The 57,671-nt window shown below is 63.4% G+C and carries 46 protein-coding genes (2 of these 46 running past the window's edge); 25 read left to right on the forward strand and 21 right to left on the reverse strand.

Annotated elements, in window-relative coordinates; genetic code table 11:
- A protein-coding gene (locus Pla111_RS12490; protein ID WP_146574784.1) for a type II secretion system F family protein crosses the window boundary here: on the reverse strand, positions 1-588 show its 5' portion. 444 nt of this gene lie to the left of the window's left edge; the window shows 588 of its 1,032 coding nt (coding positions 1-588); its start codon is at positions 586-588; its stop codon lies beyond the left edge, outside the window.
- Positions 588-887 carry a hypothetical protein gene (locus Pla111_RS12495; RefSeq protein ID WP_146574785.1) on the reverse strand — a complete coding sequence of 100 codons (300 nt, stop codon included), beginning with the start codon at positions 885-887 and terminating at the stop codon, positions 588-590. Before Pla111_RS12495 ends, Pla111_RS12490 begins: the two co-directional genes overlap by 1 nt.
- Positions 888-1,311: 424 nt before the next feature.
- Between Pla111_RS12495 and Pla111_RS12500 the strand changes: the two genes are divergently transcribed.
- Positions 1,312-1,983, forward strand: coding sequence for an HNH endonuclease (locus tag Pla111_RS12500; protein ID WP_231931002.1), 672 nt, complete (start codon positions 1,312-1,314; stop codon positions 1,981-1,983).
- Between the two features lie 165 nt (positions 1,984-2,148).
- Here Pla111_RS12500 and Pla111_RS12505 read toward each other — a convergent pair whose 3' ends face one another.
- Complete coding sequence (locus Pla111_RS12505; RefSeq protein WP_146574787.1) at positions 2,149-2,433, reverse strand: ferredoxin family protein; 285 nt, start codon at positions 2,431-2,433, stop codon at positions 2,149-2,151.
- Between the two features lie 598 nt (positions 2,434-3,031).
- Here Pla111_RS12505 and Pla111_RS12510 point away from each other — a divergent pair.
- Complete coding sequence (locus Pla111_RS12510) at positions 3,032-3,589, forward strand: RNA polymerase sigma factor (protein ID WP_146574788.1); 558 nt, start codon at positions 3,032-3,034, stop codon at positions 3,587-3,589.
- A gap of 45 nt (positions 3,590-3,634) precedes the next feature.
- On the opposite strand, the gene Pla111_RS12515 is transcribed toward Pla111_RS12510, so the two are convergent.
- From Pla111_RS12515 to Pla111_RS12525, 3 genes are all read right to left on the reverse strand, one after another.
- Positions 3,635-4,717 carry a hypothetical protein gene (locus Pla111_RS12515; protein WP_146574789.1) on the reverse strand — a complete coding sequence of 361 codons (1,083 nt, stop codon included), beginning with the start codon at positions 4,715-4,717 and terminating at the stop codon, positions 3,635-3,637.
- Positions 4,718-4,749: 32 nt separating this feature from the next.
- A complete protein-coding gene (locus Pla111_RS12520; protein ID WP_146574790.1) occupies positions 4,750-5,271 on the reverse strand; it encodes a hypothetical protein in 522 nt (173 codons plus the stop codon).
- A gap of 133 nt (positions 5,272-5,404) precedes the next feature.
- Positions 5,405-5,641, reverse strand: a complete 237-nt coding sequence (locus tag Pla111_RS12525; RefSeq protein ID WP_197525003.1) for a hypothetical protein — start codon at positions 5,639-5,641, stop codon at positions 5,405-5,407.
- A 428-nt stretch (positions 5,642-6,069) separates the two neighbouring features.
- Between Pla111_RS12525 and Pla111_RS12530 the strand changes: the two genes are divergently transcribed.
- A complete protein-coding gene (locus Pla111_RS12530) occupies positions 6,070-7,620 on the forward strand; it encodes a 2-isopropylmalate synthase (RefSeq protein ID WP_146574791.1) in 1,551 nt (516 codons plus the stop codon).
- A gap of 81 nt (positions 7,621-7,701) precedes the next feature.
- On the opposite strand, the gene Pla111_RS12535 is transcribed toward Pla111_RS12530, so the two are convergent.
- Positions 7,702-8,547, reverse strand: a complete 846-nt coding sequence (locus Pla111_RS12535) for an enoyl-ACP reductase FabI (protein ID WP_146574792.1) — start codon at positions 8,545-8,547, stop codon at positions 7,702-7,704.
- Between the two features lie 186 nt (positions 8,548-8,733).
- Here Pla111_RS12535 and Pla111_RS12540 point away from each other — a divergent pair, with 186 nt between their 5' ends.
- On the forward strand, positions 8,734-10,638 hold the full coding sequence (locus Pla111_RS12540; RefSeq protein ID WP_146574793.1) for a sigma-54-dependent Fis family transcriptional regulator: 1,905 nt from the start codon (positions 8,734-8,736) through the stop codon (positions 10,636-10,638).
- Between the two features lie 55 nt (positions 10,639-10,693).
- Here Pla111_RS12540 and bioA read toward each other — a convergent pair whose 3' ends face one another.
- From bioA to Pla111_RS12575, 7 genes are all read right to left on the reverse strand, one after another.
- Positions 10,694-12,070, reverse strand: a complete 1,377-nt coding sequence (gene bioA / locus Pla111_RS12545) for an adenosylmethionine--8-amino-7-oxononanoate transaminase (protein WP_146574794.1) — start codon at positions 12,068-12,070, stop codon at positions 10,694-10,696.
- A gap of 71 nt (positions 12,071-12,141) precedes the next feature.
- A complete protein-coding gene (locus Pla111_RS12550; protein ID WP_197525004.1) occupies positions 12,142-12,930 on the reverse strand; it encodes an SAM hydrolase/SAM-dependent halogenase family protein in 789 nt (262 codons plus the stop codon).
- A 187-nt stretch (positions 12,931-13,117) separates the two neighbouring features.
- The gene (gatB, locus tag Pla111_RS12555; RefSeq protein ID WP_146574796.1) at positions 13,118-14,593 is read right to left on the reverse strand and encodes an Asp-tRNA(Asn)/Glu-tRNA(Gln) amidotransferase subunit GatB; all 1,476 of its coding nucleotides are present in this window, start codon (positions 14,591-14,593) and stop codon (positions 13,118-13,120) included.
- 134 nt (positions 14,594-14,727) lie between these two features.
- Positions 14,728-16,272, reverse strand: coding sequence for an Asp-tRNA(Asn)/Glu-tRNA(Gln) amidotransferase subunit GatA (gene gatA / locus Pla111_RS12560; RefSeq protein WP_146574797.1), 1,545 nt, complete (start codon positions 16,270-16,272; stop codon positions 14,728-14,730).
- 129 nt (positions 16,273-16,401) lie between these two features.
- Positions 16,402-16,692 (reverse strand): Asp-tRNA(Asn)/Glu-tRNA(Gln) amidotransferase subunit GatC, encoded by a 291-nt coding sequence (gene gatC, locus Pla111_RS12565; RefSeq protein ID WP_146574798.1) that lies wholly within the window; start codon positions 16,690-16,692, stop codon positions 16,402-16,404.
- Between the two features lie 98 nt (positions 16,693-16,790).
- Positions 16,791-17,084 carry a 50S ribosomal protein L28 gene (rpmB, locus tag Pla111_RS12570; RefSeq protein ID WP_146574799.1) on the reverse strand — a complete coding sequence of 98 codons (294 nt, stop codon included), beginning with the start codon at positions 17,082-17,084 and terminating at the stop codon, positions 16,791-16,793.
- Between the two features lie 185 nt (positions 17,085-17,269).
- Entirely contained in the window at positions 17,270-18,100 is an 831-nt protein-coding gene (locus tag Pla111_RS12575; RefSeq protein WP_146574800.1) for an inositol monophosphatase family protein, read from the reverse strand.
- 353 nt (positions 18,101-18,453) lie between these two features.
- Here Pla111_RS12575 and Pla111_RS12580 point away from each other — a divergent pair, with 353 nt between their 5' ends.
- The 4 genes from Pla111_RS12580 (at position 18,454) to ccsA (ending at position 25,274) form a co-directional block, all read left to right on the forward strand.
- On the forward strand, positions 18,454-18,828 hold the full coding sequence (locus tag Pla111_RS12580) for a hypothetical protein (protein ID WP_146574801.1): 375 nt from the start codon (positions 18,454-18,456) through the stop codon (positions 18,826-18,828).
- 53 nt (positions 18,829-18,881) lie between these two features.
- The gene (locus Pla111_RS12585; RefSeq protein WP_146574802.1) at positions 18,882-20,213 is read left to right on the forward strand and encodes a helix-turn-helix domain-containing protein; all 1,332 of its coding nucleotides are present in this window, start codon (positions 18,882-18,884) and stop codon (positions 20,211-20,213) included.
- A 281-nt stretch (positions 20,214-20,494) separates the two neighbouring features.
- Positions 20,495-21,619, forward strand: coding sequence for a hypothetical protein (locus Pla111_RS12590; RefSeq protein ID WP_146574803.1), 1,125 nt, complete (start codon positions 20,495-20,497; stop codon positions 21,617-21,619).
- 43 nt (positions 21,620-21,662) lie between these two features.
- Complete coding sequence (ccsA, locus tag Pla111_RS12595; RefSeq protein ID WP_146574804.1) at positions 21,663-25,274, forward strand: cytochrome c biogenesis protein; 3,612 nt, start codon at positions 21,663-21,665, stop codon at positions 25,272-25,274.
- Here ccsA and Pla111_RS12600 read toward each other — a convergent pair.
- On the reverse strand, positions 25,271-26,185 hold the full coding sequence (locus Pla111_RS12600) for an Fpg/Nei family DNA glycosylase (RefSeq protein ID WP_146574805.1): 915 nt from the start codon (positions 26,183-26,185) through the stop codon (positions 25,271-25,273). The two genes, ccsA and Pla111_RS12600, sit on opposite strands and share 4 nt — an antisense overlap.
- A gap of 363 nt (positions 26,186-26,548) precedes the next feature.
- Here Pla111_RS12600 and Pla111_RS12605 point away from each other — a divergent pair, with 363 nt between their 5' ends.
- The 7 genes from Pla111_RS12605 (at position 26,549) to Pla111_RS12635 (ending at position 39,366) form a co-directional block, all read left to right on the forward strand.
- The gene (locus Pla111_RS12605; RefSeq protein WP_146574806.1) at positions 26,549-27,004 is read left to right on the forward strand and encodes a BlaI/MecI/CopY family transcriptional regulator; all 456 of its coding nucleotides are present in this window, start codon (positions 26,549-26,551) and stop codon (positions 27,002-27,004) included.
- On the forward strand, positions 27,004-31,656 hold the full coding sequence (locus Pla111_RS12610) for a M56 family metallopeptidase (protein WP_197525005.1): 4,653 nt from the start codon (positions 27,004-27,006) through the stop codon (positions 31,654-31,656). Before Pla111_RS12605 ends, Pla111_RS12610 begins: the two co-directional genes overlap by 1 nt.
- Positions 31,657-31,859: 203 nt before the next feature.
- Positions 31,860-32,549, forward strand: coding sequence for a PEP-CTERM sorting domain-containing protein (locus Pla111_RS12615; protein ID WP_146574808.1), 690 nt, complete (start codon positions 31,860-31,862; stop codon positions 32,547-32,549).
- Positions 32,550-32,953: 404 nt separating this feature from the next.
- Entirely contained in the window at positions 32,954-33,469 is a 516-nt protein-coding gene (locus Pla111_RS12620; RefSeq protein WP_146574809.1) for a helix-turn-helix domain-containing protein, read from the forward strand.
- A 157-nt stretch (positions 33,470-33,626) separates the two neighbouring features.
- Positions 33,627-35,354: a glutamine--tRNA ligase/YqeY domain fusion protein gene (locus Pla111_RS12625; protein ID WP_146574810.1), complete on the forward strand. Its 1,728-nt coding sequence runs from the start codon at positions 33,627-33,629 to the stop codon at positions 35,352-35,354.
- Between the two features lie 224 nt (positions 35,355-35,578).
- Entirely contained in the window at positions 35,579-37,897 is a 2,319-nt protein-coding gene (locus Pla111_RS12630; RefSeq protein ID WP_231931003.1) for a DUF1592 domain-containing protein, read from the forward strand.
- Positions 37,898-38,019: 122 nt separating this feature from the next.
- On the forward strand, positions 38,020-39,366 hold the full coding sequence (locus tag Pla111_RS12635) for a DUF1552 domain-containing protein (RefSeq protein ID WP_197525007.1): 1,347 nt from the start codon (positions 38,020-38,022) through the stop codon (positions 39,364-39,366).
- Positions 39,367-39,393: 27 nt separating this feature from the next.
- On the opposite strand, the gene Pla111_RS12640 is transcribed toward Pla111_RS12635, so the two are convergent.
- Complete coding sequence (locus tag Pla111_RS12640; protein WP_146574812.1) at positions 39,394-39,609, reverse strand: hypothetical protein; 216 nt, start codon at positions 39,607-39,609, stop codon at positions 39,394-39,396.
- Between the two features lie 162 nt (positions 39,610-39,771).
- Positions 39,772-40,806 (reverse strand): anthranilate phosphoribosyltransferase, encoded by a 1,035-nt coding sequence (gene trpD / locus Pla111_RS12645; RefSeq protein WP_146574813.1) that lies wholly within the window; start codon positions 40,804-40,806, stop codon positions 39,772-39,774.
- 158 nt (positions 40,807-40,964) lie between these two features.
- Between trpD and Pla111_RS12650 the strand changes: the two genes are divergently transcribed.
- Together Pla111_RS12650 and Pla111_RS12655 are read left to right on the forward strand one after the other, a co-directional pair.
- On the forward strand, positions 40,965-41,894 hold the full coding sequence (locus Pla111_RS12650) for a nucleoside hydrolase (protein WP_146574814.1): 930 nt from the start codon (positions 40,965-40,967) through the stop codon (positions 41,892-41,894).
- A 149-nt stretch (positions 41,895-42,043) separates the two neighbouring features.
- Entirely contained in the window at positions 42,044-44,233 is a 2,190-nt protein-coding gene (locus tag Pla111_RS12655; RefSeq protein WP_231931005.1) for an aspartyl protease family protein, read from the forward strand.
- 25 nt (positions 44,234-44,258) lie between these two features.
- On the opposite strand, the gene Pla111_RS12660 is transcribed toward Pla111_RS12655, so the two are convergent.
- Both Pla111_RS12660 and accD read right to left on the reverse strand, forming a co-directional pair.
- Complete coding sequence (locus Pla111_RS12660) at positions 44,259-45,188, reverse strand: ion transporter (RefSeq protein ID WP_146574816.1); 930 nt, start codon at positions 45,186-45,188, stop codon at positions 44,259-44,261.
- 147 nt (positions 45,189-45,335) lie between these two features.
- Positions 45,336-46,310, reverse strand: coding sequence for an acetyl-CoA carboxylase, carboxyltransferase subunit beta (accD, locus tag Pla111_RS12665; protein ID WP_315851489.1), 975 nt, complete (start codon positions 46,308-46,310; stop codon positions 45,336-45,338).
- 194 nt (positions 46,311-46,504) lie between these two features.
- On the opposite strand from accD, the gene Pla111_RS12670 reads away from it, so the two are divergent.
- From Pla111_RS12670 to Pla111_RS12685, 4 genes are all read left to right on the forward strand, one after another.
- Positions 46,505-47,494, forward strand: coding sequence for a hypothetical protein (locus Pla111_RS12670; protein ID WP_146574817.1), 990 nt, complete (start codon positions 46,505-46,507; stop codon positions 47,492-47,494).
- 261 nt (positions 47,495-47,755) lie between these two features.
- Entirely contained in the window at positions 47,756-48,328 is a 573-nt protein-coding gene (locus Pla111_RS12675) for a GNAT family N-acetyltransferase (RefSeq protein ID WP_146574818.1), read from the forward strand.
- 81 nt (positions 48,329-48,409) lie between these two features.
- Positions 48,410-49,399, forward strand: a complete 990-nt coding sequence (locus tag Pla111_RS12680; RefSeq protein ID WP_197525008.1) for a polysaccharide deacetylase family protein — start codon at positions 48,410-48,412, stop codon at positions 49,397-49,399.
- A gap of 44 nt (positions 49,400-49,443) precedes the next feature.
- Positions 49,444-50,073 carry a DinB family protein gene (locus Pla111_RS12685; RefSeq protein WP_231931008.1) on the forward strand — a complete coding sequence of 210 codons (630 nt, stop codon included), beginning with the start codon at positions 49,444-49,446 and terminating at the stop codon, positions 50,071-50,073.
- 192 nt (positions 50,074-50,265) lie between these two features.
- Here Pla111_RS12685 and Pla111_RS12690 read toward each other — a convergent pair whose 3' ends face one another.
- Positions 50,266-52,056 carry a Gfo/Idh/MocA family protein gene (locus Pla111_RS12690; protein WP_146574821.1) on the reverse strand — a complete coding sequence of 597 codons (1,791 nt, stop codon included), beginning with the start codon at positions 52,054-52,056 and terminating at the stop codon, positions 50,266-50,268.
- A 143-nt stretch (positions 52,057-52,199) separates the two neighbouring features.
- A complete protein-coding gene (locus Pla111_RS12695; RefSeq protein ID WP_146574822.1) occupies positions 52,200-53,240 on the reverse strand; it encodes a DoxX family protein in 1,041 nt (346 codons plus the stop codon).
- A 194-nt stretch (positions 53,241-53,434) separates the two neighbouring features.
- Between Pla111_RS12695 and Pla111_RS12700 the strand changes: the two genes are divergently transcribed.
- The 4 genes from Pla111_RS12700 to dusB all read left to right on the forward strand — a co-directional run.
- Complete coding sequence (locus tag Pla111_RS12700; RefSeq protein ID WP_146574823.1) at positions 53,435-54,460, forward strand: D-2-hydroxyacid dehydrogenase; 1,026 nt, start codon at positions 53,435-53,437, stop codon at positions 54,458-54,460.
- 193 nt (positions 54,461-54,653) lie between these two features.
- Positions 54,654-55,757 (forward strand): serine/threonine-protein kinase, encoded by a 1,104-nt coding sequence (locus tag Pla111_RS12705; protein ID WP_146574824.1) that lies wholly within the window; start codon positions 54,654-54,656, stop codon positions 55,755-55,757.
- A 166-nt stretch (positions 55,758-55,923) separates the two neighbouring features.
- On the forward strand, positions 55,924-57,240 hold the full coding sequence (locus tag Pla111_RS12710; protein ID WP_146574825.1) for a hypothetical protein: 1,317 nt from the start codon (positions 55,924-55,926) through the stop codon (positions 57,238-57,240).
- A 121-nt stretch (positions 57,241-57,361) separates the two neighbouring features.
- On the forward strand, positions 57,362-57,671 hold the beginning of the coding sequence (dusB, locus tag Pla111_RS12715) for a tRNA dihydrouridine synthase DusB (RefSeq protein WP_146574826.1). It continues 776 nt past the right edge of the window; the window shows 310 of its 1,086 coding nt (coding positions 1-310); it begins with the start codon at positions 57,362-57,364; the stop codon falls past the right edge of the window.

Consider the following 57,671-nt stretch of genomic DNA (forward strand, 5'->3'; position numbering starts at 1 on the left):
AACCGGCAGCCGACTAGCACGGGCCAGGAGTGCCTCGATGGATCCCGGCTGCGAGCGCAGCCACCGCCACCCCAATCCGGCCATGGTAGTGAGCACGGCGATAGCGCCCAAAAAGATAAAGACGCCGCTCGTGCCGCTCAGGCCCAGGCCGAGCAGATCGATCCCGCGTCCGGTGCGGGGATCGCTGATCATGCCGCCGATGGCGATCAGCAACGCACACACACCGATCGCCGCAACGAGTTGCAGGAGGGGCCACGCGATCTTGCCACGAAACGTGCGCGCGGCACTGAGCTGGTGCTCGTAATGCCGTGCTAACCGCTTGAGCACGGCGGGCTGCCTGCCGGTCCGCTCGCCGACGCGCACAAGTTCGACCAGCATGCGCGGGAAGTAAGCCCCCTCGGCGGCCACCGCTTCTTCGAGCGGTTCCCCCGCGGCGACTGCCTTGGCGAGTCGCTCGCAAACGTCGCGGCGGCGTCCCGTAGCACGGTCCGCTTCGGAACGCAGCAACCGCCGGATATCGATCCCCGCGTCGAGACCTGTCGCCAACCGATCGCACAACGGCGCGAGTTCTGCTGGCGAGGCGTGCATCAGTTGTTGCTGAACCCTAGCTTCGCGCCCTTGAGCCGTGCGAGGGGATCGGCAAGCAGCCGTTCGCGGCAGGTCGGGCAGAGATCGTAGCGGAGCTGCTGGTAAAGCTCGTCGTCGAGCGAGACCGAGTCTTCCATTCGTTCGAGCATGTCTTCGATCGCTTCGAGGTGATCGACCTCAGGGTCGGTCGGCTCGGTGTCTTCATCGACTGCCGCGTAGACCTCGAGCCGCACGACGTAACGCGTCTCGTGCTCACGGTCGATCGGCTGGCCGCAAGCGTCGCACGAGAAATGAATCATGTTGAGAGCCCTGAAGAATCGTTCGCGTGGGGCGCCTCGCTCCCTTCGTTCCCATTGCATCGTAAAGAGAACGCTCCCCCGATCGCAAGTCGAGAGTGCCCGTGTTTCTGGACACGGCAGACTCCCCCCTGCCGGTTATTGCACGCTTGTTGCAAGGGAGCCCCCACTTCTCGAGGCCCGCTGGCCTTCCACAATCAAAAAATCGTGCCAGATGAAGACTTCGTCAAGACGGGCGTTTCAGCCCCGCCCGCGGGTGGCTCGGCCGAGCGGGCGAGGGTAAAGTGAAGCTATCGGGATCACGCCGTACCGCCAGCTATCGTTTCTCAGATGGCGTGCGGACTGAACCCGTTCCCTGCGCGGCCTGTCGGGTAAACGCCCGGCCAGACGTGCAGCGCTAAAAAGTGTGCGACGTGCGGCGGAGGAGTTGACTTCACCCCGAGACGACAGCATGACCATGAGCAGCGGCCCGGCGACGCTCAACGCGAGCGTTTTGATTCTGAATCGGCAGTACATGGCGATCCACGTGGTCGACGTGAAGCGCGCCTTTTGCCTGTTGCTGCGCGAGCTAGCCGAGGTCATCCACATCGAGGATGGCCAGTACGGCAACTATGACTTTCACTCGTGGCGTGAAGTCAGCGCGATCCAGAACGAGCTGGGCATCGACACCGACGACCCGCATGCCGAGTGGATCAACAGCGTCAATTTCCGGATTCGCGCTCCGCGGATTCTGCGGCTGCTGAATTTCGACCGCTTACCACGCCAGCGCGTGCGGCTGAACCGGCGCAACCTGTTCGCCCGCGACGGCAGCCGATGCCAGTACTGCGGAGAAAGCTTTCCAACCAGCGAGCTGAGCATCGACCATGTCACGCCGGTCTGCCACGGCGGGCAAACCACGTGGGAAAATGTGGTGTGCGCGTGCGTGCGGTGCAATGTCCGCAAAGGGGGAAGAACCCCCGATCAAGCCGGCATGAAGCTATTCAAAAAGCCGGTTCGCCCTAAGCGCAGCCCGATGCTGGCGATCAAGCTCGGCCAACCGAAGTACGCCAGCTGGAAAACCTTTATTGACGAAGCCTACTGGTCAATCGACCTGAAGTGAGCTGCGGTCGGGGCACCGGACGGCAAAAACAATAAAGGGCCGGGGTTAGCTAACGCTGACCCCGGCCCTTTATTTGATGCGCAGGCGACTTCGACACCGCTCGGCGACTGCCCCGGGTCTCTCAGCGGTCTGAAGAGAACCGTCGGGACGCTCGAAGCCGGGGGGTCAGTTATCGCTGTCGGCAAGCGGCTCTTTCTTCTCAGTGATGACCTCGCTTTGCGGTGCCATCTCGGCGTTGAGGGCAATAAAGTCCTTCCACTCCTCAGGAACGTTGTCCTCGTGGTAGATCGCCTCAACGGGACACTCGGGCACACAAGCCTCACAATCGATGCACTCATCCGGATGGATGTAGAGCATCTTTTCCCCCTCGTAGAAGCATTCTACGGGGCAAACGACCACACAATCGGTGTACTTGCAGTCAAAGCAAGGCTGGGTAACCACGTGAGGCATTGGGGCCTATCTCCTGGCAGGGGGTCGAGGCGTCCGGGGTCGGTCCCCCCTGCAACGCCGATGATTGATACCATTGTTTGATACGCAGACCGTCGTCGGGGTCAATCCGGGGCCATTTCGATTCCCAGCGGGGCCTTGCGGCTTATTGCGACTGGGTTTCGATTAGGGGCAGACAAACCGTTTCATGACAACTACTTACGCACCATATCGACTCTTCAGGCAATGGCAAGCCAGGGGACTTGAGGACGGCGAGCAAAAGTGTGTCCCCCGCGCGGGCAGATGTCCGATGAGTTTTGTTGCTACGCTAGCGAACCCTGCTTACGATTGAGGTAGAGAAACCGGGGCGGCGGAGCCGCGGGGACTCGTGCCGGCTGCCAGCCCCACGCCAATTCTGACAAATTGGTGGGGGGCAAACTCTGCTTAGCTGATTCGGGGCTTAGCAGAGTCGGGCCGGTTGCGATGGACCGCCGGAGGAACACGGCGGCCCAGCTTAAGAAGGGGCGCTCAGAACCGCAGGAATCAGCACGATCGGCCACCTCAGCACTTTGCGTTGGGCGAGGCCCGAGCCGGTCGTACGACCTACTACTAGGCGCTCTCGGTGGTGTTGATCCCGATCGATCGCGAATTGCTCAACAAGTGCCTTGCGCATGATGAAGACGCATGGAGTGCCTTCATCGACCGTTTTGCCGGTTTGGTTACCCGAGTGGTCAGCAGCACCGCCGACCGTCGCTCGATCAGCCTGAGCGCAACCGACCGCGAGGATCTCGTTTCGGAGGTCTTTGTTGAGTTGCTCACCGGAGAAATGGCTCCGCTGCGCAAATTCCAGGGCAAGAGCTCGCTGGCCACTTATCTGGCGGTTATCGCACGCCGTGTGGTCGTGCGTCGCCTGCTGGTACGTGCGGGGATCACTCCGATTGCGCCGATGACCCACGATCTGCCCAGCAACACCCCGACCGTCGAAGATCGGATCGCCAATCAGCAACAAGTGGAGCACATGCTCCAGGGGCTGGTCCCTGCTGAGGCCCAAGTGGTACGGCTCTATCACCTGGAAGGGAAGAGTTACCGCGAGATAAGTCGGGTCGTCGGTATGCCTGAGAACACGATCGGCCCCCTCTTGAGCCGGGCTCGCACACGGCTACGGGCACAGCCGCACTGATCACGAGCAACTTTTCAGCGCCAACGTTCGCCTGTTTGTAACCGTTCAACGCACTGACGGTAGAGCAATGCCGCCCGCCGGAAGACCGGCCCGAGTCGGCTGCTGGGCAATCGCTGCAGCAGCAGCCCTACTGTCGTTCGCGGCGGGGCTCCACGCGGCAGCCGAGGTCACCTCGCGGCGCATCTCGTCGGCGAAGGGGGTCGCAACCCCGGCAGCGGCGCGAACGGGCTGCGTTGCAGGATCGACAGCGCTCACCTGAAAGGCTCCCCGCGTCAGGTCAACGATTGGTGCCCCCGCGATGGTCGGCATGCTCCACAGCTGATCCCCGCCCGCGATCGGGGCGTTCAGAACGAGCCGTCCCGTCTCAATCTGGAGCGACATCTGGGTCCGGGGCATTCTCAGCGTCACACGCCGCGGTAGCGATGCCCCCGTGGCCGGGTCGTACTCGAATCGTTCACAACTGACGCTCGCAATGAGCGTCTCACGGCTGTCGTAAATCTGCTGTTCGATCGGCCAGGCAGTGGTCCGTTCGACGACCAGCACACGCCGGCGCGGACCGCTCAGCGTGTTTTCGGCAATCTGTACCTCGACCTGATCAGCACCGCGTTGGAAGGGGCCCTGAACCACGGCATTCGCATCGATCGTGATCAGGCCCAGCGCATCAATCAACAGCGTCGGATCGAGACTGGCCGAGTTACCGGTCGCGGCAAGATCGGAATAAGAGGCCGTGTAGAGCCCCGGCGGATCGTTCCTGCGGGCCCAAAACCAGAAGCGCTGTTCGTTGCCACCCGCATCGACCTCAGGCCCCGTCAAACGGGTCGTTGCGCGCAGGCGGAAGCGCTTCGGCCGTTCGACCGCGATCTTGCCGCTCAAGAGGGGCAGTCCCGGCAAACCGGGGGAGGAGAACGAAGCCTGATCCGCCTGATAGGTGCTGATCCGCGCCGTATTAGCGTTAACCGCCGCGACAATCTGCGCGGCCGTGGAGGTGGGGGTCAGCACGGCCGGTGCCGGCGGCCCGCCCAGCGACAACGGCGATCGCATCCGCGGCGCGCAACTGGCCCCCATGGTCGCTACGCACAACGCCGCCAGGACGATCGCGCGACACACCGAGCCAGACCAGACAAGCATCGGTTGGCCACGGGTTGGACGGGGCACGGCAGTCATGCGGGCTTGGCTCCGGTGCCGTAGACGATCGCCATCAGTTGTTCCTTGACATCATCCCGACGCTCGGCTGAGGGGGCACGCGCATCAATTCGATAGCGCACTCCGCCCGGCCCGGTGAGGCTCAGCGCTGCGGTCGGTTCCGCGGTGTCCTCGTCGTCTGGCTGAAAGAGTTGCAGGCCATCGCCCATGCGCAACACGCGACGGCGCAGCAGCAGCAACGCGAGCAGGTAGCGCAGCTCGTGACGGTGCGGTTCGTTCTCCCACTGATGAAGGAGCCGCAGCAAGACCTCGTTCGGGGCGGGCTGTCCCGTGCCGGCCGTTAGCGGAACGGTCGCACGCCACCAGCCCAGCGCGTTCGCGGGCGGGCTACTCCACGAATCGCTCGCCACGTCGCGACGCACGACGTCGCCAGCTTCTTCGACAATTACCGAATAGTAAGCTTCCCCCGGAGCCAGGGCCCGGTCAGAGACCGCACACCGGCGGGTGAAGCGACGAATCGGAAAGTCAATCGCGGGCATGGGCTCGCGCGGTCGGGGCGCAGGGGGACCAACAGAACAAAGCCCCGCGGCGTCAGCACGAGCCGAGTGGGCGCGCGAAGACTAGAGTAGGCCGCCGCCAGCGGCAAGACACATCGCCACTCGGCCAGCCCGCTTAGCTAGCAGTGTAAAACCGGCCGCTCTGGCCCCCCGGACCGATCCCCACGGTGAGCGAAGCTAAGCAGCGGGGGCAGCGGCCAACGTAAGCGTCTCCGTTCTTGTTGCGATAGATCCGCGTATAGACCCCGCAGCACTCAAACGTGACCCCCAGAAAGTTGGCGGGGGAGGCCGTCGACCTCGGCGCACGCGGGGGCTCGCTGGTCAGATCCAGGCTCGCGGGCGGCTGGTCCATGACAAGAGATCAGAACGAGAGGGCAAGGAGGGGGACGCTAATCATCAGCCCCGGTAGCGACCGGTGCGTCTGAAGCATCGACGGCAACAGGGGTAAAACTTCTTGCTCCGGCAGGCAAGCCGGACGATCCGCAGGGGGCGAGCCGTAAGATTCTTCCTGATCGCTGCGTTCCTCACGAGGCCAATCTTGGGGCCCCCCGGCTCGCGAACCTTGACGGGACCGGCCCGGTCCGATCATCATCATGACTGTGACGAAGAACCTGCTCCTGCTGCCGCTCCTACTACTAGGCCCCCCGGGGTTCTAGGGACGGCTCTTCGCGCATTAGCAGTGCCAGCCAAACCCTGGGGCCCCGCGGGCTCCAGGGTTTTTTCGTATCCTGGTCTCTGCTGCGGCTCTTCTCCTCAGCCTTTTTCCTCACGCCACGACCAATGTCTCAACCGCGCCCGATCACGATCTTTGACACCACGCTCCGCGACGGCGAGCAATCCCCCGGTGCCAGCATGAACCTGGCCGAGAAGCTCGAAATGGCCGCGGCGCTGGCCGACCTGCGCGTCGATGTGATCGAGGCGGGCTTCCCGATCGCCTCGCCGGGAGACTTTGAGTCCGTCCGGGCGATCGCGGACGCGGTGCGGGGTGTTCAGGTATGCGGCTTGGCCCGCTGCAACGACGCGGACATCGATCGGGCCGCCGACGCCCTCACCGAGGCCGAGGCCCCCCGCATCCACGTCTTTTTGGCCACAAGCGCAATCCACCGCGAGTTCAAACTCAAGATGGACAAAGAGGAGATCATCCAACGGGCCATCGCGGGGGTCCAGCGCGCGCGCAACCGGTGCGACAACATCGAGTTTTCGCCCGAAGACGCCGCCCGCACCGAGCCCGACTTCCTGTGCCAAGTTGTCGAGGCCGCCATCGCCGCGGGGGCCACCACGGTCAACATCCCCGATACGGTTGGCTACGCCACGCCCACGCACATGGGCCGCGTCATCAAGACCCTCGTGGATCGCGTCCCGAACATCGATAGGGCCGTCATCAGCGTCCACTGTCACGACGATCTGGGAATGGCGGTCGCCAACTCGCTTGCCGGCGTCGAGAACGGGGCCGGACAGATCGAGTGCACCATCAACGGCATCGGCGAGCGCGCCGGCAACTGCTCGCTGGAGGAGGTCGTCATGGCCCTCCGCACGCGCAACGATTACTACCAGGCCACCACCCGCATCGACGCCACCCGGCTGGTACCCACGAGTCGCTTGCTGTCGAGCATCACGGGCATGGAGGTGCAGCGCAACAAGGCGATCGTCGGTCGCAACGCGTTCGCCCACGAGTCGGGCATCCACCAGGACGGCATGCTCAAGGAGCCCACGACTTATGAGATCATGCGTCCCGAAGACGTTGGCTTCACCAAGACCGACCTGGTGCTCGGCAAGCACAGCGGGCGGGCCGCCCTGGCCGATCGCCTCAAAGCTTTGGGCCATCCGGTTGAGGGAGAAACCCTGAATGTCGTCTTTGCGGCCTTCAAGAAACTGGCCGACAAGAAAAAAGAGATCTACGACGCCGATCTCGTCGCGTTGGTCGAAAAGCGGGCGGGCGTGGCGGCGGGCGTCTGGTCGCTCGTGTCCTACGAGGTGAAGACCCACACGAACGATGTCCCCTCAGCGACCGTTACCCTGGCGCAGGGAGACCGGCAGGTCACGGAGACGTTCTTCGGCGGCGACGGCCCGCTGGACGCCCTCTTCAATGCCGTGCAAAAGATCACCGGTGCCGAAGTCGCGGTGCGTGACTACCGCGTCCACAGCGTCACCCGCGGAGCCGATGCCCAGGGCGAGGCAACGATCGAGGGGGTCGCCGAGGGCCGCCTGTATCGCGGCCACGGGGTCTCTACCGATACGGTGGAAGCCAGCACCCTGGCGTTTCTCGACGCGATGAATCGGGCACTGGCCGGCGGCGGCCCCCCCGCCGACCTCCGCCGCAACGCGGTGTGAAGCAGAGTTAGGCACCGAATTCAGGCGCCCAATTCAGGCACCGCAGCAGGCACAAAACCACGGCAAGCCGCTTCAGGGCCCCTACGCTCCCGCCTGGATCCCCTGCAGGAGCCGACCGGGCGAACCCATCGCGTTGTAGCCGCCGTCCAAGTGGAGGATCTCGCCTGACACGCCGCTCGACATGTCGCTGAGCAAATAAGCGCCGCTCTTGCCAACCTCGTCGTGCGTGATGTTGCGGCCCAGGGGGGCCATCGCCTCGTAGAGGCCGAGCATGGCATCGACGCCGGCACCACGACCGGAGATCGTCTGCAACGGCCCTGCCGAGAGCGCGTTGACCCGCACGCCCTGGGGCCCCAGTTCGTAGGCCAGATACTTCACCGTGGCGTCCAGCGCTGCTTTGCACACGCCCATGACGTTGTAGCCCGGTACGGCCTTCTCGCCGCCGTAGTACGTGAGCGTCAAGATGCTGGCGTCGGGCTTCAGCAGCGGCTTGGCAGCGCTGGAGAGCGCCATCAGGCTGTGAACGCTGATCGCCATGGCGTGCTTGAAGCCTTCGCGGCTGCAATCGACCGTGTCTTTCTTGAGATCCTCGGGCGGAGCGAAGGCGATCGAGTGCAGCAGGAAGTCGATTCCGCCGGCGCTGGCGGGGCTGCCGAACTCGGCCTCGCAGCGGGCCATCACCGCCGCGACATGGTCGTCGTTGGTGACGTCCATCGGCTCAAGAAACTTGCAGCGGGGATTGTCCTCCACTAGCTTCACGACCCGGCCGCGGTTTTTCTTCCGCTCGTCGTCAGGCTTGTCGGGCATGTGGGTGAAGCCACACTCGCCCCCCTCCTGCATAACACGTTCGGCGATCGCCCAGGCGATCGATTGCTTGTTGAAGACGCCGGTGATAAGGCCGCGTTTGCCTTCGAACAGGCCAGCCATAGCGAGATCTCTTGCTAGGGGAGCAGGGGGGAAGCCGGAGCACAATCTCGCGATCCTAGCAGTCAGCCCGTGCCTCCGGAACGGGGCGACAGCCCTCCTTGCCGGCGGTGACGAAGGGGGGCCTTATCGGTGGCCCCCGCCTTACGCCGGTTGCATTGGTGATCTCAGCGGCTAGGATCGGCGGTCATGATGACCGCCGATACCGCCATCAATTTGTCTCATCAGCTGTTCCGGTCTCTGGCAGACGCTGGCTCACCTGTCGAAGCCGATCGCCGGCTGCTGGGCGTTCTGGCCGAGTGCGTCGGAGCACGACAAGCGGCGTTGTGGCGTCCGACACTGCCCGATTGGTCGCTGATTGCGGCACATCCACGACCGACTCCCGCGGTGCCCGAGGCCGTCGCCGAAGCGCTCGACTTGGGCGGGTCGGCCCACCTGGCCGGCTGGTCGGCGACCCCCCTCAGCGTCACCACCGGAGCGATGCAGCCCGACGTGCTCGCGATCGAGGCCAAGCTCGACGCGGCAACCCTGACCGAGATGGCATCGCTCTTCGAGGCGGCACGCTCCGCTGCCCGGCAGCTCCAGCGCGGCGAACGCCTTGATGAGCTGCTGGGGATGTCTATCGCCTGGAGCGCTTCGAGCGATACGGTCGCGTTGCTCGAAGCGATGGCTGAATCCGCGACGCGGCTGTTCGCCGCCGATCGGGCGACGATCTTCTTATGGGACAAACGAGCCGCAAAGCTTGTCGGTCGGCCCGCGCTGGGGCTCCCCGGCAATCAGCTCGTGATCCCCGAGGACGCGGGCGTTGTCGGCAAGGTCGTGCAGACGGGCACGCCACGCCGAGTCGGGCCGCGGGACGGGGGCGCGCAGGTTGATCGTTCTACCGACACGCAAACCGGTTATCGCACGAAGTCGCTGCTGTGCGTTCCGCTCGACGCCCCGTCGGGTGAACGGCTAGGAGCCTTCGAGCTGATCAACAAGAAGGGCCCCACCGGTGAGTTTAACGACGACGACGAGGCGGGGCTGGCCGAGTTCGCCTATCTCGCGGCAGCAGCCGTCGCGAGCGCTCAACAGCTAGAGGATCTGCTCGACCAGCGCGATACGCTTATCGATCAGGCCGCGAGTGGCGCGCGGATGCTGGGCGAATCGCCCGCCATCGCCGCCCTTCGTAAGACGATTGATCGGGTAGCTGAATCCGACCTGTCGGTGCTCGTGCTCGGTGAAAACGGCACCGGGAAAGAGGTGGTCGCCCAATCGCTGCACTTCCGCAGCCCCCGTCGTGCCGCGCCGCTGCTGGCCGTCAACTGTGCGGCGATCGCCGAGTCGCTGCTGGAAAGCGAGCTGTTCGGCCACGAGGCCGGCGCGTTTACCGATGCCCGCGAGTCACGCGCTGGCAAGTTCGAGCTGGCCGATGGCGGAACGCTGCTGCTCGACGAGATCGGGGACATGAGCCTTGCCGGGCAGGCCAAGCTGCTGCGTGTGCTGGAGGACAAGACCGTGGTCCGGGTCGGCGGTGCCGAGGAGCGGCGCGTTGATGTCCGGGTCGTGGCCGCCACCAATCGCGACCTGTCGCAGCGGGTGCGTGAGAAGTCTTTTCGCGAGGACCTGTTTTATCGACTCTGCGTCGTAACGCTCGAACTGCCTCCGCTGCGCGATCGCGGCGAAGACGTGCTGCTGCTGGCGGAGCACTTTCTCCGCTCGTTCGGACAGTCACGGGGCCGCAAGCCGCCCAAGCTTTCGGCGGGGGCCAAGAAGCGGCTGCTGACCCACAACTGGCCCGGCAACGTGCGCGAGCTGCGGAACCTAATGGAACGCGTCGCGTACTTGACCGACGGTCCAACGATCGGACCGGAAGACTTGTCGATTATCTCACGATCGGCGGGGACCGGAGAGAACGGTGCCACAGAGCTGTTTGAGGGCACACTAACCGACGCTACCAATGCGTTTCAGCGGGCTTACATCGACCACTGCGTTGATCGCTCACGGGGCAACGTCGCCTCCGCCGCTCGGCAGTTGGGGCTTCACCGCTCGAACTTGTATCGCAAGATGAGGCATCTCGGGCTGGAGGAGGGTAGCTCCGGCACCGAGGACTAACGCGGCCATCGCTCGTTTGTCATTGATTGCTAGCGATGCGTTGCGCAAACGGTTCTCAGCCGGCGGACGCGAACTCAAGACCAGCCGCGATCACGTCAAAGAGCCGGTCGATCTGGTCGGCTGAGATGGTCAGTGGCGGTGTGACATAAATTAGGTCGGGCTTCGCACGCAGCCATACGCCTTGCTCCAGCGCGTAACGGGCCAGCCGCCGCCCCGGAGCTTGGTCGGCGTTCTCCGTCTTTCCTGTGGAGCCATCGGTGCCCACAGAAGCGCTAGCGCCCAAAGAAAAAGCGCCGATCATTCCGCGCTGGCGAATGTGGGTGACCAGCGGATGGTCAGCCAGAGCGCTGAGCCGCTGAGCGATCTGCTCGATCTTTGCCGGCAAAGCGGCCAGGACATGGGCTTCGAACTCTTCGAGAGTCGCTAGGGCGGCGGCAGACGCCAGCGCGTTGCCGCTGTAAGTGTGACCGTGCCAGAAGGTGCGGTCCTCAGCGGGCGTGCGATTAAGAAACGCCTGGAAGATACGCGGCGTGGTGATGGTCGCGGCCAGGGGCAAGTAGCCTGCGGTGAGGTGCTTTCCCAGGCACAAGAAGTCGGGCGTTACGCCTTCGTGATCACAAGCAAAAAGGCGACCCGTGCGGCCCAGGCCAACCGCAATCTCATCGGCAATGAGCAGCACGTTGTACTTGTCGCACAGCCGGCGCACGCCACGCAGGAATCCCGGCGGGTGCATCAGCATGCCGGCGGCCATTTGCACGAGCGGCTCGATAATGACCGCAACGATCTGGGAAGCTTGCTCCTCTAGAACCCTTTCCACACGCTGGAGCGCCGCATCGACACAGCGCTGGGCGTCACTCGGCTCGGAACCAACCTGCCGGCTATCCGGCGGCTCGACGCGGACGACTTCGCACAGCAGGGGAGCATACAGGTCGTTGAAGCGACCGATCCCACCCACGGCCGTCGCGCCGATCGTGTCTCCGTGGTAGGCTTGGCCGAACGAGAGGTATTTGACTCGCTCAGGCTGGGGCGTGTCAGACTGGCACCAGTACTGCAAGGCCTGCTTCATCGCGACCTCGACGGCCGAGGAACCATCGCTCGAAAAGAAGACGTGGCTCAGTTCGCCGGGTGCCAAGTCGGCGAGCCGTTTAGCGAGCCGCACCGTCACTTCCGCCCCCATCCCTAAGCTGGTGCAGTGCGCCAGACGACCGAGCTGAGCCGAGATCGCGGCGTTCAGACGGGGATGGTTGTGGCCCAGCGCAGCGCACCACATGCTGCTAGCCGCATCGAGGTAGGCGTTGCCCCGGATATCGTACAGGGTGCACCCCTCGCCACGCTCGATGATGAGCGGCTCGTAATCGGCCATCGGGGTGAACGAATGCCAGTAATGGCTTCGATCCCACTCACGGAGCGTAGCGATTGAGGGACGCGTCATCGGTCGGCAGCTTGCGGGCAATAACGGGGGACCTTGCTGCCACCAACCTGTGCCGGCCTCAGCCGCTCCGTTTAGGTCGGACACCAAGAAACCACGAGCATATCACCCTCTCCGGCGGCGATCATCTGGGCGGCGTTGCCGTTGACGATCGCCAGCTCAAGCATTCCGCCCGATCCCACTAGCGCAACCAGCGTTTGTGGGTCTTGGTCAGCGTAGGTTGTCTGCAGCCCGTAAGTTTCATGCTCGCCCAGCGAAACGCACAGGCGGTTGTTGCGGGGCGCTCTAGAAAGCATGCCCAAAGGGATGTTCGAGATCAGGTTACCGAAGGTGTCCACTTCAACGATCTGGCCCTCGATCCGTCCCGGACGGGCTAGCGGAGTCGGTACCGCTGGCAGGCACACGAGCTCTTCGACCGCATCTCCGAGCGCCGCCAGCCTTTCGCCCCGTGCCAGCCGGGCCGCGACAGGAGCCATGATGTCACGACCATGAAACGTCGCGGAGGCAGCCTCGACCGACAGCCGCTCAAGGTCCAGTGCCACCGCCCCATCGATCCACCCGTTGAGCCAGCCAAACAGACCGTTGTCGGGGCCCACATAATGGTGGCCACCGACCCGCACCGCGACGATCGCGCGTTCGGTGCCGACCCCCGGATCGACCACGGCCAGGTGCACCGTCCCCGCAGGAAAGCGGGGCGTGCCAAGCTCCAGCAGCCGCGCTGCCGCGGCGATCCCTTGCGGGGGGATGTCGTGCGAAAGATCGATGAGCGTCGCTGACGGGGCTCCGGTCAGCAACACCCCCTTGAGCTGCGCAACGTAGTGGCTGCCGGTGCCGAAGTCGGTGGTGAGGGTGATGATCGGCACGGTCAGGTCCCGAGAACCAACAGGGGGCACTCAGCCACGGTTGCCGCGCGGCGACACGCGTCGCTTCAAGCATGCCAGCCGTTAGCCCAAGAACCAAAAACGGTCCCGTAGCTAACCGCTCGCCCCCCATGATAATCACCCCGAGGGGCAAAGTACGGCGCGACACGTCAAACGAATCGTGTGCCAATCAGCCGGCGGCGATCAGTTCGAGGCAAATCGCGCGCACGCGGCCGGGATCGGCGTTGGGGTTCTTCTGCTTGGCTTGGCCGATCAGGGCTCCCACCGCTTGTTGCTTGCCTGCTTGCACATCGGCGACGATCTTCGGATTAGCTGCGAGCAGCGTCCGACAGATCGCAATCAGCTCCGACTCATCAACCGCGGCGATCCCCAGCGAAGCCATCGCCTTATCGACATCAACGCCCTGTTCCAGCAGCAGGTCGAAAACATCGCGAGCGCGGGAGCTCGGCAGCTCTCCCGCAACGATCTTGGCAATCATCCGACCAAGTGATTCGGCCGGCAGTTGTAACTCCGAAAGCAACTTGCCCGTGGCGTTCATCACGCGGGTCACGTGCTGGGTGACCCAGTTGGCGGCCTGCTTGGCATCGCCCCCCGTAGCGGCAACCTGCTCATAAAACTCGGTCAGCTCTCGCCCCGAGCCCACGATCACGTCGGCGTCGTAAGCCGATAGACCGTGTTCCGTCTGCAAACGGAGTCGGAGCGCGGCGGGCAACTCGGGCATCGCGACGCGCACCCGGGTGACTTCGTCGGCGGTGATCACCACCGGCGCAAGGTCGGGGCAGGGGAAGTAACGGTAGTCGGCCGATTCCTCTTTCTCGCGCTGAGCGCGCGTGACCTCGGCCGAGTCGTCCCAGCCGCGGGTTTGCTTCGGAGCCTGTCCCATGCGCAGGCCGGTCTCCTGCCAGTGCCGCCACTGGCGACCCGCTTCGTAATCGATCGCCCGCTCGACAGCCCGGAAGCTGTTGAGATTCTTGATCTCGACGATCGGCGTCGCGGCCGGCTTGGCGGGGTTGGCCGAGTCGGGCACGTGCAGGTTGACGTTCGCATCCACGCGGAGGGACCCCTCCTGCATGTTGCAGTCGGAAACCCCCAGAAACGTAAGCAACAACTTCAGCTCGTTGAGGTAAGCCTTGGCCTCGGCAGAGCTACGCAAGTCGGGCTCGCTAACGATCTCCAGGAGGGGCGTGCCGGCCCGGTTCAGGTCGATCACCGAGTCGCCCCCCGCGGCCGACTCGTCATGCAGGCTCTTGCCGGCGTCCTCTTCAAGGTGCGCGCGGGTGATTCGCACACGCTTGGGTGCCGTGCCCTCCGTCTCGCCGGCAATCTCTAGCCAACCGTGCTCAGTGATCGGCAGATCGAACTGACTGGTTTGATAACCCTTGGGCAGGTCAGGGTAGAAGTACTGCTTGCGGTCCCATTTGGTGAACTCAGGGATCGTGCAGTTGAGCGCGACCCCCGTTTCAATCGCGAGCTGCACGGCACGCTCATTCAAGACCGGCAACGATCCGGGCAAGCCGAGGCAAACGGGGCAGGTCTGCGTGTTGGGCTCCGCACCGAAGGTTGTCGCACAGCCGCAGAAAAGTTTGCTAAGGGTGGCAAGCTGGACGTGAACCTCCAGGCCGATGATCGTTTGGTAGTCGTTCATGGCGAGAGTTTAGTGCTCAGGAGGACGAGGCCCCGCAGGATTCACGATACCGAACTGAGCGGTTGGCTTAACGCCTCAACAAAGCGTTTTGCTCAACCATAAACAGGCGGAGGGTAGGCAGGCAGAGCAGGGGGCTAATCGAGGCGAGGCAGTGGCAAAGGATCGCGGCTGGCTTCAAACATGCGGGCGGCCCGTAGCAGCCGCGATTCTTTGAGCGGCGGAGCCATCAGGTGCAGCCCAATCGGCAGTCCGTCGGGCGAGAGCCCGCACGGCAAGCTGATCGCGGGCAGACCGGCGAGGTTGGCGCTAACCGTGTAGAGATCGACCAGGTACATCGCCAGCGGATCGTCGATCAGTTCGCCAAGCTTAAAGGCGGGCGAAGCGGTCACGGGGCCGGCAATCACATCAACCTGTTCAAACGCCGCGTCAAAGTCCTGGCGAATGAGCCGGCGCACCTTCAGCGCCTTCAGATAGTAGGCGTCGTAGTAGCCGGCGCTGAGCGCATAGGCACCGAGCATGATCCGCCGCTGCACCTCGGGGCCGAGCGCTTCGCTGCGGCTCTGACGGTACAGCCGGACAAGCGCTGTATCGATCTGGCGAGCGGCCGTGGCGTCGTTGGCTTCGGCGGCCGACTTTCGTTCGGCTGCAAGCCGGGCGTGCATCGCGGCGGGGTCCGTCCGCCGGCCGTAATGCACGCCGTCGTACCGCGCCAAGTTGCTGGACGCCTCGCAGGGGGCAATGACGTAGTAGGTTGCTACCGCGTGCCGAGCGTGGGGCAACGCCACTTCAACGATCTGCGCTCCCGCCTGACGGTAACTATCGATGGCCCGCTCGACCGCTTGGCGAACCGACTCGCTAAGCCCCGCGGCAAAGTGCTCGGGAACCACCCCCACACGAAGCCCCTTGAGGGGTTCGTTTACCTGCGGAAGGGTCGGCTCGGCGGCGGCCTTGGCGGAGGTCGTGTCGTGCGGATCGTGACCCGCGATCGCGTCGTACAGCAAAGCGACATCGCTCACCGTGCGGCCCAGCGGCCCGACCTGATCAAGACTGCTGGCGAACGCCACCAGCCCGTAGCGACTCACGCGGCCATAAGTTGGCTTGAGCCCAACAACGCCGCACAGCGCCGCGGGCTGACGGATCGAACCGCCGGTGTCGGTTCCGATCGAGAGCGCTGTCTGTCCAGCCGCCACACAAGCAGCGGCCCCGCCGCTGGAGCCACCCGGCGAGCGCTCCAGGTCCCACGGATTGCGGGTCTTTTGGAAGGCCGAGTTCTCGGTCGAGCCGCCCATGGCGAACTCGTCCATATTGGTGCGGCCCACGAGAACGGCGTCGGCCTGCTTGAGCCGCTCGACAACCGTGGCATCGTACGGCGGGCGAAAGTCAGCGAGCATCTTTGACGCACAAGTCGTTAGCTGTCCCTCGTCGCACAGCACGTCTTTAACCGCCACGGGCACCCCGCCCAAAGCTCCCACCGCATCGCCTGCCGCACGGCGACGATCGATATCAGCTGCCTGAGCGAGCGCTCGCTCGGGCGTCGTGCGTAGGAAAGCACCAACGCGCTGGTCCGTTGCCGCGATCCGATCCAAGCACGCGGTTGTCAGGGCGACCGAGGTAGTCTGCCCCGCGTTTAAGAGCCTGAGTTGCTCAACAGCAGTGAGTTCGGCGAGCGAATCGGCCACAACGCAGGCTTGATGGATGGAGAGACGTGACGGGGGAAACGTGGCGGGATAAACCGAGCAGTAAAACGGAGCGCTAGAAACACCGAGCGGCGGTATCAGGCCGTCGCCTGCTGGTTAGAAGACGAGCCGTTAGTCTCCGAGAACCGCTGGCACACGAAAGCCCACACCATTGTGAACTGGTGCGTTCGCCAACGCGGCGTCACGCGACAAGCTCGCAACCGCCACGTCGGGACGCAGCACGTTGGTTTGCTCGATCGCGTGAACCAGGGGCTCGACCCCGTCGGTGTCTACCTCCGCGAGGGAGTCCACGTACTCAACAATCGCCGCCAGCTCGGTAGCCAGCCGATCGATCTGATCCGGCGTCGGCTCAAGCCGCGCCAGCAAGGCAACACGCTGGACATCGGACCGTTGGAGGGCCATTTTGCGGCTTCAAACGGAGGGCAGAGACGAAAGCGCTGGGGCGTAAGCGGAGCGTGTCACCCGCAGGCGCAGCCGGTTACCTGAGCAAGGTGCCGCGCCTATTTCTTGGCGACTGCCGCCCTCGCGGACTTGGCAACCGGCAGCGTGAACGGCGAGTTGCGAACCCGCTTTACCACGGCACCGCTGCGGATGCACTGAACGCAAACCAACAGGTGGCGGCTGGTGCCATCCTCGGCCGCAACCTTCACGTTTTGAAGGTTCGGCTTGAACTGCCGACGAGTGATGCCGGTGATCTTGGTGCCGACGCCGCCCAAGTACTTTTTCTTACCGCGGATCGTGACTTGGTTGCCCATCTGCGGGCCCTTGCCACAAAGTTCGCACTGACGCGCCATCGGGGTGCCTCGTTACCGTCTTGGTCGTGGTGGGGGGGTCGCTCTGGGTAGAGCGTAACCCCCGGGGTGAGCAATTTTTGGTGGAAGAATCCGGTCGTCTGAGGAGCCTCCGGCTCCCCCCGCCTGACGGCGAGCGAGCGACACGAATCGCGAAGAATAGCCGATCCGCCGCGGCAAGGCAACGCTCAGCGTCCGCGTGTCTTGGCAAGGACCTCGGCCAGGACGTGGCCATTGGTGGCGATACCCTCACCGGCGTGGACGGTGGGCTCGCCAGACCAGCTCGTGAACGTGCCCCCCGCCTCTTCCAAGATCGGCTTCAGGCACGCGGCGTCCCACAAACTCATCTGCGCGTCCACCATGAGCTCGGCCCGGCCGATGGCGACCATCATGTAGCCGTAACCATCGCCCCAGGTTCGCGAGATACGGGCAGCCTGCTGCAGGGAGAAGTAAACATCGGTGGTGTCCGGGTCGCGATCCTGAAAACCGCCGACATCGCCCGTCAAAAAAAGCCCTTCTGAGAGCGTCGCGGCGGACGAAACCTGGGCCCGCACCGCCGGACGATCGCCGTACTGGTACCAAGCCCCATGCCCCACCAAAGCGTGGATCATCTCACCCGAGGCGGGAGCGTTGATCACCCCCAAAACGGGCTCGCCGGTGGCCTCGTCCAGCACGGCAATCAGGTTGGTGTACAACGGAACGCCGTGAACAAAGGGCTTGGTCCCGTCGATCGGGTCCAGGATCCACTTTCTGCCGCTCGTGCCGGGCGTTTCGGGATACTCTTCGCCCAGGATGCCGTCATCGGGGAAGGCAGCGGCAATCCGCTCGCGGAGCAGTTCTTCGGCACCCCGGTCGGCCAGCGTGACCGGCGTGCCATCGCCCTTGCGTTCGACGTCCAGATCCGGATTGCGGAAGTACTTGAGCGTAAACTGGCCTGCTTCTAGGGCGATCTCGCGGGCAAGCTCGAGCCGAGCCGCATCGACCGAGGTCGCAATTTCCGACGTCGGAGTGGTGGTCATAATACGTGAGCGTGAGGCAACCAGAGGTGAAAACAGTGTTGCGGAGGCTTCCTCGCCAAACCGCAGCGGCCCGCCCAGCCTAACCCTAGGCACACCGCGCTAACCGAGAAGCTAGCCGCCCCCGTTCGCTAACGCCACGGTGATCGCCGCGCAAAGAGGCACCCGATTTGGAGCCTGAACCACTTAGGCGTACGATTACAGCCTTGAACCGGCAGCGAAATCCGGCATGGCACCCCCGAATCGTCCTGGCAGAGCTGCTCGAAGTCGATTTTAGCGAAAAAGTACCGTTTCCGAACGGCCAGCAAGCCTTGGGCCATTAATTGGGCAATAGCGGCAGAGAATTTGGATCAAACATGGATGTGCTTAAAAAAGGGCGGGCGACCGCCGCAGTGCTGGCAGGGCTCTTAGGTTTTTCGGCCGGAGCTTACTCCCAGCCCGACAGTGCCACCTGGGCACTGGCAGACCAGAGCCCTGTTTCGGCGGCGATGCCGGCTGCGGGTAACCCCGTTGCGGGCGGATTGCAGTGGCAAATCCTGCAAAATCCGTCCGGCCCGCCACTAATGCTCATACTCGACCCCGTTCGCCAGGTTGTCGCGGTTTACCAGGTCGACTCTGCCCTCGGAGTGATTACCCTAAAGAGCGTCCGCCGCATCGCTTACGACCTCCGCCTGGAGGCGTTTAACGCCACTGAACCCACACCCGCGGCGATTCAGAAGCGGACCGAATAACCCGCTCGCCGGCCCCGCCGCGCGAGCCCCCACCCGTACCGTGACGCCCGCCGATGTCGCAAAAGTTTATTGGTCTGGACGACGCCGCCGAGAAGCTCGGAGTGAGCAAAGAGCGGCTCAACGAGATCCGCGAAGCGGGATCGTTACGCGCTTATCGCGATGGTGCGAGCTGGAAATTCCGCACCGAAGAGATCGATAAGCTCATCGAAGATGGTCTGCCCGAGCCTGAGCCTGACTTCGGTCTGACAGACGACGATATGGCGCTCGACGTGCCGCTCGACAAGGACACGGCCGCTTCTGATGATGATCTGGTACTGGGCGTTGAGCCGCTGGCCGAGGGGGACGACGCGGAATCGATCCTGCTCAGCGGCGACGACCTGCTCGGGGGCCCGCCACGGCCGCCGAGCACCATCATCGGCAAGAGCGAGCCCGATGAAGATGACGATCTAACCCTGGCTTCCGAGTCGTCGATCGACGACGGTAGATCACCGGGCGAGTCGTTCGCCGAACTCGAAGAGCTTGAGCTGGACCTAGAGGCCGCATCAAGCCGGATCCTTGACGCTGCGGATATCGCCGCAGTCGCGAAGGCCGTTGAAGAGACCCAGCAGGTTGAACCGTCCGGCATATCCGCCATGGACGATGATGATGACCTGGAACTCGATCTGGGCAGCGATCTGGACAAGAACGCCGATCCCGCCAAGACCGGCGAACTGCCTTCGCTGGCCGGTATGGACATGGGCGGCAGCTCGCTGACCTTGGGCGATGATGAAGATGATGACTTTGTCCTGGGCGATGGCAGCGACATGTCGTTCTCCTCGGGCGACAGCGGCATCAACCTGGCCCCGTCCGATAGCGGCATCTCGCTCGACGAGGTGCCCCTCGACCTGGCAGGCTCGGCAATCGGTTCGGCGCTCGACCTAGCAGCGCTCTCCGCGGTTGCTAGTCAGCGCGACAAAGAGCTGCAGTCGGGGGACAGCCTGGCTTCGAGCGATGACTTCTTGCTCACTCCCACGGCAGATGCGGACGACGACGAAGATAGCTCACAGATCGTCGCGCTCGATGATCTGGGCAGCGCGGACGACGATGACGCCGTGGCGTTCGACGCAATCAGCGATGACGATGACGACGAGATTGGTGGATTCGAGGACGTCGGCGGCGACTTTTCCGCCGGAGTGGAAGCGGCCCCGGCCGCGGTCGGAGCCGCCTCTGGTGCCGGGGCTGAGTTCCCCACCTGGATCGTTGTCATGCTCGGTTTGAGCCTGATGACGATGACGCTTTGCGGTGTTCTGACGCTCGACCTTATTAACACGATGTGGTCGTGGCGTGAGCCGTACACCGTGAACAGCGCCATCATGGATGGCCTGCTAAGCCTCATCGGCCGGTAACCGCCGATCTTCGCGCGGCACCCGCTCATCTTGAAGCCTAGCTCCAAGCCCGCTTCTGCGTACTTGGTCGCGGATGCCCTATAAACTGCATGCGGCACGGTGCGACGACTTGTCGCGGCCTGCAAAGCCGCCTGCCAGACGTGGCGACCAACGGCTAGATTGCGGGTAGCCCTCAAGAGGGCTGCTGAGGCTGCTCGGCCGAGTCTGGCTGGGGCGGAGCCTATTTCTGCCGACTCAGCGGCGCCGACTCAGCGGCGTCGTGTGCTTTTTTTGAGGCCCCTATGTCTCGACCGGTACCACAAACGACAGCGATCGGGTACGCCATTGTCCCCTGCGTGCTGATTACGCTGAGCTTAGTCGGTTGCACAAAAGTAGAAGAGATACGCACCTATCGGGTCGCGACCGCTCCCGCCGCAACGCCCGCACCGCAAGGGTTTGGCGGTGCCAAGCCGGCCGCCCCTGTCGGGGAACCGACCGATCGCATGCTGGCTGCGATTGTCGCGGGGCAAGATCAGGTCTGGTTCTTCAAAGCCGTGGGGCCAATCGAGGCAATCTCCACAAGGCAAACGGATCTTATCGGATTGCTCCAGAGCATCGATCCGCAAGGGCCGCAACCCTCGTGGAAGCTGCCCCCCGGTTGGACCGAGCAGCCCGGCAACGGCATGCGGTTGGCGACCCTTCAAGGGCCTGCAGCCGAGGGACTGCCGCCGGTCGAGGTGAGCGTCATCGGCTTGCCGAAGGTTGGGGACTGGCGTGCCCAAGTACTGGATAATCTCAACCGCTGGCGGGGACAGATGGGACAGCCGCCGTTGGAATCCGCGACACTCGACGCCCAACTCAAACCGCTGTTGGCGGATCGAAAAGAGGCTGTACTGATCGACTTCGTCGGCTGGTTTGCGGGCGGCATGATGCCGGGAACCCCCGTTCAACCCAGCCCGCCTCAGCAAAGCCAGCAAGCGGCACCGCCTGCTGACACGCCGACCCCAGGCAACTTATCGGCGGCCCCTGAGCTCACCTTCGATACGCCCCTCGGTTGGGTCGTCAAACCGGCCAGCGCTATGCGCAAGGCTTCGTTCACCACGGCCGCGGGGAGCGAGGTAACCGCTTTTGTGTTCTCGGCTGCCGCCGAGGCGATGGCCGACCCTTTGCAGAACGTGAATCGCTGGCGGAGCGAAGTGGGCCTGGAGCCGATCACGGCCCCCGAGCTGGATCAGTCCTCGGAAACCTACAAGCTTGCTGGCGAGGACGGAACGTACGTGGAACTGGTTGGTGCCACGGAAACAACCTACGCCGCCATGCTGCGCCGCGGGCCGAGCGTGTGGTTCTTCAAACTCCGCGGGCCCGGCGAAGCGGCCGCCTCGGACCGCGAGGCGTTCCGCACATGGCTGACCTCGGTCCGGTTCTGAGCCCAGCGGAGTCCTCCCGCTAACTACGCACCCCCTGCAAGCGATGCCCTCTCTGGTCGATACCCCTTTGCCGCCGCAGCGCAGCGCAACCCCCACAGCGGCCAAGCCCGGGTGGTGGCGAGCGATTGAGGCGCTCGCTTCGCTAAAGCTGACCGTCGTGCTGTTCGCGCTCGCGATCTTCCTGGTCTTTGTTGGAACGCTTGCTCAAGTCGATCACGATATCTGGTACGTGGTTGATCACACTTACTTCCGCGTGTTTTGGGCGCAGGTCGAATGGCAGGCACTAGCGCGGTTTGTTGAGCTGTTCTCGCGTGCCGAGCCCCGTCCGATATCGGGCGGGTTTTGGTTCCCCGGCGGGCTGCTGATCGGCGGCGTGATGATGGTCAACCTCACGGCGGCCCACGCGCTGCGGTTCAAAGTCGCCGCTAAAGGGCAGCGACTTGCCGGCGGGCTGGCGCTGATCGCGTTGGGCATGGCGGCAACGGCGTGGGTCGTCGTAAGCGGCATGGACGACGCCTTCGCCAGCCAGCTCTCACCCGCCCTCTGTGAAACGCTGTGGCAAACCCTGCGCGGGGCATTAGCCGTGCTCGCCCTGGGCGGAACCTATTGGTCGGTGCAGAGCTACCAGCGTGTTCGGCCGGCGGAGTGGTGGCTCGCCGCCGCCACCAATCTTGGGCTGCTGCTCGCCTCGGGCTGGCTGCTCTCCAATCCCCAGTGGCGGCTCGACGACGCTGGTCTGCGGATCTTGTGGCAGCTTGCCAAGGGGGGCCTTGCCGCAACGGTCTTGCTGGCGGGCTGTTGGCTGGTGTTTCGTAAGCGGGCGGGCATTGTTCTGCTGCACGCGGGCATCGGCCTGCTGATGTTCGGCGAGCTGTTGACCGGACTCACTGCCGACGAAGCCCAGATGCGGCTGAGCGAGGGGCAAACCGTCAACTATGCCTACGACATCCGCAGCACCGAGCTAGCGATTGTCACCCCCGATGGCGACGCGGATCGGGTCACCGTCATCCCCGAGCAACGGCTTGCTCTGGCCGCCCGTACGGGCCGACCGATCGAGCACAGCAACCTGCCTTTCACGGTAAGGGTGGTGCGATTTGACGGTAACTCGACACTCAAGCAGCCCCTACCCAACAGCGAGAACCTAGCCACCCGTGGTGCCGGTCAGACCGTTCTAGCCCTGCCGAGCGCGTCGGTGGTGGGGGTGGGACCCGATCAAACCGTGAACCTGCCTTCCGCCTACGTCGAGCTGCTGAGCAAGGCATCGGGTGAGTCCCTGGGCGTGTGGCTCGTCTCTTCGTCGATGCTAGAAGGGCCACAAGGGGGTCAGCTCTTGCCGCAATCCGTCGAAACAGAAGGCGTAACGCACGCGATCGAGCTGCGTTTTGAGCGGCACTACAAGCCTTACTCCGTCACGCTCGAGGACTTCACGACCGAATACTACGTCGGCACGCAAACCCCCAAAAACTACGAATCCAACATCCTCCTGCGCGACCCCGCAGAGAACGTTGATCGCCGCGTTCGCATCTGGATGAACAACCCGCTCCGCTACAGCGGTGATACGCTCTATCAGTCCGGCTTTATCGACGAGCAAACCACCATCTTGCAGGTAACGAGCAACGGCGGTTGGATGATCCCGTACGTCTCGTGCATGCTCGTGGGAGTGGGCATGCTGGCGCATTTTGGCGTAACGCTCAGCCGCTTCCTGCGGCGGCGCACCGAAGAGGCTGAGCGGCGCCCCCCGCCGCAGGCCGGGGCGGCAACTGCCGGAGCGCTGGCGGAAAATGGCGGCTGGCGAGCACTGCTTCGTCTCGCCACTTGGCGAAGCCCCCTGGTGTGGGCTCCAGCACTGGTCGCGCTGGTGATCGGCGGCTATCTGGCCAGCAAGGCGCGCCCTGCGCGAGACGTTCCCGGTCAATTTGCCGTGCAGCGTTTCGGTAGGACCCCGTTGGCCGATGACGGCCGGGTCAAACCGCTCGACACGCTGGCTCGTATCACGCTGCAGTACCTGTCCGGCAAGCAAGAAGCGCCGTCACGCCCCGGTTCTGACGAGCCGACTTCCGCCATCGTCTGGCTGCTGGACTGTCTTACCGACCCCAACAAGGCGCGTGACTACCGCGTGTTTCGGATCGATAATCTTGAGCTGCTCGACACGCTCGGGCTGGAACGACGCACGGGCTCTTATCGCTACAGCCTGGGAGAGATCCTCAAAAACGACGAGCGCTTCCGCAAGCAAGTCGCGCTTGCCAATGAGAAGCCCAAGAAGTCGCGTTCGCTCACCGAGAATCGAACTCTTGAGCTGAACGAAAAACTGATGCGGATGAGTCTGCTCATGGGGGCGTTCTCCTCGCCGCGGATCAGTATTGATCCGGAGCGGATGCAAGAAACCCTCGCCATTACGCAGCAGCAGATCTCGCGTCTGCGCTCGGCCCCGGTCCCGCGGATCGCCCCCCCCGTCGAACCGTCGGGCGAATGGTCCACGCTCTTCGAGGCCGAGTATCTCGACCTGCTGGCCCAAGCGCGTCGCAGCGAGCGCAACCCTGCCACGGTCGCGCTCGCCGGCGTCCTCGACGCTTACGCGAACGAGGACCCGGCCGCTTTTGCGGCGCGCCTAGCTGCTCTTGAAGCGGCGGTCGGCAAGTACGAAGCACGGCTCGCCGAAGACAACAGCGCCGGCGGGCTCGCTCCCGCCGAGAGATTGAGCCTCGGAAAAATCGCCTTCGAACAATTCTTTAACGAGTTCAGCCCCTTCTACTACTGCGCGGTCTGTTACCTGATGGCGTTTCTGATGGTGGCCACCTCGTGGGTGCCTCCCCCGGGATCTACGCTCGCGCGTTCGCTCGGGCGCTGCGCGACCTCGGCGATCGCGGTCACGCTGCTGGTTCACACGTTTGCTCTGGTGGCGCGGGTGTACATCTCGGGGCGCCCGCCGGTGACGACGCTCTACTCGTCGGCCGTCTTCATCGGCTGGGCTGCGGCGCTCTTCGGGTTGGCGTTCGAGGCGATCTATCGACTTGGCATTGGTGCGCTCGTGTCGTCGGTGCTTGGCTTCCTGACGTTGTTGGTGGCCTATTTCTTGTCGCTCGATGGCGACACCTTCACGGTCTTGCAAGCGGTGCTCGACACACAGTTCTGGCTCGCAACGCATGTTGTGTGCGTCACGCTCGGCTACTCGACGACCTACCTGGCAGGTTTCCTGGCGGCCGTCTATCTGCTGGGCGCCACGCTCCTCAATCGCTTTGACCAGCACGCACGCGATCAGTTAGTACGGATGACCTACGGCACGCTGTGCTTTGCGTTGTTCTTTAGCTTTATCGGAACTGTCCTCGGCGGCCTGTGGGCCGATGACTCGTGGGGACGCTTCTGGGGCTGGGATCCGAAGGAGAACGGGGCCCTGATCATCGTGCTTTGGAACGCGCTCGTGCTGCACGCGCGCTGGGGCAAACTCGTTGGTCCCGTTGGACTCTGTGTGCTAACGGTCGCCGGAAATATCGTCACCAGCTGGAGCTGGTTCGGCGTCAACGAGCTGGGAGTCGGCCTCCACTCGTACGGCTTTACCAACGGCGTGAGTTTCTGGTTGCTGATGTTTGCACTGTCGCAATTAGCCGTGATGACGATCGGCTTGATCCCGTTCCTAAAGCGAACCGCGCGGGCCTAACCCTGGCGGTCGTTGTTTGTTGTGGGGTCCTCGAGTTCTTCGATCGTGGCGGGCCAATCGTCCTTCAGCAGCCGCGCGAGCGAACGGTCTGAAAGCACCTTGCCCTCGGTTTGACAGCGCGCGCAGTAATTGCACTCGTTGCTCGCATACCGGATCCGCTGCACGGGGGCCCCGCACACGGGGCACGCCTGTCCAAACTTGCCGTGTACCGCCATCTGAGGATGAAACGCGGTCACCTTCTCCGGAAACCGATCGGGCCGTTCCGCTGCGAGTCGGTCGATCCATGCGCTGAGCGTCTGGCGAGCGGCCTGCCACAACCGAAGCACCTCCTCGGCAGACAGCTGCTGGGTGCGTCGCAGTGGTGAGAGCCGAGCGGCGTGCAAGATCTCATCGCTGTAAGCGTTCCCGATACCATCAAATCGACGCGGATCGGTCAGTGCCCGTTTGAGCGTGTTATTCGTGGCGCTCAGCGCCTCAGCAAACGCTGCTTGCGATGAATTCAGTACGTCGAGGCCGCCCGGGTCCAACGCATCGACCTCGTCTCTTGACGCAACAAGCCACACGCCCGCGCGCTTCTGGGCTGAGACCTCGGTAAGTGTCATCACGCCGTCGGCAAAATCGATTGCCAGCAGGTCGGCTTTGCTGCGCCCGCCGTAGCCCGGCTTTCTCCAGTGAAATCGCCCCGCGATCATCAAATGGAAGACGAGAAACGGGCCGTCGTTCAATTCCCAAACAATCCGCTTCCCGCGACGGCTGAAGCCCCGCACCTCATGCCCGATGATCTGTTCGATCGCGGGCTCGAAGGTGCGGAGCACAAACGGGCTGCGGACCCGGACCCCCGCAATGGCTTGACCCTTCAGCAACCGATCCAGCGAAGCTACGTACCGGACGATGTCGGGGAGTTCGGGCATGCCGCTTAAACAAGGCTTGGACCGGCAGGGCAGGGGGGTCTCTCTCGGGCCTCGCAATCGCTGCCAAGCAATCAGCACTTTCGCTGGCGCGGTGGTCTCCACGCTATCCCGGGTTGCTGGTCACAGCATAATCGCAACAAAAACAAGCCGCTAACCGTGCGGTAGTTCATGCGGCACAAGATCCCAGGGCGTTGCAGCAGCTGCTCCGCAGGCGACCCCGCCAAGTAGCCTCGGACCCGCACCAGGCCGCGGCGTTGCGGGCCCAGAGAATAATATTGTTGACAAATACTGCCCGACCAGTACGATTGCGGCCGTACCTACTGGTCGGCCCGTAAATACCCTCTCCCCCGAGGTCCCCCACGCGTGAACGACCCTCAACCTACCGAGCGCGAGCTCGATGCCCTGAAGGTGCTCTGGCAGGCGCAGCAAGCGGGCTCCGACGGTGCCACCGTCCGCCAGATCGCCCAGGCGATCGACTCGGCCGACGATCGGCGTGCCTACACAACTGTCCTGAGCCTTCTACAAGTCATGGAGCACAAGGGGCTCGTGGACCATGTTCGGCAAGGCAAGGCGTACGTCTATCGGCCGCTGATCGAGCGCGCGAAGACTTTTCGTCAGCTCGCGGGCGGGTTTCTCGATCGGGTGTTCGATGGTGCCGTGGGCGAGTACCTGGTTCATGCCCTAGGCGACCGTCGCCTCTCTGCGGCGGAACTCGACGAGCTCGAGGCGATGATCACCCGGGCACGCGACAAGCAAAAAACCGGCAAAGCGGCCCCCCGCGGCAGCAAGCGTTCCGATCGCCCGAAAGGAGGAGCATGATGTCCTTGCTAAAAGTTTGGGAGCAGGAGCTAAGCGCAGTCGTGACGGCCCTCGCCGATTTCCATCTGGGGGCGCTGTTCCTGCTAACGGTCTCTTTGCTGCTCGGCGGGTTGCTACGCCAGCCTGCACGGCGGTTGACGCTCGCTTGGGCGACCATTGCCAGCCTCGGGCTGCTGGCTTTTCTGGCGGCGCTGCCCGGCTGGTCGCTGTGGGCCCTGACCGCGGCCCCCCCCGCCGCCGTGATCGCATCCCCAGCGGCACTGCCCGCCTTGCCCGCCACGGTCAACCTCGAGGCACCCCTCTCCGCTCCGAACTCAGTTCGGCTCCCGGCCACGGCAGACCCCGCGACGTGGGAAGCGCCGCCCTTAGCATCGAGCATCACGCCGCCGGCACCGCCGATCAACTGGCCCGCACTCCTCGTAACCGCCGGTGCCGCACTCCTGACGACGGGCACGGCAGTGGTCTTGGCCTGGCTTGGCTTAGGATGGCGGGCCGGCAGCCGCCTAGTTCAGCAGGCCTCTCCGGCACCGGAACGTTGCCAGCTGCTGGTCGCGGGGCTCAGCGGGGCGAGCCCCGCGCCGCGGCTGCTGGTGAGCGATCGGCTTGCCGCCCCCGTGGCGATCGGCCTACGACTTCCGACGATCTTGCTGCCCCGCACCGTTGCCCTTCACGCTAGCGACGACGATCTGCTGACGCTGCTCGAACACGAGCTCGCACACGTTCGGCACGGCGACCTGTGGCTGCTCGCCGGACTGCGGGCGCTGCTGCCCCTTTTATGGATGCACCCGCTGTACTGGTTGCTCCGACGCCGCGTACGGCTGGATCAAGAGGCACTCGCCGACGCTGCCGCCGCAGACCTCAGCAGCCGCGAAGCGTACGCCGAACGACTGGTTAATTGGGCGCGCGAGCTTGCCGGCCAGCCACAGGCCCCCCGCCTGGCGGGGGCCGCCGGGCTGTGGGAGGGCCCCTCGCAGTTGCGCCGCCGGTTGGTGGTGCTCCTCGATCACCGTCTGACCGTCATCCGGAAGACCACGCGCCGCTGGCGCGCGGCGTGCGGCCTGGCGTTCGGTTCGATTGCGTTGGTGGCGTCACTGGTTACGCTCAGCCCGGCCGAGATCAAAATCGCGCCCCCCGAACAGGCATTGCCGCAGAGTGTCGAAACGTTCACGGTGCGGCTGGTCGATGCCGCGGGTCAGCCGATCGCCGATGCCCGCGTCACGCCCTGGGCGCTCCGTTCCTCGCAAGGACATGGCTGGTGGCGCAAGGACGAAGACGATCCGGCTTCCCTCGGTCCCGTAGCGGTCACGACGGACGCCGCTGGGGAAGCGACGATCGCTTATCCGCACTTCCGGGATTCGGACGAAGGGGTCCGTACGATCTCCGTTACGGTCCGTGTGGATCACCCCGACTACGTACAGGTTGGCGATCGGCATATCGACGTGCCAACAGAAGCTTCTCCGCAGGTGATCCGCCTCAGCGAAGGAGCCAGCGTGGCGGTCAGCGCGCTGATCGATGGCCAGCCGGCCGACGCCGCTGAATTGCACATCGTCGCCTCCGATGGCCGTATGCTGAGCGAGGGAACGCAGCCGCAGCGCGAGGAAAACACCCTCTCGCTTCCGCCGATGGCGGCGGGTCCACAGGTGCTGCGTGTGGTGCGAATCGTGGACGGCCGCGCGACGCACTTCAGCCCGCTCGTGGAGCTTGATCTGCACGAAGGGCAGTCGATCGCTCAGACCGTGAGCCTCGTCCCGGCGGCGACAATCCACGGCCTACTGGGCGAGGAAGCGCCCCGGCCGATCATCGATGGCCGGGTCAATGCCGTTACGCTCGCTCCCAGCCGCGATGGCCCCGATTGCATGTGGTTTACCTGGGCCGAAGTCGACGCCGCGGGCGCGTTCACGATCGAAGACTGGCCGGCCGACGCGGCGATCCAGCTCATCGCCCTCTGCCAGGGATACAAGGCGACCAACGGCACGGCGCCGCCGGAAGAAACCCAGGTCCGCGACAAGGATCCGTATGAGCGGCCCCACGTCTTCCGGCCCGAGCAGTTCGGAACGCCGCTCGTGTTGCCGATGGAGCCCCTCGTGCGCTGCGACGTGCAGACGGTAGATCTCGATGGCCAGCCGGTCACCGGCGTCAAGGTGGTCGCGTGCCCCAATGTGCAGTGGTGGAACAGCGGCTCACAGATCTACTGCGACCCTCTCGTACGCGCTGATCGCGCGCTCGTGGCGGGAGACTATGAAGCAACGATCGATCGCAACCATGCCCCCGAGTTTTGGCAGGAGGTTGACGACCAAGGGCGTGCGACGCTCTATCTGCCCGTGGGACGTGAGCGGCTGGTAGTTGTTAGCGAGGAATTTGAGCTGCCCGTCTACCTCGGCAGCCGCGATGTGGAAGTGATCCTCGAAGCAGGCCAGCCGATTAGCCAACGGCTCTTCCTCCAGCCGCGAGGTGCCGAGCAACTGGGCGATTGGGACAAGCTGGCCGGCGTGGTGTTCGGCTGCACCACGCGCGAAGGGCAGCGTCTGTGCGCTCTACCGGGCGTCAAGCAGAAGGTGCTGGAGTTCCGCGCCCGATTGGCCGCCGCCGACAACCCGCGCGACCCGGCAATCCTCACCGAGGCGTACGAGCTGATCGCCGAGGCGTTCGCCGACGCCGGCGACGCCGAAGAAGCCGCCAAATGGTGCCGCAAGGCGGCGGCGGAAGCGGCGAAGGTGGAAGACGCCGGGGCCGCTTCCTGGCCTGTGCCGACGAGTGGCGTTACAGCGGTTGCTGAATTCGTTGCGTCGAGCGACATTCAGCCGACGGAGATCAATAAAGCCCCAGAGCAGGGTCCCGGCCCCGGTGTCCTGCGCATCGAGTGCGTCGACGAGGCTGGCCAGCCAATCGTCGGCGCGCGGCTCGAATGTCGGCAACTGTTCGCCACGAGTCCGGGGCAAGTCGACAGCCGACTGCTGGCCGAAGGGCAAAGCGACGCTGCGGGGGTCTGCCTGTTTAAGGGCCTGCCGATCGATCCAGCTCGGAGCGGCGAATCAGGATGGTCGATCCTGCGTGTCCGCGCTGAAGCGCCAGGCTACGCGACGGGGCTCATCGACGACGGCCGTCTCATGGCCTCCAGCGTCTTTGAGCACGGGGGCACCGGTCAAATTGTGATGCGACCCGCGGCCACGCTGACAGTGCGAGTTGTCGATCACGAGGGCCGCCCCGTTGTGGGGGCGACGGTGCTTAGCTCCAGCGACGCTTTTAGGGCTGATGATCCCACGCTAGTGACCGATGAAAATGGCGTGCGGGTCATCGAGAATCTGGCGCCGGGGGATGACCTGGGACTCCATCAGCAGGCGGTTGAGGGCATCGAACAGTTCACCCAAGCCTGGTTTGAAGCCACCCGAGGCGTGCAGAGACTGGCGCCGGCGCGGAGTCTCATCGTACGGCACCCGGATTATGCTGTGGCGTCGGCACGGATTGAAAGGGTTCCGTGCGAGCAGACGATCGTCGTTCATCCGCGCACGTCGATCTCAGGCCGCGTGCTCGGCGTCGATGGCGAGCCACGCGCTGGTTACTACATCGAAGCACAGTGCCAACGACTCTTGCCGCGTGCCTCGTTGGGAGCAGATGCGTTCGGCATGTCTCGGCTCGGATACGAGACGACGACGACCGACGACTCGGGCCGCTACGCCTTCGATAGCTTGCCACAGGGGGAGTACCTGATTCGCGCGAGAAAATCGCCATCGCTTGACGTCGAGGTGTCCGACGAACTGTTGCCCGAAGGAAAATTGGTGCGGGCGGAGGACTCCTCCGGAATCACAGCGCCCGACTTGATCGCAACCACAGGCCGATTGCTGCGCGTTCAGTTGATCGATGACCTGACCGGTGAGCCGGTGCGTCCCGGCAGGCCGATGATTGCCCAATTGCACAACTACCCTGAGCCCGCAGGTGATGACTTCAGTGGATACGGTTTCGACCGAGTTCCTCTGGCGGCGGACGGCACGTTCACCTGCCGAGGGCCGCAGGAAGCTTTCTGGCTCGATCTTGTCGTTATTGAAGAGCCCGCCGAGCAGGGTCGCTCTAACTTTTACCGTGACATTAAACCTCGCCGCGCGGTGCTCGTCGGCAAAGAGCCCTCCACCGAGCCAATCACCTATCGTGTCATCAACGATGGCGGAGAGCGAGAAGCGCTGGATGCAGAACTTGGCAAGCGGAAGGAAGCGGGAGACACCGACGAGGCCCTTTTCCTGTACGCGACCATGCTCTCAGTGCGCCCGGATGATGAGCAGCTGCTGTGGGGCCGCGCCCGTTTGCTGGCGAAGCTCGACCGCGACGCCAAGGCGGCGCAAGACTACGAGCGACTGCTCGCCCAGGCGTCGCACTACGAGTATGCCCATATTGCGGAAGTGGCCTGGATCTACGTGGCGGCCAAAGACCCCGCGGCGCGCAACCCGCAGCGGGCGCTGGAGCTGTGCGAGCGGGCGATCGCCCTCCGCAAGCCGGGTGTCAGCCTGCTGGACACTTATGCGATGGCACTCGCCGCTACAGGCAACCCACAAAAGGCGGTCGAGGTGCAGCGCGGCGTGGTCGAGAACTGCCAGCCCGAATCATTGGAAAAGTACCGAAACCGTCTGGCGAGGTACGAAGCGATGCTCGCCAGCGAGTAGCCAATCCGGCTCAACAGCTACTACGCCTAGACGAGTTCCGCCGCCCGTTGGGCCGCTTCCGCTCCGGGCCCTGCTCAGCCTACGGCTTCGCAGGCCCCTCCGCTCCAGCTGCCCAACGGACTACCATCTAATCATCCCGATTCTCTCATAGCGACTGGCACATAGATCGGGGGAAGACCAGCTCTGGCACTGGTGGTCGTTTCTTGACCGAAGACGCACTGACCGCCTTTATTAGCGGCGTCAACATTGATGGTTCAAAGCCGGTCAAAATCACTTTCGACCTGTACGCAAATCCGTCCAGCAGCGGATCGACCGAATACTCGTTCGTCGGTATCGGTTCGGGCAATCTGCCTTTCCAGCATTACCTGCGTGGCTCGGAAATTGGTAACGAAGAGACCGATGGCGTGTTCGCTGGCGGACTCACTGACTCCGACACCGCTGCTGATGGCGATTACGTTGTCCTTGAAGGCAACGGTGCCATCGGCTCGCCCGTTGATCTGTTCAACGCCGACGCCGCGCTTTATACGCAGCTTGCACAGTCGTTTTCCGACGTGCTGCCCCCGCTAACTCCCGGCCCCAGCGGCGAGACGACCCCCGGCCGCGTGCTGCAGCACCGTTGGGTTGAAGTGGGATTGCTGGTCATCGGCGACCGCGTGATTTACTCGCTCAACGGCACCACCGTGGCCGACGTTATCGCCTCGGGCCCGATCACCGGTTTGGTTGGCTTGGGCATCGGCGACCCGTTCCCCAGCAGCAACCAGGGGATGCGGATTCCGCCGACCCCGAACACGGAAATCATCATCGACAACGTGATGATTGAGTTGGTTCCTGAACCGGCTTCGCTGGGCTTGCTCGCCGTTGGCGCTCTGGCCGGCGTTCGTCGCCGCCGTTGAAACTCGGTGATACTTTCCGCTACGACCGACGGCCGGGGGGCACGCCCCCTCGGCCGTTTTTTTATGGTGTCGTCATTTAACGCGAGCCGCCGGCGGAGGCGGGGAGCGGCGCAATTCCCTGCGACGCTCCTCCGCCCGACGCGTCGCTCGCTCCTGAGCACGCCCATTTCCGCACGGTCGGCCGAGCCGCCTGCCACAGCGTCGGCCACCGAGGACACCAAAGGGGGGCGAAGCGATAGCCCCGGCATCCGCCTGGCAAACCTCCTCAGATCTGCCCGGCGTAGCCCGCTTCGCCCCCGTGGATTATTATCGTGTGGCAGTGGTAGCACCCGCTATCGACAGCAAGTCGACAGGCGTGTGCTATTTGTGGGAAACCTTTCGACCTGACCACGACAGAAACTCTGATGCCGCTCGACTCAAGCTCGCAAGCCAGCCTTGCCGAGAGTTACGTTCTGATCGTTTCCGCCGATGGCACCTGTGTGCTGCACCCGCGCGTGCCTGAGTATGTCGGTCAAAAGCCGTGGGAGTGGTGCACGTCTGAAGACAGCGAGGCGTGCCGCGAGGCGTTTGTCCAGGCGTGCATGTTTCGGAAGGAGTCTCAATTCATAACGCATATGCGTTACGACGGGCGCATCTTCAAGCTGTCGATGCATCTGTACCCGCTCGGCGAAGGGGGGCAGGTGCTGTGCTCCTACCATCGCGTGTTCGAGGGGGAACTGACGCGCCGCGAGCGGCACGTGCTGGCGCTGATCGCCGGCGGGGCCGACGCCAAGCAGACGGCCGACGCGTTGGGGATCAGCCCCTCGACGGTTCGCGACTACATCGCCGGCATCAAGCGCAAGCTGCATGTGGTGACGCAAGAGGGGTTCACTCTGGCAGCCCATCATTTTGGCCTCTCGCGGACGCCCGAAGAGGTGTAGCGTGGCCACCGCCCAGCCGGGCAACCCCTAAAACTCACTCGACCAGTCCCAGCGCGGGGGGCCGGGCCCTAACAGCGGGACTCACCAGGCCGCTGCCAGCTTGGTAGATTAGGCGAAACCGCCTTCCCACCCCCCCTTTATTGCCGCCTGCCACGCGATGTCTACGGAAGAGACCCCCACCGCTTCGCGTCATTTTATTCAGCAGCAGATCGACGCCGACCTGGCTGCCGGCAGGGTGAAGCACGTGCACACGCGGTTCCCTCCCGAGCCCAATGGGTACCTGCACATCGGTCATGCGAAGAGCATCTGCCTGAACTTCGGTTTGGCGAAAGAATACGCCGGCCCCGAGGGCCCGCGCTTCAACCTGCGTTTCGACGACACGAACCCTGCCCGGGAAGAGCAGGAGTACGTCGATGCCATCATGGACGATGTCCGCTGGTTGGGAGCCGATTGGGAGAGCCGCCTGTATCACGCCAGCGATTACTTCGAGACCCACTACGGCTGGGCGGTGGAACTCATCAAGGCAGGCCATGCCTACGTTTGCGATCAAACCGCCGAACAAGTGCGCGAGACACGCGGCACGCTGACCGAAGCAGGCACCCCAAGCCCCTATCGGGGCCGCTCGGTTGAAGAGAATTTGGACCTTTTCAAGCGGATGAGGGGGGGCGAGTTCGCCGATGGAGCGAAGACGCTCCGCGCAAAGATCGACATGAGCGCGGCAAACGTCAACCTGCGTGATCCGGTCATGTACCGCATCAAGCATACCTCACACCAGCGAACCGGCGACGCGTGGTGCCTGTACCCGGCCTACGACTGGGCTCACGGCCAGGGAGACGCCATGGAAGGCATCACCCACTCGATCTGCACGCTCGAGTTCGAGAATCATCGGCCTCTGTACGATTGGTATCTCGACCGCCTGCAGGCACTCAAGCTGTTGCCGGGCGAACGCCCGCGGCAGATCGAGTTTGCGCGGCTCAACCTGACCTACACGGTCATGAGCAAACGCAAGTTGCTGCAACTAGTGCAAGAGAAGCACGTTGCGGGATGGGACGACCCCCGGATGCCGACCCTGCGCGGGTTGCGCCGCCGCGGTTACACGGCCGAATCAATCCGCGCCTTCTGCGAACGGATCGGGGTCACCAAGCAGAACAGCACGATCGATATGCTGTGGCTTGAAGACGCGGTCCGCGATCACTTGAACGAAACGGCCCCCCGAAGGATGGCGGTATTGCGCCCACTCAAGTTGGTGCTGACGGGCTACGCCGATGGCTCCGCGCTGCCCCCGAGCGATTCGGTCAAGGTCTGCAAGCTGGACAATCACCCGCAGCATCCTGAGCTGGGCTCACGTAGCGTGCCGCTGACCCGGGAGTTGTGGATCGAACAGGACGACTTCATGGAAGACGCCCCCAAACAGTTCTTCCGGCTCAAGCCGGGTGGTGCGGTTCGGCTACGCGGGGCGGGTATGGCGATCTGCCAGGAAGTCATCAAAGACGCCACCGGTGAGGTCGTGGAGCTACGCTGCGTTTTCGACCCGGACACCACGGCGTTGGTAGAAGGCAAAAAGGTTAAAGGCACCATCCACTGGGTGCCCGTCGAAGGGTCTGTCGAAGCCGAAGTGAGGCTCTACGATCACCTTTTTGGCGTGGAAGAACCCGATCGCGCGCCCGAAGGTGAGACCTTCCTCCATAACCTTAATAAGCACTCGCTGGAACGACTCACCGCCAAGCTCGAGCCGGACCTCGCCACGGCGTGTGCCGGGGAGAGCTATCAGTTTGAGCGGATCGGCTATTTCTTTGTCGATCCGATCGACTCCCGGGCTGGCGCGCCGTGCTTCAACCGAACGGTCACCCTCCGAGATACCTGGGGCAAGGTTGCTGACAAGTAAAGCGCGCGGCAGGGCGTGGGCCAAAGACACCCCACTCGTGGGGGGCAATTTAGTTTGACCCTCTGCGTTCTTGCCCCTAGCCTAGATTTACGGAATGGCTGGCGATTGCGGCTGGCACAGGCTTTTCCCCAAGGGGCAGCTCGTTGATGAGGCAGCACGGCACTCAGAATCGACGAGCGTTTTGGGCGGCAGCCGTCGTTTTTTTGATTCTGCCTACCGAGTCCTTGGCATCCGACCGGGACCGCGGTGCCCAGATCTTTCAGCAAAGCTGCGTCGAATGCCACGGCGAGTTGGGGCAGGGGACCGACTACTACAGCATTCCGCTGCGGGGCGATTTGCCACCCTCCGAGTTGGCACGAATCATTTCCGCCACGATGCCCGAGGGGGATCCTCAAGCGTGCTCCGGCGAAGACGCGGAGGCCGTAGCGCGCTACCTTTACGACGCCTTCTACTCGCCCTTTGCGCAAGCACGCAATCGGCCGCCGCGACGCGAGCTATCGAGGCTCACCGTGAGCCAACTCGAACAATCAATCGCCGATCTCGTCGGCAGCTTCCGTTGGCAAGGTCAGTGGGGCGATCAGCGGGGGCTGACGGTTAAGTTCACCAAACGGGTTAACACGGGCGTGGTCGATCAACCCGTCGATCTTGTCCTACCCAAGGTTGATTTCTTTTTGTCGGACCTGAAGTCGCTGGACCAGTCGTATCTCGATCCAACGGCCAAAGGCAAAGAAGAGTTCGGCAACGACCGGATCGATGTACACGTGCACGTAGACGGCTCGGTTTACGCGCCCGAGACCGGCGAGTACGAGTTTTTTGTCCGAACCGCGGGAGGGGTCGAGCTGTGGATCAACTCGGAGCCAATCATCGCGGAACGAGTTCGCTCGGACGAGCAAACCGAGTTGCGTGCGCGGACGAAGCTCCTGGGAGGACGCGCCTATCCGATCGCGCTGAGCACTGCGCGGATCGCTCAGGACGACCCCGAGCTCACCCTGGGTTGGCGACGTCCCGACGGGGTCGATGAGGCGATACCGACCCGTTTTCTTTCGACGAGTTTCTATCCGCAGATCGAGATCACCGATGTCGCGTTCCCGCCCGACGATCGCAGCGTCGGGTACGTGCGAGGGGCCTCGGTTTCACGCGCCTGGGACGAGGCCGTAACCGCGGCCGCACTCGAGACAACTGAATCGGTTATCGACAAGCTCGATCAATTAGCAGGCCTCAAGCCCGAAGAGGCGGAGCTCGATCAGGCCCGAGCGAACATCGCGGCGCAAGATTTCTGCTTGCAGATGGCGGAACAGGCTTTTCGCCGCAAGCTTACTGACGACGAACGATGGCGCTTCGTTGAGCGGTACTTCCAGAGCGCGGCAGCCGGATTGCTTGCCGCCCAAGAAGGCCCCCCGGCCGACGTCGAGAGCGATTCACCAAGCACGGCATGGGCGACGGAGCGTGCGCTGCTGGCGATCTTAAAGAGCCCGCGGTTCCTCTATCCCGAGATCGGATACGCCCTTGATGCATCGCAGACGGACGCGCGCGTCGCGGGGCGATTGGCGCTAGCCTTGTGGGATTCGCTGCCCGACAAGCCTCTCCAAGAAGCCGCTAAACGCAACGGCCTAAGCGATACCGAAGCGGCCCGCAGGCAGGCCGAAAGAATGCTCAGCGATCCGCGTACTCGCGCTAAGGTGCTTGACTTCTTCAGCCAATGGCTGCGGCTAGACGATGTGGCCCAGCTCTCACGCGACCCCGAGGCGTTTCCCGACTTCAACGATCGCGTGGCGGCCGACATGCGAAGCTCACTAGAGCTGTTCCTCGAAGACGTTGTTTGGAAGGGAGACAGCGACTTGCGGCGGCTGTTTCTGAGCGATCGACTGTACGTGAACGTCCGCCTAGCAGAATTCTTAGGAATCGAAGGGATCGATCCCGCACAGCAGCAAGATCCCGAAGCGTTTATCGAAGCCCCCGCCGAGACCGATCTTCGTTCGGGCGTCGTCTCGCATCCGTTTATGGTGACGTCTCTCTCTTATTATCGAGACACCTCGCCAATCCACCGGGGCGTGTTTCTTGCGCGGCACATTTTGGGTCGCTCGCTGAGGCCTCCGCCCGAGGCGGTCGCGCCGCTGGCCCCCGAGTTGTCGCCCGAGCTGACAACACGCGAGCGGGTGTCGCTGCAGACCAGCCCCCACCAGTGTCAGTCGTGCCATGTACTGATCAACGACCTGGGATTCACGCTCGAACACTTCGATGCGGTGGGGCGCGTTCGCCAAGTGGATCTCGGCAAGCCCGTGGATACATCGGGCGGATATGTTGCAACGGATGGCAGCCGGATCAAGCTACGCGGCAGCCGCGACCTGGCGAAGTACCTCGCGGATTCGCCCGATGTGCATCGTTCGTTCGTTACCCAACTGTTTGAACACCTGACCAAGCAGCCGATGCTCGCCTACGGCCAAGCAACCCAAGACGCCTTGCTGAAAGACTTTCGCGACCACCAGTTTAGTATTCGTCGATTGCTGGTGAGCGCGGCCGTGACCGCCGCCATGGCGGATTAAGTAGAATCCTTTTTTCGCCGCGGTGAGGCGCTATCCGAAACCCACGAAGTGCTGATTCGCCCGATGTCTTTGCCCTTCCGTTTCTGTCCCCAGCGTCGCGTTGCGACAAGGATCGGTTCGCCATGCCGCTCATGACTTCTCCTAGCCGTCGCGAGTTTCTTCGTGTCGCCGGTCTGAGCCCGGCGCTGGCACCTTTGCTGGCGAATCTCTCGGCGTTTGCCACAGCGCCAACCGGCCGTGCCAAGCAACGCTTAGTCATCATCTTCAGCCCGAATGGGATAATCCCCGATAACTTTTGGCCTCCGGCAAGCGCTGCGGGCGAGCCGCTTGAGCTGCCGAAAATTTTGGAACCGTTGGCACCGCATCGCGATCGGACGCTGGTCCTCAAGGGGCTGTGCAACCAGATCAACGGAGACGGCGATGGCCACATGCGTGGCATCGGCTGCCTGCTGACCGGCGTCGAGTTACTGCCCGGCAATGTGCAGGGCGGCTCACACACCCCGGCCGGCTGGTCCAGCGGCAATTCGATCGATCAAGAGATCCGCGAGTTCTTGCAAAAAAGGCCCGAGACCCGTACCCGCTTCGGTTCGCTCGAGTTTGGCGTGTACGTGCCCGACACCGCCGACACCTGGACCCGGATGGTATACGCGGGCCGCAATAAGCCGATCGCTCCGATCGACGACCCGTATCAGATGCTCGGCAAACTCTACGGCGATGCCCGCGACCGAAAGGCCCTTGGTGGAATCCTCGACGCGGTGAGCGAGGACTTCGCCAAGGTGCGGTCGCTCGTGAGTGAGGAAGATCGCCGCCTGCTGGATGAACACGCCAGCATGATCCGCGATATGGAACGGCAGCTCGCCGCCGACGCCGCGTCAGCCGAACTTAACCATATCGTGCCCGAGCTGGAGTCGGGTGTTTCCGAAAAGGACGAAAACATGCCCAAGCTCAGTCGCATGCAGATCGAGCTGATGGTCAACAGCTTCGCTTGTGATTTTGCGCGCGTCGCGACGCTTCAGTACACCCGGTCGGTGGGCCAGGCGCGGATGGCATGGCTCGGCGTCGAAGAACGTCACCACGAGCTCTCGCACCGCCCTGACACCGATCTCGAAGCGGTCGAAAGCCTGACCCGGATCAACCGCTGGTACTGCGAAGAGGTGGCGAGGTTAGCTACCCGCTTAGCCGAGACGCCCGAGCCCGACGGGTCCGGATCGCTACTCGACAATACCCTCATCGTGTGGACGAACGAGCTGGGCAAGGGCAACAGTCACACCCGCGACAACATTCCCTTCGTGCTCGTTGGAGGCACGAGTCAGCAGAGCTGGGGGCTGCGCGGCGGGCGCGCGATCGATTTCGGCAAGACGCCCCACAATCGGCTGCTCATGTGGCTCGCCAACGCTTTTGATCATCCGATCAAGTCGTTTGGCAACGCCGACTTCTGTGGCGAAGGGGCGCTCAGCGGCTTGGTGTAGGGGGAACGCTCTAAGTCGCCCTGCCGCTTACGAACGGCGTGGCACCGGCGCGTACGCGAGCTGCTGCCTGAGCCCCAAGGTCGTGGCCAAATCGGCCTGCATCCTGTCGGCGGCAATCTGCCGCTGCTGACGTTCTTCAACGGTCCAGTGATCGCTGAGCTGCCGACACGCGTAGCGGATCGCCTCCGAGGCGTCGCGTGCAACGCGTTGGGTAGCTCGCAGGGCAAGAGAATTGGTGGGCATAATCGGCTCCGGTGTTGCTTCAAGGGCGAGCCGCTAGGCTCGAAGACGAGGAGCAAGATAAAGGAGGGGGCAAACGCAACGGCTCAATCCGCACCGCCGGTGCGATGACGGGCCACCGCTTCTGCCCTCTCTACGGCAGAGCCACCCTGAGGGTTCGGCAAGTTATGCGGCCGCGTGCGACCGCTCTGCGAGGCGAGCCAGAAGGTCAGCGGCAGCACCGCTGCTGATGGCCTCGCTAGCGCGGCTTGCACCTTCCACGGGAGTTCTAACCACGCCTGCCACGAGCAAAGCGGCCGCGGCGTTCAGCACAACAATATCGCGGGCCGCGCCGTGAGCCCCCTTAAGAACCTTTCGGATCACCGCCGCGCTATGGGCGGGGCTCTCGACTTCAAGGCCGAGGGTCCCGCTGCGCTCGACTCCGAAGTCCTCGGGAGTCCAGACATACTCGTGAACGCCCGCAGCGGTGACATCGCTAACGTGGGTCGGTCCGCTGCTGGTGACGTCGCCCATGCCATCGGCACCGCTCACGATCAGCGCTCGCTGGGAGCCCAGCACACGCATCGCCCCGGCCAGAAGTGGACGCAACTCCGGAAGCCCCGCACCCAGCAGTTGGTACTCGGCACGGGCGGGATTGGCTAACGGTCCGAGCACATTGAAGATCGTTCGCACGCCGAGCTGTTTGCGCACCTCAGCAACGTGCCGCATCGCCGGATGCTGGAGGCGGGCATAGCAGAAGCAGATCCCCAGTTCGTCCAGGCAGGCTTCGACCTGAGCCAGCGAGGCCTCGATGTTGACGCCGAGCTCGGCCAGCACGTCGGCCGATCCGGTCCGACTGGTAACGCTGCGGTTGCCGTGTTTGGCGACATTGGCTCCGGCGGCTGCCGCGACGAGCGCCGCCGTGGTGCTGATGTTGAAGGTTTTTGAGCCCCCGCCTCCTGTTCCGCAGGTGTCCACCAAGCCCACACGACCGGTGCGGATTGGGGTCATATGCTCACGCAGCGACAAAGCGGCTCCTGCCACCTCGTCGGCCGTTTCGCCTTTGTGCGCCAGCGCGGTCAAAAAAAGACCGATCTGAGCCGCAGCTACCTGACCAGACATGATCGCGTCCATCGTGCTGCGCATCTCGGCGAGCGAGAGATCCTCGCCCGCGGCGAGGCGTCCGAGGATCGCGTCGAGCGGCAAGGGAGCGTTAGCCATCGGGCGCTGGGGGCGAAAGGGAGGGGAGCGGCGCGGATCCGCATTGCAGCCGTGGCGGACCTGAAGGATAAAGTACAAGCCCGTCGGACGCCTAGCGTGCCCCCGCTTCTTAGTGGGACGTTAGGTTAACCCAATCCTCGGCCTTCTCACTCGGAACCATGCCGCGCAAGATCATTCTTGATATGGATCCGGGCGTCGACGACGCCGTTGCTCTCTGCCTGGCCCTCGCGGACCCGGGGCTCGAAGTTGTGGCGGTGACCGCTACCGGGGGCAACGTGGGTCCCGAGCAAGCCAGCCGCAACGTGCAGGCAATCATCGAACGGATCGATCCGACAAGGTGGCCCCGGATCGGTGCCGCGGACCCGCTGCAACCGCTGCGCAGCGACGCCCGCGACCTTCACGGCCCCAACGGATTGGCGGGAATCGAGCTGCCGGTCGCCGAAAAAGCCAATCGACACGCCTCGGTCAAGGTGATCGCTGACGAGGTGCGAAACGCCTCGGGCGAAATCACGCTCATTAGCACCGGACCGATGACTAACGTGGCCGCCGTGCTCACCCTTGAGCCCGACATCGCACGTTCCCTGCGGCAGGTGATCGTGCTGGGCGGCTCGGTCAGAGTCGGGGGGAATGCGACCCCGGCGGCCGAGTTTAATGCTTATTGTGACCCCGGTGCGGCACGCGAGGTGTTCCAGGCCGGGGCCTCAATCGTGGTCGTCCCGCTCGATATCAGTGAGCAGATGGTGTTCGGCTACGATCTGCTCGAGTTTGTCCGTGCCCGGACGAGTCGTACCGCGACGTTCTTGGCCGAATTGTTGCCGGGCTTTTATCGGGCTTATCGTGAGCGGTTTGGTATGGAGGGGGTCTGTCTGCACGATATTGCCGCTGTGCTGTTTGCCACCAATCCCGAACTGTTTGCGACGGATCTCATGCACGGCGACGTGGAAACAGCAGGCGAGCTGACGATCGGAGCAACGGTCTTCGACCGCCGGTCCCGTCCCGACGGCAAGCCCAACCTCGAAGTAGCTGTCCGAGTGGATGTCGCGGCGGCCCGCAACATTTTGTTCCGTGTGCTGGAAAACGCCTGCTAAAGGCCAGAACGCCTGCGATAAACACCAATTCGTTGACCCCCCTTACCGTGGCATTTAGCCTGTCTGGTACAGGGATAAGTCTCGCTCAAGTGGGTGAGGCTCCCCCGGTTCGTGCTTCGTCCGTCATCTCTAGGTTAGGCTTGCCCCCTTTGTTCGTCTCTCGGCCTGCTCACCCTATCGTCCGCACCCTGCCGCTCGTTGCCTGCGGCTGGATGCTGTGTTGCTCGTTCTTGACGGCCCAGGTGCCCATCGATGGTTACCTGCCGATGGTGGGAATCGCGCTGACGAACGAGTACGACGATAACTTCAATTTCTTTCCGACCGCCAAGATCGGCACCGGTAGCGCCACGCTGTTGGGGGCTGGCGGCACGCCCCGCTACGACATTGCACTTCTCGATACGGGTGCCGGCTTCTCGCTGCTCACCAGTCAAGCGTTTGACGATTTTGGCCTGGGCGATCCCTCGCCGGGCGAACCGGACGGCTATCAAGGGACCGAGTTCGTCACGATCGGTGGTGCCACGGGGCAACTCGATGCGCCGATCAACGACCCGTTCGGGCTGTACGTTGGCGGCTTACAGAATCGGACGGGGCAGGGTGCCGCTCTGACGATGAACAACGCGGCGTTGCGAGGCCAAACCAATACCGCAACGATCAAGTTCCCCCCCGAATCGCCGCTGCCCAACGTGGTGGGGCTTCCCTTCGCGAGCCAGTACGCCACGAGGATTCGTAACGACCTGCCACAGGTCTTCGAGCTCAACGGCAAGACGATCCGCACACCTTCGATCGATTTCCAGCCGCTGGGTAGCGGCGGCGGAACCATCACGCGCAAGGCACCCTTGAGCCTCAATCCGGGTGCCACCTTTGTGCAGCCGCCGGCTTATCTGCCAAACATCGTTAACTTCGACCTCGATAATCCCCAAGAGGATCCCTCGACCCCGACCCTTTCCTCGGGGGGCCTCTTTCTGAATGTGAACGCCTCCAACTCAGGAACCAGTCTGGGTCAAAAGCAGTTCTTTTTTGACACGGGTGCCAGTGTTACCGTGGTGTCGCAACTCAACGCCCTGTTGCTGGGTTTTGATGTGACGATCGATGAACCCGAATTCTCGATCTCGATTGTTGGCTCGGGCGGACTGGCAGAGAACGTGCCGGGGTTCTTTGTCGATCAAATCACCCTTGTGGCGTTGGGTGGCAGCATCACCGCGACCAACGTGCCGGTGATCGTGCTGGACGTTACCGACCCGTCTGACCCGGGCAACATCGTGGAAGGGATTGTCGGCACCAACCTGCTCGCGCGCCGCAACGTGGTGATTGACCCCAATCCTTCCACCGGAGGTGGCGGTGCCAGCCCCGGCGTCTACATCAGCGATCCGGTAACGACCAATTTCACTTGGGTCTCAGCAAGTTCTGCGGCACCGTGGTCTGCCGGGGGATCTTGGAACGCTGCCGCGACGCCCAACTATCTGAGCGTCACCCGTGTCGAGCACGTCGCGGGCGGCGATCAGCGTGCGGTGGTCACCGGGCAACAACAGGCCAGCGAAATCTTTGCAAAAGGGGGCACCGCGGGCCAGCGAATGACGATCGCGATTGGCGCGGGTGCCAAGCTGACAACCTTCTCCGGCACCACGCTTGAAACCGGTGCTGTGATCGAATTAACCAACGGCGTTCTCGATACGCAGTACCTCGATATCCGTGGCGGGCGTTTGGAGGGCACTGGCCTGGTACGCACGGGAAGCGGGCCGATCGACGGACAAGTCGAGGTGATCGCGGGCATCATCGCACCGGGGGCAGCCGGCGCGGGCGTGCTGACCCTGGAGGGCCGCTACGCGCACGGCGAAAACGCACTGCTCGAAATCGGCCTGGGGGGGGTAACCGCCGGAACCGAATACGATCAACTCTTGATCGACGGATCGGCCGTGCTGCGGGGGGACCTCGCGGTTTCGCTCATCAACGCAGGTGCCGGTCTTTTCGCCCCGAGCATCGGCGATCGTTTCGAGATCTTGACCTACGAACAACGCGGCGGCGTGTTTAGCTCGCTCACTCTTCCCACCGGCTACCTGTGGGATGTCCAGTACACGCCTACCGCACTGGTGCTCGAGGTATCGGGCCTGGCGATCCCCGGCGACTTCAACGCGGATGGCCAAGTCGATATCGCCGACTACACCACCTGGCGTGACGGGCTGGGGAGTGTCTACAGCCAAGCCGACTACCAAATCTGGAAAAACAACTTCGGGATGATGTCGCCGGCAAACGCTAACAGCGTTCCGGAACCCTCCCTAGCGATCCTCCTCTTGATCGGCATTGCGAGCCTTACAGCGATGGGATCTCGCCAGCGGTGCTAAGCAGAGCGTCGATCGACAACAGCAACTAGAGCGAGCTACCGCAGCCCGCGCAGTACTGGGCATCTTCGTCGTGACGACTTCTGCCACAGTCTTCACAAAGGCGCGAGACGGCTCGCTTGTCGGCAGCCCGCTTGTCCGCAGAGTGTGCGCCGCTGATCACCTCCGCCGAAAACAGCCCCGTCGGCACGATGATGATGGCGTAGCCGAACAGCATGATCATGGCCGCCATGAACTTGCCCAGCGGGGTCACCGGCGCAATATCGCCGTACCCAACGGTGGTCATCGTGACGATGGCCCAATAGACGCTGGTTGGGATATCGACAAAGCCGCTGTCTTCTTGGCCCTCGATCAGGTACATGACGGTCCCCATGATCACGATCGAACAGAAGATCACCGTCAGAAAAACGGTGATCTTCGGCCAAGTCTGTTTGAGCGCGGTGAGCAGTGTTGTGGCTTCTTTCAGGTGGCGGGCCATCTTCAGCACCCGAAACACCCGCAACAGCCTCAGCGTGCGGACCGTCGCGAGGGTGTGCGCACCGCTGAAGAAGAGCGCCAAGTAGCTGGGAAGTATCGAGACGACATCGACGATCCCGAAAAAACTCAAGGCATAGCGACTCGGCCGCGCGACGCAGGCCAGGCGGGCCAGATACTCAAGGCTGAAAATCAGCGTGATGCCCCACTCGATCGCCGCCAGCAGCGAACCGTAGCGGGGCTGAATCGACGCGACACTCTCGAGCATCACCGCGACAATGCTCAGCATGATGAACACGAGCAGCGCAACGTCGAACCACTTGCCGGCCGACGTCTCTGACTCGAAAATGACCTCGTACCACCGCCGTTGCCAGCCAGTGTTGCCCGGCTCTAAACGGTTCAGAGGCGGACCTTCGCCCGCGGGCAACTTGCTTGCCAACAGGACCTCGGCGTGTTCTGGCGCTCGATTTTTCACATCGCTCATGCCGCGGAGTCTATCGCGGTGCGACCGACCGGCCAACGCCGGCATCCGACCGGGGTGTGCAAACCGCAATCAGCAAGAAAGTACGCCTGCGGGATCGATCGCCCGATCGATTCACCAGGAACAAGCCGGCAAGGCGAAGATCCGGCCTTACTTGCCGCAATAGTCGATCGTCCGAGCGATCTCGCTTTTCAGGTCGGCACGCCGGACGATGCGGTCGATGTAGCCATGCTCCAGCAGAAACTCGCTGGTCTGAAAACCATCGGGCAGTTCCGTGCGGAGCGTCGCCTTGATCGTCCGCGGGCCGGCGAAGCCGATCAGCGCCTTCGGCTCGGCAAAGACGAGGTCGCCCAGCGAGGCGAAGCTGGCGGCGACGCCGCCCATGGTCGGGTTGGTCAGGACCGAGATAAAGAGGCCCCCCGCGGCGTCGTAACGGGCGAGGGCCGCGGAAACCTTCGCCATCTGCATCAGCGACAGGATGCCTTCGTGCATGCGGGCACCGCCGCCCGAACCGCTGACGATGATCACCGCCAGGTTCTGTTCCGTAGCCCGTTCGATCATGCGTGTCAGGCGTTCGCCGACGACGGACCCCATCGAGCCCATGATGAACGCTGAATCGGTAACCGCAAAAGCCACGCGGCGACCGCGAATCATCCCGCAGCCTGTTAAAGCCGCGTCTTTCAAGCCCGTGCGCTTCTGCTCCGCGATAACCCGTTCGGCGTAGGGCTTCTTGTCGGAAAAGGCCAGCGGGTCAGCCGGCATCAGATCGGGGTCCCACTCCTCAAAGGTCCCTTCGTCCAGCACAAACCGGACGCGGTCGCGGGCGCTGAGGTACATATGCCGGCCGCAGACCGGACACACGTTCATGAGGCGCTCGACTTCCTTGCGGAAAAGCGTCTCACCACAGTCCTCACAGCGCATCCACAACCCGCTGGGCACACCGCGCTTTTCCGCCGTAGGGTGCTGCGGACCGCGCGAAGCGGGCAGGTCGCCGGCGGGTTTGGCATCGAGCGCACCGGGACGCCCCGCGCCCTGGTCGGCGGCTTCGGACGGGGTCGTGCTGGTGGGGGGATCGCCAACGGACATAGCAGACACGCTAGCCAGCGTGTGAGTGGCGGTCTTCATGACGCGGATGGGGGGGTGGCAAAAGTCTAGGCAACTTCGCAGCTTTAAGCGACACCTGCCTGAGGCGTGCCCGCCGAAGTAGCGTAAGCTCTCTTTGCTGCCGCTTATCTTAACCATGTGGCACCAACGCCACCATGCCTTCAAGCAAGGCTCCCCTGAGGCTCTGCCCCCCCTTCTGACGCCCCTCAGCCGCCATGACCACGGGCTCGTCACTGTGGATCGCCGTACCGCCAGGATTCGAGCTGGGCGAAACGGTCTGCTCCTACGGGTATTTCTTGCTGGCACCGAACTATTGGCGGCCCGAAATACACGCTCTGGAACGGCGGATGTCGGGGGGGGAGATCGGCAGAACGATGCCTTCGCCCGCAGCAACCGGCAGTGTGGGCTTGGTGGTTACTCAGCCCGGCGGTGTCGGGGCTCGGCTAGTGATCCGCTGCGATCGGCCGCTGATCGGCCCTGAGCGAGCGGGCGTGAAGGGCTCGCTGAGCCGCATGCTGCGGATCGATCAGGACCTCTCCGCATGGCACCGGCTGAGCCCCGCTGCACGACGCCGGCGTTTCGGACGACTGTTCCGCTCGCCTACCCTGTTCGAAGACATGGTCAAGACCATCACCAGCTGCAATGTCGCTTGGCCGAGCACGGTGAAGATGAATCGATTGCTTGTCGAACGGGTTGGCAGGGGCGTGTTCCCCTCGGCGAAGTGCTTAGCGTCCTTGACGCCCGAACGGCTCCGAGAGCTTTGCCGTGTTGGCTACCGCGCTAAACGTATCGTATCGCTCGCCCGAATGTTCACCAGCGGCGAGCTGGATCCTGCCTGGTTCGAGGCACCACAACGCACCACCGAAGAACTCGCCGCAGAGGTGCGGCGAATCGATGGTTTCGGTCCCTACTCGACTGCCAATGTGCTCCAACTGCTAGGTCACTACGATCGGCTACCCATCGACACCGAGACCGTCCGACTTTTCTGCAAAACGACCGGCTCGAGGCGACCGGCTCGCGATCAAGATCTCTATCCCGCTATCGAGGCTCATTACGAGCGGTACGGGCTGTGGCGATTCCTGGCCTACTGGTTCGACGTGTGGCGTGATTATGAATCGCTCCAAGGTCGCGCGACGACTTGGGACGCTGCGGTGGTCGCCACCCGGTTTACGGCCTCGAAGCTGCAATCGGAACCGGCGGGCTAAAGCGCTCCTGCTGAAGTTGGGGCCTTAAATCATCGTCCCCGGGAACCCTGCGTCCGCCGGACACGTCCTAGCAATCAGTTGGGTTTTGACGGACAAACCAATTCCCCGTAGTTTCCCGAAAGGGCGTGCTCAGTTCGAGCCCGACACAGGGCGTGACCGCGGCGTAATGTTACTTGGTGGGCAGGCCAGAGGATCGGTGCTCCCCACCCAGGCATTCTCGATCTGGTCTCGCTGCAGGAGTGTTCCTTCGTGTCGATCACTATGAATCCGACAGTTATTGCCACCGAATTGCCTAGGGTTTCGCATGCCGACGCGCTGGCGATCGGCACGCTGCTGGACACGATCTGGCCACACGATGACCGTGGCCCGGAGGATCGGGCTCGCAAACTGATCGACATCGGCAACCGCTACGAGGGCCCTGCCCAGCGACAGCCGTTGTCACTGGTGGTCTGGGACGACAGCCTTGTCGTTGCCCACGCGCTGGTCTTTGAGCGGGTGATTACGCTCGGACCAAAGCCGCTGTCCGCGCTCGCCTTGGCGGGTGTCGCGACACACCCCGATTGTCGCGGGCGTGGGCTGGGCGAAGTGGTGGTTCAAGCGGCGTTCGACCGGGTCGATCAAGGCTTGTTCCCTCTATCGCTTTTCCAGACCAGTCTTGCCGTCGAGAATTTCTATACGCGTTTGGGCGCGAAACGGGTGGAGAACCCCGTGGTCAATTCGCACAATGCCGACGACCCCAACACCAATCCGTTCTGGGATGATATCGTGATGCGGTATCCGGCCGGCGGCGCATGGTCTGACGAAACGATCGACCTGTGTGGGCCAGGTTATTAGACCAATCGCTGGCTAGTCTTTCCCCCACCAACCCCGTCATCCCTGAACCGTGTGGCGAACGAGAATCGAGTGGTGGAAGAAATGCCTCGCCCCTCGAGCCCATCACATCACCACCGAGCCGCCCCAAGACGACTACAAAGAGCAGGACGGCAAAAAGGCCTCGCCCGCGGGCTAGAAAATTGGTCGTTCCTGCTGCTCTCGCTTTCCGCGCTAAGATTTGCTTGGGGGGTCGGCACCGACGGTGAGCCCCGCTGGCTGCTGGGCGAAGGGCTCTTCGGCGTCGGCAATCAAGCGGCACTCGGGGCCGTGCTGGCCGCGTGCGGAATCATGGTAGCCCTGTTCGGCGGACTCTCCCGAGCCCTGCGGGCGTTGCCCAAGCTTCTGCTAGTCGCGACGTTGCACCTGTTGCTGCTAGCCGTCTTCCCCACGGACTGGCTGCTCGCCCGGTTCGAATCCGATGAGGTGCTCTTCCGCGTCTCGACGAATCTGCCCCGCTATGCGCTAACGATCGACGACGGCCTCGATCCGGTTGCGACGCCGCTGATCCTCGACACCCTCGCCGAGCATGACGCCCGGGCGACGTTCTTTGTGCTGGGCGAGTCACTTGCCGACCAAACTCGGTTGGTCCGGCGCATTCGTGCCGAGGGCCACGAACTTGCCAACCATCAGATGACGGATACCGCTACAGTTGCTCTAACGCCCGCGGCTCTCGAAAGGCAGATCCGCCAAGCTCACGCCGCGCTGGGAGCAACGGGGCGTAGCGACTGGTTCCGACCCGGCGGTGGCATTGTCACCGAGCGCTGCAAGACCGTGTGCAAGTCACTCGGGCTACGGATCGCCTTGGGATCGGTCTTCCCGTTCGACTCGCACCAAACGTCTGTCCGATTTTCTGCCGCGTTTCTAGCCTCGCGAATCAAGCCGGGGGCGATCGTAATTCTGCACGATGGAGCAGGCCGTGGGGAACGAACAGCGCTCGTGCTGGATCGCGTGCTCGATCAGCTCAACCAACGCGGGCTGCAAGCGGTAACGTTAACTGAGCTCGCTGCGGGAAGCACCAAAGAATCGCCGTGAATGAACGGTATGATCCCTCGAGGCCCGCCGTTTAGCCAAGCCCTTTGGCACTCGCTGACAACGGAGCGGTTGCGGTAGGCTGTTTTCTGCAAACGCACTCGGTGCGCTTCCGCGACACCGAGGCAAAGCAGGACAAAGTTGCCGTCGATCCCTTCGCGCCCAGTCTCTCAATCCGACAGCCGCCGATGAACACCGAGCTATTAACCTTGTACCGATTCACGCTCGCAATGGCCGAATCGCTGATGATTGATATCTCAGAAGAAGAGATGGCTCACCAGCCAGCGCCAGGAGTGAATCCGCCGGCCTGGATCATTGGGCACTTGGCGGTCGTGAACGAGATGGCCCTAGCGCTGATGGGCCATGAGAAACGGCTGCCCGCGGCATGGACGATTGAATTTGGCCCCGGCAGCCAGCCGCTACCACAACAGATGGAAGCCTATCCTCCGCGCGCTGAATTGCTGACAGCGCTGCGCGAAACGCATGCGGCTGTTTGCCTAGCGGTTCAGGACAAGGACCTCGGCGCGATGAGTGCTGCTAACCCGATCACCCCGCTGGCCAAGTCCCTGCCAACGCAAGGAGACCTGCTGGCGCACATCTTGACGACGCATCCGGCAAGCCACTTGGGGCACCTCTCCAACTGGCGCCGACAGAGGGGCCGGGCACCGCTGTTTTAGCAACAAATCGCGGTTAACGACGGATCGCTAGCCGCGCTGGGTGGACCGCCCCCCGCAAACGAGGGGCGGCCCCGCTGCTACTTCCGTATTTTGCGCGGCTCGCGCGGGTTTCACCGACGTCTGGCGCGGTCCGCGATCTGGTATCACGGTCGTTACCGCGAGGAAGGCCCGACGGCTATCGGGAGCGCGCTCTTATGCCTTTACGGCCGATGCTTTGACCGGTGTCCGGCCCGCGGGCACGGCATCGCTCTCCGGATCGAACCACGCCGGATCGAACTCGATGCGCCGATTCTCAGCGATGGCCACATTGGTCGTGAGCGCAATCACGGCATCCGCCAGCGCAACCTTGGGATGGCAGTGAAGCGTCTCCGCCGGTGCCTTATCGCGGATGCAGACGGCCCAGTGCTCGATCTCTTCGGTGTAGCCACGGCTGACCGCTTGCGTAACGGCTTGCGCAGCGGGCGAGTAGCCGCCGCCGGTCTCGTACGAATCAACGAGGCCGTTCTTGGCATCGACCTTCACCTTGGTATCGACCTTCGAACCGGCGTAGAGCATGACATCTTGCTCACGCTCCAGGATCAGGGTTCCCTTCGTGCCGAGGACCACTTCTCCGTACCCCCCGAACCCGTTGCCATTGATCGACGAGTAGCTGACCACCACCTTCTTGTTGGGGTCGGCGAGCTTCCCCTGTTTGGGATTGTTGTCCTCAAAGTATCCCTTGCCGGGGTACTCGTAGGAGGCGTAGACGTGGTCGTCTGCATCACGGTCGTGCGGGAAAATGTGCCGCCCGCCAACCGCAACCACGCTGAGCGGATTGACCTTTTGCTTTTCGCCAAACTGCGAGCTGATAAAGATGCCCGAGGCGTCCAGTTGATGGCTCCCCAATTCGGCCATCAAGCCGCCACCGGTGCGGTTCCAGATTCGCCAGCGGATCAGCTCTTCCATTGCGCTGCGCTCGTATCCGCCATCGAGAGTGCCCGCTTCGTAACCGTATTCGGTCGCATCGACCGAGATATCCTCAAGCTGAGCACGCTTCTGGGCGATCTTCAGGTCCCATTCTTCTTTCTTGGCAGCCGAGGTCGTCGGCTTGTCACGCTCGCGTTGCCAGGCGGCCAGCTCACGCACCAAACGGTGCTCATCACGCCACGCTCGGAGCCCGGCGTCGCCTCCGGCGCGCTTCGCGGCGCTCTCGGCTTTGGAGATCTCGGCGGGGCCGAGCATCTCGGTCGGAAGCGGCGGCTGCCAGCTATCGTTGCCCGGCAAGTTGCCCCGATGCCACTGTGCACGAATATGGTGGATGTCGCCAATCAATCCCCGGCGGATCGTGTCGACTGCATTGTCGTAGAGCACGCTGTAGTGCCGCTGATGGCCGGTCGCTAGTAGCAAGCCCGTTTCTTTGGCCACGCGGGCCATCTCTTTGCACTGGGCGACGTCCCAAGCCATGAGCTTCTCGGTCAGCACGTGCTTGCCGGCACGCATCGCACGGACGGCGGCTTCGTGGTGCAACCACAGGGGCAACGCGATGATGACCGCCTCGATGTCGTCGCGCTCGAGCAGATCGTTGTAGTCGGTGTAGACATCAATTTCTTTCTCCGCCGCGGTGCGATCGGCGTAGTCGTAAACGCTGCACAGCCCCGGGCGGGCCGCTAGCGAAGACGGGCTGTAGGTGTCTCCGTAGAAGGCGCGGTGAACGCTATAAGGCCGGATGTCGGCGATCGCTTTGACCTCGATCACCTTAGGATTGAGGGCACCGATGAGCACGTTGCCCTCGTCTCCCGTGCCGATCACGCCAACACGAAGCCGGTCATCGAGCTTGTTGCCGTATCCCCAGTAGGCGGCCCCGAAGCCCGCGGCCCCGACCGCCGAGGCGAGCGTCACTTGCTCCAGGAAGTCACGCCGATCGGGATTGGTCTGGATCAGGTCGCCCGCGACTCGGCGGAAGTTGTCCTGACCGATCTTCTTCTGCTCGTCGGTGAGATTCATGCTGACTCCTTTTGAGTCCCTGGTTTGGAAAGTGCCCGAGCAAGCGAGAGGCCGGGCCAAGCGGAAGATCGCCCGAGGTTGAGGGCGTCTCGAAAGATGATTAGGTAAAGCGGTTAAATCGATGCACTCAGAAAAGCAATTCGCTAGTTGACCGGGGCTGGCAACCGACCGCACGCGCGATCGTAAATTCCGTCGAGCCCGGCCCAACGGCCCGCGCCGACAACCGCAAGAATCACCAGCGCGATCACCTCGACCAATTGATAAAAAAAGTACGTGGTGTCGGCTGCCGGGTCCCACGGCGGCTGGGTTGCCATGACCGAAAGCAGGAAGCCGGCTGCCATCAGGGCTCCAAAGGGGGTTAGCAGTCCAAAAAACAGCAGCACGCCCGCGCCGAGCACAACCCACGTAACGGTAAAGTCGATCCACTCCAGGGGACTACGCTCCGCAAGCGCTGAACGAACCCGCGTGGGGCTGGGCCCCGCGTTGTCGCTGGCGATCGCCGCAACCACGTCATCAAGATAGCCGGTCTCGGCTTTGTTGAGCTCACGTGCCCAGGTCTGGACAGCCTTGTTGATTTGCGCCTCTTTCTTGTCGATCTGTTCGCTAAGATACGGAGCGGAGGGACCTTCCCGCTGCTCGGCCTTCATTTGTGAAAGCCGCCAAGCTTCGTGTTGGTTCTCAGCAATCGCTTCGGACTCGGTGAAAAAGTAGTAAGCCAGATTCGAGAGGTGTTCCTCCGCGATCTCGGCAGAGCGCTTAACCGCCTCCTCTGAAACTCCAGGAACCCGGGCCAACCGCTCCCGATTGGATTGCCAACCATCGCGAACCGCATCCAGCAGCGGGGCGTAGGGGGCCTCGGGGGCGTAATCCGTTGGTAGAGGCTGGTTCTTCTTTAAGGCTGCGCCAGCCCGTTTGGCGTAGTCGGCCTGCCACCGCGATAGCTCTTCGCTATCGGCGAACTCGGCGGGCTGGCTGAGCAACTTGTTCGCCCCGTAGGGGCCGGGATTCATCGCCTTAAAGAGGGGGGCCAGCGGTCCGACCGCCCCGCTGAGGAAGCCTGCCGACGAAAATCCGGGGTCGAGCTTCTTCACCCCCTCGTTGAAGAAGTGCCAACCTGTCGCAAGACGCAACGCGACCAACAAGCAGATAACCGGCAAGGTGTACGTAGACGCCGATGAGTGCATAAGAAAAATGTCGTGGTGGCTGGGGGAACTTCCCTAATGTCACGCGGGGCCCCGCTTAGGCGCATGCCAGCTATCTGCCGGGTCAGCCGGTCGTTGGCCTCGGGCAGAGCTTGCCGAACCGCTACGGTCTAGCAACAACTGCCGCTAAGCCCTGTAGTTTACCACGGCGGCAACCAGTGATCCAATTACGGCCAATGGCAACTTCATCGATAACCCGTCCGCGGATTGTGCTCTGCTACCCGGTGGAAAGCCGTCACTTTGCGCGAATCGAGCAACAACTCTCGGATATTGGCATCGATGCCGAGCTTATCGACGCCGGCCAGCAGCATATTGCCGACGAGTTGCTCCAGGCCGACATTTACTGCGGTCACGCCAAGGTGCCCGTACCGTGGCCGGAGGTGGTCGCTCAGGGGCGGCTCCAGTGGATCCAATCGTCGGCGGCCGGCATGGACCACTGCCTTACGCCCGAGGTCGTTGCGTCCGACATTGTCGTTACGAGCGCCTCGGGAGTGCTGGCCGACCAAGTCGCTGAGCAGACTTTCGCGCTGCTCTTTGGGCTGCTCCGGAGTTTACCCGTATTTTTTCGTGCTCAGCAGGCTCACGAGTTCGTCCGCCTGCCAACGCGTGACCTCCACCGAGCCCGGGTTGGCATCGTGGGCTTCGGGGGAAATGGCCGCAGGCTGGCTGAGGTCTTGGCCCCGTTCCGCTGCGAACTGATCGCCACCGACCTGTTCCCACACGACAAGCCCGAAACGGTTAGTCAACTTCTCCCCGCGGAAGCTCTCGACGGGTTGCTCCCCACGCTCGACGTACTGATCCTGACAGCTCCGCTAACGGATCAGACTTGCGGAATGTTCGATGCCGACCGGCTTGCTCGGCTGCCTTCGCACGCGTTGCTGATCAACGTCGCACGGGGGGCAATTGTTCAAGAAAAGGCCCTGGTTGAGGCGCTCGCCGCAGGCCGGCTTGCTGGCGCTGGTGTCGACGTGACCGAGATCGAACCGCTTGATCCCGCCAGTCCGCTGTGGGATCTGCCGAACGTGATCATCACCCCACACGTGGGGGGCCAAGCGGCGACACGAATCGACGACATGACCGAATTTTTTTGTACAAATCTGCGGCGTTTTTTCAGCCGCCAGCCGCTGCGAAACCTTGTCGATAAAACGCTCGGATTTCCTCGCCCCGAGGACGCGGCCTGGCGCATTCCCGGCGGGCAATAACCGCCGAGAAATGCGCTTGCAGGCCGTGATCTGCGTAGACGTTGGTCGCCGAGCGCCTAAACTAGTAAGCTAGGGGGATGATGCCTTTCAGCTGACCTCCTCTAGCCGCGCCCCCGGGCGAGGCGCTACGTCCCTGAAGGGAAGCGGGACGCCTCCTCCCAGCACCATGGCTACGGCTGCGACGCCGTGCGTAATGAATACCACGGTTATCCAGCAGGCTCAGACCCGGACCTACACGGGCGATCCGCCTGTCGCTGCGCAAAACTCATTGCTTTGCCAGCGCTACGACGATCTCGTTCAATCGGTACGCCTTGGCTGGACGGAGCACCTGCGTTTGCAACGCCTGCTCGGCACGGGAGGGCAGGGCGTTGTCTACCTGAGCGAACGTCGTGGGGCAGACAACTTTACGCTGCCGGTGGCGCTCAAATTTTTCTCGCCCGAACGCTACGTCGACGAACGGTCTTACGATCAGGCGATGCGCCGCATCGCCGAGGTTAGCGGCCGCGTCGCCCAGATCCAGCACGACAACCTGATCGACGTGCAAAACTTCATCGAGCGCGAGCGGATCCGCGTGCTGGAAATGGAGTGGATCGACGGCTACGACCTCGACCTGCTCCTTACTCCCTCGATGCTCAGGCGGGTCAACAAACGGGTCAGCCCCGAGCGCTGGAAGTACATCAACAATGTCATCGCAACCGAAGGCCCCGTGCGTCCACGGCTGAAGGCCGGCATGGCGGTGGCGATTGTCCGCGAGGTGCTCAGCGGTCTGGCCGCGCTGCATCGCGAGGAGATCGTCCACGGCGATATCAAGCCCTCCAACATCATGGTCAAGCGCACCGGCAATGCGAAGATCATCGATATCGGCTCAGCGATCGATCTGAACAACCTTCCGGCACAGCGTACCTGCACACCACAGTATGCCGCCCCGGAGATGCTCGAACGCGAAGAGTTCACCCCGCGATCCGACTTGGCGAGCTTGGGTTATGTGCTGATCGAGATCCTCGCCGGGCAGCCGCTGTTTGCCGGGATCAACGATTACGCGGCGTTGCTCGAAGCCAAGCGGACGCTTCCGCAGCGTCTCGAAGCGATTCTTCCCGAAGAGGTTTCCGACAGCAGCCTGCTTATGGGGATCTGCCGCCGACTCACCGCCCCCGATCCGATGCTTCGCTACGGCAGTGCCGAGGAAGCCGATACCGGCGTCAACGGGTTGGCGGAGTTCCAGCGCACGCTCGTTCGTGGCGACCTTGCTAGCGAGTACGAAAACGAGTTGCGTGTGTGGCTCCAAGAGCTTGATTAGCCGCTGCGCGGGCCAACCGGCCCGACCGCTAGCACCGCGAGCGGCATTGACCGCTCTCGCGAATTCTGCAAGCTACGGCTTCACATGCGGCGCGCTGTTCGCGGGAGGGCACTCTTGCGACCCGACAGCCAGGAGATCCCGCCGCTTTCAGACCGGAAGGAACCGGATGATGTGTCGCTTTGCCGCGATCTTGCTGGTGATTACCACCTCGTTGGCCATCGCTCCCCGCGCGGAAGCGCAGTCTCGTTACCCCACTTCGACGGGGACTGCGGGCGAGGACATGTCTGACTTTTTCAAGGATATGCCGGGCACCGCGAGCCCGAACGGCGGAGCGGCCCCCAACAGCGCCAATTCGCGTTACAGCAACGGACAAGGGATCGCCCCCCTGGATACTTCCCCGTCTGCTCCACGCCGATCGACGCCGCCGAACAATCCGTTCGCCGGTTCCGCGCCGGCTTCGCGAACCGGCACGGGTAACACACCTCTTACGCAGGGCGGCCTTTCTAGCGAGGGACGCGCCCCAAACACGAATCCGCTGCGCACCTCGCCAGGCAACCCGATCGACACACGCGCCCCCTCTTCCATCAGCCGAGGGTTGCCCCCCGGATCGGTTGCCAACGCCGATCTGCCGCGGCAGCCGGCAATCGACAACACGCGCGAAGCCGCTACGTACGCCATGCTCAGCAAGATGATGCGCGCGCATCCTTCTTCGCGGCTTGCAGGCACACCCACTGCGCTGGCGACACTGCTGGTGAACTCCGGCGATCGGCAACAGCAGGGCATCGTGACCGACGCGTATTGGCAGCTTACCGCTTCGGCGATTGACTATTACTTGAGTCTCCACGAGGCGGACGAGGTCAACCGACTTGAGCGTAGCGTGCCAACGTATAGCACAGCGCTCGGCGAGGTTCGCCAAGCCCTACAGACGCGGATCGAGACCTCCCTCAAGTCAGCACGTGCCGCACAGCTACGCCTGGAGCAGCTCGCGCCGGGGGTGTCACGTCCATTGCCTCAAGATGTGCCTTTCTGCGGGCCCTACGCGACCCGCTACGAGCAGATCTTCACCGGCGGCGCTCCGGAAGAGGCACGGCTCTTGGCCGAGTTGCTGCCGCTGCGGCTTGGCGAGCTGGAGGAGTCCGGTGCCTCGGTCGCAAAGTACGAAGCCTGGGTCAAGCAAGTTGAGGAAGCCAGCTCGCGCAGTCGCGACGGGACGGGCATCATCCGCTCGCTCGAACTGCTCGCCCTGAGCCGCCGGGCTTTTGTGCAGTTAGCTCGTGATTACAACCAAAAGATCAATCGTTATGCCCAGCTGGCGACCCCCGGAGAGGTCGACACCGGACGGCTGGTTGCTATGCTGATTCGGATGGATCTGCCCGGTCGGGCCAGCGGCAACCTGATGACTGCCGACGCACAAGGCCGGTACCAGGATCCACGCCAAGCCGGGCTCGACTTCCGTAACGAATCGTCGGGCTCAAGGCGCTAAGCGGAGCCGCGTCTCGGGCGAGCAAGTTCTCGGCGAAGTGCGCCTCGGCCGAGGCGCACTTCGAGCGGCTTGGTGCCGATCGCTTCCAAGCCCGCCCCGACGTTTTCCCCTTTGCCCGACCATGCCTGGTGGCGTAACCGCACTGCCGGCGTCCTCGCGACGTTCCGAGACCCTGGGCGGCGGATCAACCGATCTGGTGGTCCCGGTTCTGAAGCCGCTGAAGATTGGCGACCTCGTGGTCGATCCGCCGATCTTGCAGGCCCCGATGGCGGGCTACACCAACTTCGCCTTCAGGCAGATCGTGCGTCAGTTTGGCGGCACGGGGTTGCTGGCCACCGAAATGGTCAACGCTCGCGGGTTTGTCTGGCTAGACGAGCAAGAAGCGACTCACCCTGACCGCTTATGGGGCGTTGCCGAGGAGCCGCGCCCGC

Origin of the sequence: Botrimarina hoheduenensis, from assembly GCF_007859815.1 — a bacterium.
GTDB lineage: Bacteria > Planctomycetota > Planctomycetia > Pirellulales > Lacipirellulaceae > Botrimarina > Botrimarina hoheduenensis.

What these genes read in the sequence shown, in the direction of transcription:
- Pla111_RS12495 (WP_146574785.1), bottom strand. Translation starts at nt 887, where the DNA reads ATGATTCATTTCTCGTGCGACGCTTGCGGCCAGCCGATCGACCGTGAG.
- Pla111_RS12505 (WP_146574787.1), bottom strand. Translation starts at nt 2,433, where the DNA reads ATGCCTCACGTGGTTACCCAGCCTTGCTTTGACTGCAAGTACACCGAT.
- Pla111_RS12515 (WP_146574789.1), bottom strand. Translation starts at nt 4,717, where the DNA reads ATGCTTGTCTGGTCTGGCTCGGTGTGTCGCGCGATCGTCCTGGCGGCG.
- Pla111_RS12520 (WP_146574790.1), bottom strand. Translation starts at nt 5,271, where the DNA reads ATGCCCGCGATTGACTTTCCGATTCGTCGCTTCACCCGCCGGTGTGCG.
- Pla111_RS12525 (WP_197525003.1), bottom strand. Translation starts at nt 5,641, where the DNA reads ATGGACCAGCCGCCCGCGAGCCTGGATCTGACCAGCGAGCCCCCGCGT.
- Pla111_RS12530 (WP_146574791.1), top strand. Translation starts at nt 6,070, where the DNA reads ATGTCTCAACCGCGCCCGATCACGATCTTTGACACCACGCTCCGCGAC.
- Pla111_RS12535 (WP_146574792.1), bottom strand. Translation starts at nt 8,547, where the DNA reads ATGGCTGGCCTGTTCGAAGGCAAACGCGGCCTTATCACCGGCGTCTTC.
- Pla111_RS12540 (WP_146574793.1), top strand. Translation starts at nt 8,734, where the DNA reads ATGATGACCGCCGATACCGCCATCAATTTGTCTCATCAGCTGTTCCGG.
- bioA (WP_146574794.1), bottom strand. Translation starts at nt 12,070, where the DNA reads ATGACGCGTCCCTCAATCGCTACGCTCCGTGAGTGGGATCGAAGCCAT.
- gatB (WP_146574796.1), bottom strand. Translation starts at nt 14,593, where the DNA reads ATGAACGACTACCAAACGATCATCGGCCTGGAGGTTCACGTCCAGCTT.
- gatC (WP_146574798.1), bottom strand. Translation starts at nt 16,692, where the DNA reads ATGGCCCTCCAACGGTCCGATGTCCAGCGTGTTGCCTTGCTGGCGCGG.
- rpmB (WP_146574799.1), bottom strand. Translation starts at nt 17,084, where the DNA reads ATGGCGCGTCAGTGCGAACTTTGTGGCAAGGGCCCGCAGATGGGCAAC.
- Pla111_RS12575 (WP_146574800.1), bottom strand. Translation starts at nt 18,100, where the DNA reads ATGACCACCACTCCGACGTCGGAAATTGCGACCTCGGTCGATGCGGCT.
- Pla111_RS12580 (WP_146574801.1), top strand. Translation starts at nt 18,454, where the DNA reads ATGGATGTGCTTAAAAAAGGGCGGGCGACCGCCGCAGTGCTGGCAGGG.
- Pla111_RS12585 (WP_146574802.1), top strand. Translation starts at nt 18,882, where the DNA reads ATGTCGCAAAAGTTTATTGGTCTGGACGACGCCGCCGAGAAGCTCGGA.
- Pla111_RS12590 (WP_146574803.1), top strand. Translation starts at nt 20,495, where the DNA reads ATGTCTCGACCGGTACCACAAACGACAGCGATCGGGTACGCCATTGTC.
- ccsA (WP_146574804.1), top strand. Translation starts at nt 21,663, where the DNA reads ATGCCCTCTCTGGTCGATACCCCTTTGCCGCCGCAGCGCAGCGCAACC.
- Pla111_RS12600 (WP_146574805.1), bottom strand. Translation starts at nt 26,185, where the DNA reads ATGCCCGAACTCCCCGACATCGTCCGGTACGTAGCTTCGCTGGATCGG.
- Pla111_RS12610 (WP_197525005.1), top strand. Translation starts at nt 27,004, where the DNA reads ATGTCCTTGCTAAAAGTTTGGGAGCAGGAGCTAAGCGCAGTCGTGACG.
- Pla111_RS12620 (WP_146574809.1), top strand. Translation starts at nt 32,954, where the DNA reads ATGCCGCTCGACTCAAGCTCGCAAGCCAGCCTTGCCGAGAGTTACGTT.
- Pla111_RS12625 (WP_146574810.1), top strand. Translation starts at nt 33,627, where the DNA reads ATGTCTACGGAAGAGACCCCCACCGCTTCGCGTCATTTTATTCAGCAG.
- Pla111_RS12635 (WP_197525007.1), top strand. Translation starts at nt 38,020, where the DNA reads ATGCCGCTCATGACTTCTCCTAGCCGTCGCGAGTTTCTTCGTGTCGCC.
- Pla111_RS12640 (WP_146574812.1), bottom strand. Translation starts at nt 39,609, where the DNA reads ATGCCCACCAATTCTCTTGCCCTGCGAGCTACCCAACGCGTTGCACGC.
- trpD (WP_146574813.1), bottom strand. Translation starts at nt 40,806, where the DNA reads ATGGCTAACGCTCCCTTGCCGCTCGACGCGATCCTCGGACGCCTCGCC.
- Pla111_RS12650 (WP_146574814.1), top strand. Translation starts at nt 40,965, where the DNA reads ATGCCGCGCAAGATCATTCTTGATATGGATCCGGGCGTCGACGACGCC.
- Pla111_RS12660 (WP_146574816.1), bottom strand. Translation starts at nt 45,188, where the DNA reads ATGAGCGATGTGAAAAATCGAGCGCCAGAACACGCCGAGGTCCTGTTG.
- accD (WP_315851489.1), bottom strand. Translation starts at nt 46,310, where the DNA reads ATGAAGACCGCCACTCACACGCTGGCTAGCGTGTCTGCTATGTCCGTT.
- Pla111_RS12670 (WP_146574817.1), top strand. Translation starts at nt 46,505, where the DNA reads ATGACCACGGGCTCGTCACTGTGGATCGCCGTACCGCCAGGATTCGAG.
- Pla111_RS12675 (WP_146574818.1), top strand. Translation starts at nt 47,756, where the DNA reads ATGAATCCGACAGTTATTGCCACCGAATTGCCTAGGGTTTCGCATGCC.
- Pla111_RS12680 (WP_197525008.1), top strand. Translation starts at nt 48,410, where the DNA reads ATGCCTCGCCCCTCGAGCCCATCACATCACCACCGAGCCGCCCCAAGA.
- Pla111_RS12690 (WP_146574821.1), bottom strand. Translation starts at nt 52,056, where the DNA reads ATGAATCTCACCGACGAGCAGAAGAAGATCGGTCAGGACAACTTCCGC.
- Pla111_RS12695 (WP_146574822.1), bottom strand. Translation starts at nt 53,240, where the DNA reads ATGCACTCATCGGCGTCTACGTACACCTTGCCGGTTATCTGCTTGTTG.
- Pla111_RS12700 (WP_146574823.1), top strand. Translation starts at nt 53,435, where the DNA reads ATGGCAACTTCATCGATAACCCGTCCGCGGATTGTGCTCTGCTACCCG.
- Pla111_RS12705 (WP_146574824.1), top strand. Translation starts at nt 54,654, where the DNA reads ATGAATACCACGGTTATCCAGCAGGCTCAGACCCGGACCTACACGGGC.
- Pla111_RS12710 (WP_146574825.1), top strand. Translation starts at nt 55,924, where the DNA reads ATGATGTGTCGCTTTGCCGCGATCTTGCTGGTGATTACCACCTCGTTG.